Here is a 57,671-nt window from a genome sequence, read left to right as displayed (position 1 = left end):
CTAGGACGTAAAGACAGTTTACAAGCGCAATTAGAGCAGCAGAAAAATAAACAATAAGTGTTGATTAGGCAATTCATAAATTAAAAAATGATGAATTTTAAGTTATTTTAAAGTAAAAAATTACTCAGCCATTTTGAGATATTTTTCATGCAAAGGTGTTAAATGTGCGTATAAATAGTCAAGATGCCCATCATTCAGCACAATATCATCGGCAAGTTTTTGCTTTTCAGTGCGTGGCATTTGAGCAGCAATAATATTTTTAATCTGTTCTATATTTTGCCCATCACGTTGTGATGCTCGGAAAATTTGTAATTCTTCAGTAGCATCAATCAATAGCGTATGTTGCGTGAGTTTATGTTGGTTGGTTTCAAATAAGAGGGGGGAAACTAAAATCGCATAAGGGCTTGTAGCGGCTTGGAGTTGCTGAATAATCGATATACGAATGGCAGGGTGGGTAATTGCTTCTAATGTATGGCGAGCCGTCGAGTCTTTAAAAATATGCTCACGTAATGCACGACGATCAAGTTCGCCATTGTCTAAAAGCACCCATTCACCAAAACTTTCTACAATTTGTAGCAATGCGGGTTGACCTTTCGCTACGATTTCTCGAGCCACAATATCCGCATCAATAACTTGGATACCTTGCGTTTCAAACCATTGTGTTGCTGCGGTTTTACCACTACCAATTCCACCTGTTAAACCCAACACAAACTTCATTTTTTTACCTTTTTATTGACCTAAATAGACTTTCATAATTTGCTCGCCCCATAAAAAAGCAATCCACCCCGCAATTGCGATGTAAGGACCAAATGCAAAAGGCTGATTTTCTTTACGGACTTTGAGTAAAATAATTCCAATAATTGCACCAACCAAAGAGGATAGAAGCACGATAAGAGGTAACAGAAGAGGACCCATCCACGCCCCTAGTGCAGCGAGTAATTTAAAATCGCCATAGCCCATGCCTTCTTTGCCCGTAATGAGCTTAAATACATAATAGACCACCCATAAGCATAAAAAGCCTAGGATATATCCCCAAATTGCTGCATTTGCAGAGGTATAAATCGCAAAGCTATTCACGCCTAAACCAAGTGCAGCAAGAGGTAAGGTCAAGCGATCAGGTAATAACTGTGTATCAAAATCAATAAAAGTTAAAGCAATCAGTGTCCAAGTTAGGATTAAACCAAACAACATCGCAAGTGTAGGGCCGTAAACAGCCACAACCAAAAGTGAACAGCATGCAGTTAATAGCTCGACAAATGGATAGCGAATGCTAATCGGGTTTTGGCAACTACCACATTTTCCTTTAAGGAATAACCAACTTAGTACAGGAATATTTTGATACCAATGAATTGGTGATTTGCATTTTGGGCAAGTAGAAGCAGGTGTGCTTAAAGTAAGTTTACTGTGCTCAATAATCGCTTGTTCAGGGTGGAGTAAGAGTTGGCATTCTTGATGCCATTCTTGTTCCATCATTTTCGGTGTGCGATAGATCACCACATTTAAAAAACTACCAATGCATAAACCCAGTACGGCAATGACAAGATAAAGTGCACTGGGTGTTGTAATGAAATAATTAAGAATATCAGTCATTAGACTACTGAACCTAGTTGGAAAATTGGAAGGTACATTGCGATCACGAGACCGCCCACAAGTACACCCAATACCGCCATAATTAAGGGCTCCATCATAGAGGTTAAACCATCTACAGCATTGTCCACTTCATTTTCAAAATGCGTTGCGACCTTATCTAACATCGTATCTAGAGAACCAGATTCTTCGCCAATCGCAACCATTTGGATCGCCATCGATGGGAATTTATTGGTAAGTCGCATAGCAAATTGTAATTGCTGACCAGTCGCCACGTCATCACGAATTTTCATGACGGCTTCTTCATACACCACATTATTGGTTGCACCTGCTGTAGATTCTAGGGCATCAATCAAGGGGACACCGGCTGCAAAAGTAGTAGCAAGTGTACGGCTATAACGTGCAATAATTGCTTTATAGACCAAGTCACCAAAAATAGGGGCTTTTAATGCTGCTTTATCTAGGAAATCGCGAAATTTTTTACTCCGTTTTTTGGTTTCTAAAAATGCTGTAATGGCTACGCCAATTCCTAGAATAAGGATAAACCAATATGTTTGCATCCATTTGGACATATTAACAACCATTTGGGTGAAAGCAGGGAGGTCAGCACCAAAAGAGGAGAACAAATCTTGGAAGACAGGAACAACTTTAACCATCAAAATAATTGTCACGATAATTGCCACAACAATCACAGCAATTGGATACTTCATGGCTTTTTTAATTTTTTGTTTTAACAGTTCGCTTTTTTCTTTATAGATTGCTACACGATCTAACATGGTTTCAAGCGCACCAGATTGCTCACCTGACTCAACCAGTGAACAAAATAAACGGTCAAAATGCTGAGGATATTTTTTTAAAGCCCCTGCAAAAGTATTACCCCCTTCAACCTCCCCTTTAATGCCTAAAACAACTTCACGCATAGACGGATTATCTAAACCTTCGGCTACTATCTCAAAGCTTTGAACTAGCGGAACACCTGCTTTCATCATGGTAGCAAGCTGACGGGTAAAAATAGTAATGTCTAAGGTTGAAACTTTCTTTTTCATTAAACCTTCAAAAATATTTTTCTTCTTCTCTCGAATAGTTTTAATGTTAATGCCTTGTTTTCTTAATGTCACTTTTGCTAAAGCCATGTTGCGTGCAGGCAACTCCCCTTTGATTTTAACCCCTTTACGATCAACCCCATCATAAATAAATGTTGGCATCATTTGCGCTTTTTTGACTGCCATAGCTCTATTTCCTTTTTGTATTTTGTTTATTCGCTCGTAACGCGATTAATTTCTTGTAGAGATGTTAGACCATTCATGACTTTGATAAGACCTGAACGTCGCAAATTATTAAACCCCAGTTTTTCAGATGCTGCTGCAATTTCAAGCGCATTACCATCCTCCATAATAATTTTTGAAATTTCAGGTGTTACTTTCATGACTTCATAAACCCCAACTCGTCCTTTATAGCCTTCACGGCATTCTGGACATCCGACAGGTTGAAAAATTTGAAAATCTGGATGGGCAATGTCTTCCTCAGTAAAGCCCATTTCCAATAAGCTATTTTTAGGAATTTCAATGGGTGCTTTACAATGTGGACATAGACGACGTGCTAAACGCTGTGCGATCACAAGATTGACTGATGTTGCGATATTAAAGGAGGGAACTCCCATATTTCTTAAACGTGTTAATGTTTCTGGCGCACTATTGGTGTGTAGTGTAGACATCACCATGTGCCCAGTTTGTGCGGCTTTAATCGCAATTTCTGCAGTTTCTAAGTCTCGAATCTCCCCGACCATGATAATGTCTGGATCCTGACGTAAAAAAGATTTTAAAGCTACCGAGAAGGTAAGACCAACTTTAGGATTGACGTTGACTTGGTTAATCCCTTCTAAGTTAATTTCCACAGGGTCTTCGGCTGTCGAAATATTTGAACTTTCTGTATTCAGAATGTTTAAACCCGTATATAAGGAAACCGTTTTACCTGAACCTGTAGGACCTGTAATGAGTAACATGCCTTGAGGTTTTTCTAAGGCTTCCATAAACAAAGCTTTTTGCTCTTCCTCATAACCCAGCGCATCAATCCCTAGCATCGCACTGGATGGATCTAAAATACGCAGTACAAGCTTTTCGCCAAATAAAGTAGGAAGTGAGTTAACACGAAAGTCAATGGCTTTGGTTTTAGAGAGCTTGAGCTTAATACGACCATCTTGAGGAATACGCTTCTCTGATATGTCCATTTGTGACATGACTTTTAAACGTGATGCCAAACGTGTCGCCAATTGTAGTGGAGGATTGGTAATGCTTCTGAGTACACCATCTACACGGTAACGAACTCGATAAGATTTTTCATAAGGTTCAAAATGTAAATCAGAGGCACCCATACGAATTGCATCAATAAGTAACTTATTGATATATTTGACAATAGGCGCTTCATCTTCAGAGGGTTGATCATCTTGATCGCTAGGCGTGTTGGATTCATCTGTTGAAATAATATCAACATCAATATCATCTCCACCAAAATCAAAATTGGTTTCTTCTGTAAAATATTTTTCTAAACATTTTAGAAGTTTATGATGCTCTACAATCACCACTTCGATATTTAAGCGGCTATTAAAACGTGCTGCATCAAGCGCTTCAATATTGGTTGGGTCGCTGATTGCGATATATAAAACATTGCCATGTTGAACCAAGGGTAACATTAAGTGTTTATGTAAGAGATTACTTTCAATGACCTCTTTGGGAAATTGCACACTATCAAAGCTATCTAAGTCAAATAACGGTTCTGCAAACTCTAAAGCAATGGTCTCAGCCAACTGTAAAGGTTTTAAATTTGCATATTCGATTAAATAAGCCACAATATTAAGCTTGTTTTTTTTGGCATTGTCTAAGGCAGACTGCATTTGCTGCGCAGAAAGAACACCGTCATCGACTAAGCGACGAATAAATCCCGAAAACTTCGGCGAACCTTGTTGTAACACCATCCCCAATACACCTTTTATTTTATAATTTAAATACTTAGATTTTACAAAAAAGATCAATACCTGAAGACTTCTTATTTAAGGATCTTTTATAGATATCTCTACCAATTTGATGTACTCACCTTAATACATTCAACCCAAAGTATCCCCATACTTTGCGTTTCATTTGTAAAATGGGTTTAATTTAAAAAAGTAGCAACTAAGTATTTTGAATAATAATTATATTAACCAAAGATTGTATTAAGCTAAAGCATTTAACCTACTTTTTTGCCTTGAAAGTACAAATTAAGTGTCTATTTACAGAGTTATTGGTCATTTTGTTACAAAATTATTTATTCGGTAGAGGTGTATTCTTGAAATTTGCCACAATTTGCCACAAGCGAATAAAGAAAAAAGCATATATATTTAAAAATCCGTGTAGAATGTGCACATTTTTCGATAATAGGGTTAAGTGTATGTCGGGTTCGACGATTATTCCTTGGGTTGTCGGCAATTGGAAAATGAACCCAATGCAAGCGAATTCGCAGCAACTCATCCAAGACTTAAAGCAACAATTACAGCAACAACCTATTTCTGAACAACAATGTCATATTGGTGTTGCACCGATTGCAATCGCCTTACTTTCTGTACAGCAACAATTTGCAGATGCGCCGAATAAAATCATGAGCGTGGCACAAGATCTTTCACGTATGGCTGGCACAGGTGCTTATACGGGAGAAATAAGTGCAGAGTTATTAAAAGATAGTGGCATTGAATTTGTTTTAATTGGACATTCTGAGCGCCGTGAAATTTTTGGTGATACTGTTTCAGTGGTGCAAGAAAAAGTTAAAAATGCGTTAAATGCAAATTTAAAAATTATCTATTGTGTAGGTGAAAGTTTAGCGCAACGCGAAGCAGGTCAGGCAGAAGAGGTCGTATTACAACAAATTTGTGATATTGCGGCTCTTGTAAAAGCTGAACAATGGAACAATATTATTGTGGCGTATGAGCCGATTTGGGCAATTGGGACAGGTAAAACAGCTTCTCCTGATGATGCACAAGCCATGCATGCTAAAATTCGTGAAGGTTTATCACAAATTACGCCATTAGGTGCAAAAATTGCCATTTTATATGGCGGTAGTGTAAAACCTGAAAATGCAGCTGAGTTGGCTGCATGTGCAGATATTAACGGCGCACTTGTCGGTGGTGCCTCTTTGAATGCTGAGTCTTTTTATCAAATTGCTCAAGCTTTCGCAAAATCAAAAGAATAGGAGTTCAGCATGCATAGTTTTGTGCTGGTAGTGCATATCATTTTAGCTGTATTGATGATCGTATTGATTCTTGTGCAACACGGTAAAGGTGCAGATGCAGGTGCTTCTTTTGGTGGCGGTGGCGCTGCAACAGTGTTTGGTGCATCGGGATCGGCCAACTTTTTAACACGTTTGACTGCGATTTTAACGGCACTATTTTTTGTGACCAGTATCAGTCTTGCTGTATTTGCAAAAAAACAAACTTCTGACGCATATGGTTTAAAAACTGTACAAACCACATCCCTGCCTGCACCAGCTACACAGCAGAATACGGGTGAAACTTCACCAACTGCACCAAAATAAATGCAAATTTTGCAATTAAACCTTTCAATTTGAGACGCAAGCTACTAGAATGCGTCACAGCTGCGGTGGTGGTGGAATTGGTAGACACGCTACCTTGAGGTGGTAGTGCTTTCGGGCGTGGGGGTTCAAGTCCCCCCTTCCGCACCAACTTATAATCCAGAAGTTTAAGTTGGTGTATGCGGCAAAATCTGTTGATGCGGGATGGAGCAGTCTGGTAGCTCGTCGGGCTCATAACCCGAAGGTCGTTGGTTCAAATCCAGCTCCCGCTACCAATCAATTTTATTTTAGATGTAAACTAAAATAGACAATTTATATTTAAATTGAGATACTATTTACAATATTGATGCGGGATGGAGCAGTCTGGTAGCTCGTCGGGCTCATAACCCGAAGGTCGTTGGTTCAAATCCAGCTCCCGCTACCAATCTTAATCAAGCTGCAACTTGGTTAAGGCAAAGAATAAATCTACGCTTGAAGTTGTTTTGTTTTTTGTATATAATTTTGCAGAATTGATGCGGGATGGAGCAGTCTGGTAGCTCGTCGGGCTCATAACCCGAAGGTCGTTGGTTCAAATCCAGCTCCCGCTACCAAGTTTCTAAAAGGGCTCACAGATAGGTGGGTCTTTTTGCATAGTGGGCTAAGCCTTGCTGTGCGATAATAGGGGCGAATTTCGCCCTTTTTTGTTGGCTATCGTGTAGTGTCGATATGAGCCGTATAGGCAAAGTTAAAGTGTCATGTTTCACTACTACTATAGTGTGTATGGGTCTGTGGTGGTCATTTCGACCATAAATCGCACAAAATGACGAGAGTAAATGAAGCTATCAAATAAAACTCAAGCACTTCAAGATTTAATCGCTCCTGCAGTGCAAGCGTGTGATGTAGAGTTGTGGGGAATTGAATTTTTACCGCAAGGTAAACGTTCATTGCTACGTATCTATATTGACAAAGAAATTGATAAAAATGCTGAACCTGTCATCAATGAAGAGGGTGAGGTTGAGTTGGGTCAAGGTATTGGCGTACAAGACTGTGTACGTGTGACTCAGCAAGTAGGTGCGATTCTTGATGTACATGATCCAATTTCGGGTGAGTATGCACTAGAAGTATCATCTCCTGGTTGGGATCGTCCTTTTTTTGAATTGAAACAAATGTCTCAATATGTCGGTCAGCAAGTCGCATTACGTCTAATTGCAGCTGTAGAAAACCGTCGTAAACTCCAAGCGAAGCTTGTATCTGTTGATCTTGAAAATGAAATGATTCAAGTTGAAGTTGAAAAGCAGCAAGTTTTGGACATTGACAGTAATAATATCGACAAAGCCAATTTAATCTATCAAGACTAAATTAATTTTAACGAATAAGAATTTGAATAGTAGGTGACTTATGGGCCGTGAAATTCTTACCGTTGCAGAGACGGTTAGTAATGAAAAAGGTGTTAGTCGTGAAGCGATCTTTGAAGCACTTGAGCAAGCACTTGTAGCTGCAACAAAGAAAAAATTCTACGAAGGCACAAATTCTGAAGAAGCACGTTTGCGTGTAGAAATTGACCGTAAAACAGGTGAATACAGCACTTTCCGTCAATGGGAAGTGGTGGCTGATGAAGATCATGAAATGCCTGCGTGTCAAGATGCGATTTCTGATGTAGATCCTGCAAAATGGTCAATTGGTGATATTCGTGAGCTCGAAGTACCTTCTATCGAGTTTGGTCGTATTGCTGCACAAATTGCAAAACAAGTGATTGTGCAAAAAATCCGTGAAGCAGAACGTGCCTTAGTTGCAGACGCATACGAGTCAAAAGTCGGCGAGTTGATCTACGGTGAAGTGAAAAAACAAACCAAAGATGGTTTTATCATTGACTTAGGTGATAATGCAGAAGCGTATTTGGCACGTGAAGAAATGATTCACAAAGAAATTCTTCGTCCGAAACAACGTGTAAATGCCATTTTATATAGCGTCAACAAAGAAGGTCGTGGTGCACAATTATTATTGTCACGTGCAAAACCTGAAATGTTAATGGCATTGATGAAAAAAGAAATTCCAGAAATTTCTGAAGAAATCATTGAGATTAAAGCAGCTGCACGCCAACCAGGTGTTCGTGCTAAAATTGCAGTGAAAACTAACGATCATCGTATTGATCCAGTCGGTGCGTGTATTGGTATGCGTGGTACACGTATTCAAGCAGTACAATCGGAGCTTAATGGTGAACGTATTGATGTGGTGGTTTGGTCTGACGATCCAGCACAGTATATTGCAAGCGCATTAGAGCCTGCAGATGTGTCAGGTATTGTGATTGATGAAGAAGAACGTACAGCAGATATTATTTTTGCAACCAGTGATCAATTAGCGCGTGCTATTGGTTCTCAAGGTCAAAATGTCCGTTTAGCTTCAGAGCTTACAGGCTATAAACTCAATATGATGCTTGAAGATGAGTATCGTGCTCGTCAACAAAGTGAAGCACAACAATATTTAGATATGTTTGTAACACGTCTTGATATTGAAGAAGATCTTGCAATCGCGTTGGTGGAAATGGGCTTTACTTCACTTGAAGAAATTGCTTATGTCCCTGCAGAAACATTTGATGAGATTGAGCTTGATGCTGAACTTGTGGAAATGTTGCAAGGTCGTGCGAAAGAAGCAGCTTTAGCAGATGCGCTGAAGCAGCAAGAAAACATTCAAGAGCCAAGTCAAGAACTTCTAGAAATGGAAGGAATGACTTCTGAAATTGCATATGCTTTAGCGGCTCGTGGTGTTATTACAGTTGATGATTTGGCTGATCAGGCAACTGACGATATCGCAGATATTGAAGGTTTCGATGCTGAGAAAGCAGGTCAATTTATTATGAAAGCGCGTGAATCATGGTTTAACTAGGAGGTAATACATGACGGATAAGTCAATTAAAGAGTTAGCGGTCAGTGTAGGACTTCCTGTTGAAAAGCTCCTTGATCAGGTGCGTGAAGCTGGATTGCCACAAAAGAAAGCTGAAGACAAGATTACAACAGAACAGCAAGCTACCCTTGTTAACCATTTGAAAAAATCTCATGGTCAAAATGTGGGTAACGCAGGAAAAATCACGTTGAAACGTAAAACGACTAGTACTGCTAAAGTAGCCAGTACATCGGGTAAGGCTAAAACGATTAATGTAGAAGTACGTAAAAAACATACTTTTACTAAGCCAAATCCAGAACAAATTAAGGCAGAAGCGTTAGCAAAAGCCCAAGCTGAAGCACAAGTACAGGCTGAACAAAAAGCCAAAGCAGATGTTGCAAGCAAAGAGCAAGAGAAATCTGAAAGCTCTGCGAAAGCAAATTTGGAAAAAATGCGTGCTGCTGCTAAACAGCAAACTGCGGCAAAAGAAACACCAAAAGCGGCGGTAGTGGTAAAACGTAAATCTACGAATAAACCAATTACCAAAGCAACGGTTAAAACCATTGAAACGCCTGAACAGAAAAAAGCACGTGAAGCTGAAGCTGCAAAATTAAAAGCAGTAGAAGAAAGCGCACGTCGTAAAGCTGCAGAAGAGGCGCAACAACGTACGCTTGAACAGATGCGTAAAATGGCATCTAAATATTCAAATGAAGATGCTACAGCAACGATCCGTGTTGTCGATGACTCTCCATTAGCAGCAGGTCTGGTAGGTCAAGCATACGAAGATTCTTTTGCAAAAGAAGACCGTGAGATTAAACGTGGTACCAATACCAATAATCCACGTGGTCAAAAGAAAGGTGGTCGCCGTGGTCAAGAAGAGCAATCTTTCAGCCATAACCCGCATAAACGTGGTTTAAAAACCAGCCAAGCAAATAAGCATGGTTTTGAAAAACCAGTTAAAAAACAAGTTTATGATGTGGAAATTGGTGCAACGATCGTGGTTGCTGACTTGGCTGCAAAAATGGCGGTTAAGGTGCGTGAGGTGATTAAATCACTCATGAAAATGGGTGAGTTGGTTACTCAGAACCAAGCGATTGACCAAGAAATTGCTGCACTTGTGGTGGAAGAAATGGGTCACAATCCAGTGCTCGTTTCAGATACACAAGCAGAAGATAACTTGCTTGAAGCCGCTGAAGAAGCACGTGGTGTACAAACTACTCGTCCACCAGTGGTGACCATTATGGGTCACGTTGACCATGGTAAAACATCGCTTCTTGACCGTATTCGTCGTGCCAAAGTGGCGCAAGGCGAAGCAGGTGGCATTACCCAACATATTGGTGCTTATCATGTGAAAACTGAGAAAGGTATTATTACTTTCTTAGATACACCGGGACACGCAGCATTTACTGCAATGCGTTCTCGTGGTGCGAAAGCAACTGATATCGTGGTGCTTGTTGTCGCAGCAGATGATGGTGTTATGCCACAAACTGCAGAGGCAATTGACCATGCACGTGCAGCAGGGACACCGATCATTGTTGCAATCAATAAAATGGACAAAGAATCTGCTGATCCAGATCGTGTATTGAATGAATTAACCACCAAAGAAATCGTACCTGAACAATGGGGTGGTGATGTACCTGTTGCAATGGTTTCAGCACACTCTGGTATGGGGATCGATGAGTTACTAGACTTGATTTCAATTCAAGCTGAATTGTTAGAGTTGAAAGCATCTGAAGAAGGTGCAGCACAAGGTGTGGTTATTGAAGCGCGTGTGGATAAAGGTCGTGGTGCAGTAACGTCTATTCTTGTACAAAATGGTACATTGAATGTTGGTGACTTAGTCCTTGCTGGTTCATCTTATGGTCGTGTTCGTGCGATGACAGATGAAAACGGTCAACGTATTAAATCAGCAGGTCCATCTATTCCAGTGGAAATTTTAGGTTTGCCTGATGCACCAATGGCAGGTGATGAAGTTCTTGTTGTAAATGATGAGAAAAAAGCACGTGAAGTTGCTGAAGCGCGTAATGACCGTGAACGCCAAAAACGTCTTGAACGTCAAAGTGCGATGCGTCTTGAAAACCTTATGGCATCAATGGGCAAGAAAGATGTGCCAATTGTTAATGTTGTATTGAAAACAGATGTACGTGGTACTTTAGAAGCATTACACGTTGCGCTTGCTGATCTTTCGACTGATGAAGTTAAAGTACGTGTGATCGGTTCAGGTGTTGGTGCGATTACTGAGTCTGATGTGACATTAGCAGAATCTTCAGAAGCAGTATTGCTTGGCTTTAACGTTCGTGCCGATAATACAGCACGTCAAAAAGCAGATGCTGACGGCATTGACATTCGTTACTATAGCGTGATCTATCAATTGATTGATGACGTAAAAGCGGCAATGAGTGGTAAGCTTGCGCCTGAGCATCGTGAAACGATCCTTGGTGTTGCACAAGTACGTGAAGTCTTCCATTCAAGTAAATTTGGTGCAGCTGCAGGTTGTATGGTACTAGAAGGGGTGTTACATCGTAACAAACCAATTCGTGTACTTCGTGATGATGTGGTTATCTTCCAAGGTGAGCTTGAATCACTTCGTCGCTTCAAAGAAGTGGTTGAAGAAGTGCGTGCAGGCATGGAATGCGGTCTTGCAGTGAAAGGCTATAATGACATCAAACCACTTGATAAGATCGAAGTGTATGATGTTCAATTGATTAAACGGAGTCTTTAATGGCGGGTAGTCAGCGTCTTAAGCGTATGGCAGATACAGTTCAGCGAGAATTGTCTGAACTGATTCGTCAAGAGCTGAAAGATCCACGCTTAGGTGGTCTAGTGACCATCTCTGCGGTAAAAGTCAGCCCAGACCTAGGATATGCTGAAGTTTATGTCACAGTCATGGGGCGTGAATTAGGTGATGAACAAAGTGAATCTGCAAATAAAGAAACTTTGGATGTGTTAAATAAAGCATCTGGTTTCTTGCGTCATGAACTTGGTCGTCGCATCAAAACACGTATAACGCCACGTTTGCGTTTCCATTATGACAAAACCAATGCATACGGAAACTATATGTTTGGTCTGATTGCAGAAGCAGTTAAGGATTTACCGCCTGCTGAAGAAAAGAAAGATGATGAGTAAATCATCGTAATGAAAGCCACCTTTGGGTGGCTTTTTTATGTCAATAAATACCCCTGAAATACAGCGATAGAGAATATAAATAAGACGTATTGCATCGTGTTGATAGCATAAATTAAACAATTCTATTTCTAAAATGTGTATAGAATAAACTTATATCAACAAATACAAATAAATACTTGAGGTTTTAGATGATGAATGCGATGAAAAAAACTGCTTTGGCATTGACTCTTGCAAGCACATTGGTATTTTCAGGTTGTGGTTATAATACACTACAAGCCAAAGATGAATCTGTGACTGCGGCTTGGTCAGAAGTGGAAAACCAATATCAACGCCGTGCAGATTTAGTTCCCAACCTTGTGAACGTTGTGAAAGGCTATGCCAAACACGAAGAGCAAGTGCTGACAGAAGTCACGCAAGCACGTGCCAATGTTGCAGGGTTGAAAGTGGATAAAGAGGTTTTGGAAAATCCAGAGCTATTTAAAAAATATCAAGAAGCACAATCTCAAATGACCAGTGCATTATCACGTTTATTGGCAGTCACTGAAAACTATCCAGATCTTAAAGCGAATGAACAGTTCCGTGATTTACAAGTACAACTTGAAGGTACAGAAAACCGCATCAGTACCGCACGTACACGCTATGTAGAAACAGTACAAGATTACAATACTTATGTGCGTCAGTTCCCGCAAGCGATGACAGCTAAAGTAATTGGGATGAAAACCAAGCCAAACTTTAGTGCAGAAGCAGGTGCAGCCAAAGCTCCGACTGTAAATTTTAATTAAACAATTGAAAATACAGTGAGAAAAATATGATTGAAATGTGCAAAGTTATTCATCCTAAAATGAAAACAGGGTTGATGCTGTGGGTCAGTATCTTACTATTTGCCTTTCAATCATTGGCTTGGGCGGAAGTGGCAACTGCAACGGACAGCGTTGAAAATGCTGTGGTAATGGGGAAAGTGATTCAAAATCAAAATTCCACATCACCCAATACGCCACCACTAAATCAACAACCCACAACCCATACACAACATCAAAATACTGCACCGACTGTTGCCAATGATATGGCAGCAGGACAAACTGAGCGGCAGCTTCCTACTTTAAATCAGCCTGTTATTGATCAAGCCAATATTTTATCTGCAACTGAGAAACAAAACTTAGAAACCCAAATTCGCACTATTCACAATCAGGGCAAAGCGCAAATAGGTATCATCATTGTACCTACGACAGGTAATGAAGGTATTTTTGATTTTGCGATGCGTGTGGCGGAGCAATGGAAACTAGGTTCTGCAAAACAGGACAATGGTTTATTGATTGCAGTTGCAGTGAATGACCGTAAAATTCATATTGCCACGGGTTATGGTTTAGAAGGTGTATTGCCTGACATTATGGTCAGCCGAATTATCCGAAACCAAATCACACCTTATTTTAAAGAAGGTCGATATGGGCAAGGTATTCAGGTAGGCGTGACTGAAATTGAACGTGTTTTAAATTTAGACCCAGAAATAGCCAAACAAGCTGCGGATGAACTCAAAGCCCGTCAAGATCAAGCCATTCAAGAACAAGAAGCCAAAGATCGCACCATGACCACAGCCATGATCATTTTGATTATTGGAGTTTTTGCCTCATTTATCATTGGCAATCGGTTGAGTGCTTCAGTTGCGGGTGTGACAGCATTTGCTGCGAGTTTGATTTACGGTTCAGGTATTTTGATGAGCCTAGTCATGGGGTTTGGAATTTTCTTTTTATTGATCACTTCCTTAGCACAACTGATTTTTCAAATGTTTCTTTCAGGTGGTGGTGGACGTGGTGGAAGTAGTGGTGGCGGCTTCGGAGGCGGCGGTGGATATAGTGGCGGCGGTGGCGGCTTTGGCGGGGGAGGTGCATCAGGCTCATGGTAAGTAAAACAGATACAACAGAGATCGTCACAGAACCAAAAATACAACAACATGTAACGCCAAGTTTTGCACGTTGGCTTAAGCATTTTTTTTATATGCCTGCATCGAAGCGATATTTTTCCAAACAAGATCAGACGGTGATTGCAGAAGCGGTTAAACAAGCAGAACAAGGGCATGTTGGCGAGATTCAGGTGGTGATTGAGGGACATATTCCAAGTAATCAAGCTTATCATCAAGATACGCGTTTACGTGCACAGCAACTTTTTGCTGAACTTGGTGTCTGGGATACTGAAAAAAATAGCGGAATTTTGCTTTATCTCAACTTATGTGAACAAAAAGTTGAAATTGTGATAGATCGAGGCATTAGAAATGCAACCGAACAAAGTGTCTGGCAAGCGATCTGTGACCAAATAGTTGCTGAATTAAAAGCAAAACGCCATAGAAATGCAGTGTTAGAAGGTGTTATAAGTATAGGAAAAGTATTGAATTTATATTATAAAAAAGTTGATTTGGAAGAGCAAAACGAACTTCCTAATACGCCTATCATTTTAAACTAGTTTAAAATCATAGAAAGAGTGACACAAAGTGTCACTTTTTTACATAAAAAAATATATGAACATAAAATTATATTTAACTGTTGTTAAAAGCACCAAATTCGATAACAATAAACAAGTGTTAAACGGTTCGCGTTTTATCACTTTGGGGTTAGGACGCAAGCTATAATTGATTTTATAAAAAATTAAAATATTGGAGAGATGTTATGAACGCTCAAAAAGGTTTTACCTTGATCGAGTTAATGATCGTTGTTGCGATTATCGGTATTTTGGCTGCAATTGCGATTCCACAATACCAAAACTATGTCACTAAGTCTCAAGTTACTCGCGCAATTGGCGAGTTGGGCAATTATAAAACTATGGTTGAGCTTTGTCTAAGTGATAATAAAGAATGTGATTTTAAAATTGCTGATTCTACTTTATTTGGTGAAGCTGCAGAAGGTACGGTAGCATCTACAAATGGTGGAATTGTTGCTACTCTAGCTCGTGATACAGGGGCCTCAACAATTGTTGGTACTTTTGGTAATGGTGCTAGTGGTGCATTATCAGGAAAAACAATTACATGGACTCGTGCTGGATATAATGCAGATAATGCGGGTACTTGGACTTGTGCAGCTGGTGAAGGTATTGAAGCAAAATTCTTACCAACAAGCTGTCCTGGTGCTGAATAATTAATATAAAATGCTGTATTTGAACCTCCCTTTATGGGAGGTTTTCTTTTGAGGGTTATATGCGTCATCAAGTAAAATTATCAGAAATATGTATCGTTATATTTTTAACGTTTATTACAATGGCAGGTATTTATTACTCAGTAAATACGATTGCGAGAAATGAGTTAATTTTAAAGACGTATCCACTGCAAGTTAATTTAGAAACAACAGCATTAAGCTGTTCTAATCAAAGCCCTGAATGGTTGAAAGATACTTTAAAAAGTGTCAGTCTATCGCATCGAGCACCTAATAATCAGGTAGCGTATATTTCTCCCCAAGGTCAGTTATTTCATTGCGAAAGTGGTTATTTGGGCTTTCCATTATTTTCAAAAAAAGTAAATAAAGATACGCGGTTTCGTTTTGCAAGTGTTTCGAAGCTTTGGACAAGTGATGCTATATTAGATTTGATTAAAAAAAACAAAATAAGTTTAGCAGAGCAAGCATTAAGTGTATTGCCAGAAATATCAGCGCCAGATGATTTACGTATTAAACAGATTACAGTGGGTGATTTATTATTGCATCGAGCTGGTTTTAATCGGACAGGTTTAATGGGTGATGAAATGTTTCGAAATAGAGAAAAACCTTTTTGTCCGAATAATCTTGATCAATTGTCTCAAGTTCAATTGTCCTTTGACCCGAATACGACTTTTAGTTACTCAAACTTGGGGTATTGTTTGTTAGGGGAAATTATTGCGAAACAAAAAAATATGAGCTACCAAGAAATCATTGAAAAAGAATATGCTTTAGTAAATGAAAATATACGTTTTTTAGAAAATAAACGCCTCGAAGATGAGGCAAAATATCGTTATATTGAAATAGGTTTAACAGGATATAGTGATATTTACACAGCATTTGATTATCCTGCACTTGCCTCATCAGCAGGTTTGTCAGGGAGTGCGATAGCACTTGCAAAACAAGTTAGGCAAATGATAAATAAGCCTCAACCTAATATCTTAAGTCAGCCAGAGATTACATGTGATGTACATAAGTTGCGTGATTGTTATGGTTATGCGATGTTTCCTTATCAGAAAACTGATCAAAATTTGAAAGTTTATTTTCGAGATGGGGTTTTGCCAGGTGCTAGTTCTCTAGTTGTTGTTGACGAATATGGGGGAGTATTAAGCCTATTGTCAAGTGGACAAGCAAAATTGGGGCAAGGTGAATACGATCAAACTAAAATGAAAATATATGAGGCATTAGCTCAGTGGTATAAATCAACGTAAAATGTCACTTTTTCTCTTTTTTGGCAAAGTGCTTTTTTTCACTAGGCTGATTCATGGGTATCATTACGTGCAACGGCAGTCGATATGATTGTCCTGATTAATAAAGAAAAAGGTAAAGTGGTTAAAATCGTTGATCTTCGACCTTGGAAATAACCCAGTATTTAAATTTTTAGACCTTTTTTGAACTGAGTGTATAATTCACTCAGTTTTTTTATGCACATGATCCCATGCATCTGATCCTTCCCATCCTATCAGCGCTATTATTAGCACTAGCATACCTATTACCCTTTCATAAACTACCATGGACAACATTTGGTAGTGAGATTTTGGCTTTTTTATCAGGCATTACACTATTGTGTATATTTCTGAAAAAAAATTTAAAAATCCCGAAACCACAGCTTTTAGCATTACCGATTTTGTTGATTCCATTTATCCAATATGGTTTTGGGCAAATTCTGTATTTTAGTAATGCTTTACTGTGTAGTGTGTATCTACTCATGTTTTGGTTGATGGTCATTGTAGGCTATAATCTATCACTTGATAAAGTGAAGCGAGAAAAAGCATTTACCAGTATCAGTATTGTGATTTTGATTGTGGCGCTGCTTTCAAGTGTGATGGCGATTCTCCAATGGTTAGGACTAAATTCATATTTTGCACCTTTCATGAATTTCCTCAAAGGCAATCGTCCCTATGCCAACTTTGCACAGCCGAATAATCTGGCAACGTTTTTGACGATGGGAGTTTTTGCGTGTTTATATTTTTATGAAAAGCGTTTGATTGCAAATGTTGTAATTGTTCCAGCCACTTTAATTCTTATTTTTAGTATTGCTTTAACTCAGTCTCGTACCTCTTGGGTGGTGTGTTTATTTGTTCTTATTTATTTAGCCATTAAACAATTTAATCAGTTTAAGCGCTTTAGTTTTGCCAAACTATTGTTATGGGTAGGTGTATTTGTTGCTGCGATTGGTTTATTGCCTTATTTTAATAGTTTTATTAATACCTTTTCTCAGCAAGATGTTGTGACTACAGCGAGTGTGATACAACGAGCGTCATCAGGTTATTTGAGATTAGACATGTGGTCACAAGCTTGGGTGGCGATTCAGCAACAACCTTGGTGGGGTTATGGTTGGAATCAAACAGGCATAGCACAGATTGCTGCATTTGATTTGTATCCATCACATGAATGGTACAAGACTGCACATAATGTCATTTTAGACTTGTTGGTTTGGAATGGAATCCCACTGGGTATATTGATTATTTTATATGTGGTCGGTTGGTTGTATTGGTTAAATAAAGGCATTAAAGAGCCTGTTTCATTGGTTGCTACTTTGATGGTATGTGCAATTTTGATTCATGCTCTTTTAGAGTATCCGATCCATTATGCTTATTTTTTACTGCCAATGGGTTTTTTACTGGGAATTATTCAAGCGCAATATCCTCATTTACCCAGTAAAAACTTAAAGCCTGCTGTTACGCTGAGCTTGGTTTTAATTGGTATCTCGCTGTGTGTGATAGTGTATCGAGATTATCAGCTATATCGCCAACAAAGCGTATATGTAAATACAAAAAAACCGTTAACAGATGCACAGCAACAGGTGATGAATCAACAGATTTGGTTGCTCTCACAATTTAAAGAGCGTGTTTGGTGGATCAGCTTAGACCCATTTACTAAAATGTCAGATGTACAATTGCAGCATTTAGGCCGTATGGTGGCAAATTTAGCTTCTAAATATGATCTATTTAAATATGCACAAATACTTGCATTTAATGGTAAAAAGGCTGAGGCAGAACATCAGCTTTGGATTTTATCTGAGCTGCATCGAGAAAAGCACAGTTATCAGGACGTGTTGCCAAAAACTGAAAAATAACCATAAAAAATCCCTTTGCTAACTCTTTCTAGTAACAAAGGGATTTTTTTATTGCAGAAGAAAAATTACATTTTGCTTTGAATATAGTTTTCGATACCAACATTGTCTGTAAGATCGATTTGAGTCGTCAACCAGTCCCAATAGTCTTCTTCTTTTTCTAGAATTTCTTGGATGAGATCACGTGTTACATAGTCGAGATGTTCTTCAGCAAGTGCAACTGCTTTCTGTAATGCTTCAATATTTTCCTTAACTTTGCGAATGTCACAATTGAGTACTTCTAGTGTATGTTGTCCAATATACAATTTACCTAAATGTTGTAAATTCGGTAAACCTTCAAGAAATAGAATACGTTCAATAATCTTATCGGCATGTTTCATTTGACGAATAGATTCTTTGTATTCTGCTGAGCCCAATTGCTCAATGCCCCAATCATTAAACATACGTGAATGTAGGAAATATTGATTAATTGCAGTTAAATGATGATACAGCACTTGGTTTAGTTGGTTAATAACGTCACGATTGCCTTTCATGGTGAATGCTCCATTTTAAATCTGTGCCTCAAAATATTTTTTAAGGCAATCCATTGTTTTATATTAATCAAATTTTATAAGTGTTTCGAGCCTTTTATAGAACGGCAAATGAAAATCGCAATCAAAATCATCAGAAAGCTAAATTCTTGAGAAATAGATCAGTCATTAAGTTAAATAGTATGGAATTAAACAGACCAAAAGGTCTTTATCTCTAAAAAGAAACCCGCTTTGAGTCGAAGCGGGGGAGGAGGATGACCATTGCTGATCATAGAAAAATTATTATGATTATTTCAAAACATATAAAAAGTTTTAAGCTGCCACAGAAATTCGAGCAGCAACCAAGGCTAATTCTTCATTAATAATGCTTTTTGCTTCAGGTGCACAACGTCCACAGCATGTCCCTAAGTCCAGCAGTTCACGGACTTCTCGATAACTTTCAGCGCCATTTGCCATAGCATCTTTGATATCTTGATCGGTAATACCACGACATAAACAAACGTACATGAGAATCAACCACAGGTTTAAATGCGATAACTGATATTATTGATAATTATTATCGTTTGTCAATGAAATTCATTTAAATATATAATTTTTGTATATTGACTTTTTGGATAAAAAAATACCACCTGAGTGGAAATTCGAGTTATTCTCGGATTTTTACGTAAGGGTGGTATTGAATCTTAGTTTTATTGTATTGATATTTATATATTTTTATTTATTAATAATTACAATACCATCCATTTCAACTAATGCATTCTTCGGTAAGCTTGCAACACCCAATGCAGCACGTGCAGGATAAGGTTGTGCAAAGTACTCTCCCATAATTTGGTTAACGAGTTGAAAGTGAGATAAATCTGTCAAGAAAATATTGAGCTTTGCAATATCTGCAAGTGAACCACCTGCGGCTTCACAAACGGCTTTTAAGTTATCAAAGACACGGCGGATTTGAGCTTCAATGCCTTCAACCAATTCCATACTATATGGGTCTAAACCAATTTGACCTGAAAGATAGAGCGTATTTTCAACTAAGATCGCTTGAGAATACGTTCCAATCGCGGCAGGGGCATTTTCAGTATGAATCACTTGGCGGGACATCAATTTCTCCTATTTTTCAATTAAATCCATCATATCGGATGAAGGGTATTGTTGAAAGTTATATCGGTTTATCTGATTAACACGCTTTAGAAATTTGAGGGGTTGCAATTGGCATCGCTAAACGCGTGACCCGAGGGAAACCAAACAACATTCTAATTTCACGGATAATCTGAGCAATTTGTTTACGGTCTTGTACTACGATATTCACAAAAGTTTTATCATCCCGACTTTGAACGGACTCGACCCCAGTTTTGAGCTTACGACATAAATAAATTAATTCGGACACTTGCTCATCACTTAATATCAGATCAATACTTAAATACGCACTGAAGTTAATATCATCTTCGGTTTCTGAGTTCCAATGTAAAGGCATGATATTTTCAGGATGTAAATGTTGCTCGTGCAGCAAGTTATGGCAACGAGAACGATGCACAATTAAGCCACGACGTGAAATATGCCCTTGAATCGGGTCGCCAAGCACAGGATTACAGCAGTGTGCATATTTTACATCAACCCCTTCAGTGCCTTGAATCAGACGTTCTGAAGCCGTGTTGTCTTCTTGATCTTGGGCAAATAGGTGATTCGCAACCAATTGAAGAAGTAAGTCACCCACTGCAATTTGTTCGAATAATGCTTCTTTACTGCTGACATGTCGCCATTGTAATAAATCAATCCAATCTGATTCGGACAAATCTTTGACAGCAAGATTAAATAACTTTAACGCGCGACTGAGGGCTTGTTGTCCAACAAGACGTTGTTCTTCGATATCCTGATCTTTGAGAATATGTTGAATCGCACGGCGTGCTTTTTGTGTATTAATAAAACTGAGCCAATCTGGGTTAGGTGTTGCTAATACATCAGTAATGACTTCAATCACTTGACCACTTTGTAATGGTGTTGAAAGTGGTTTGATTTCACCATTAATTTTAGCACCAACGGCATGATTACCTAAGAACAAACTGGCAGAATAGGCAAAATCGACCGCAGTTGCACCTTGTGGCAATTCATGCAGTTGACCATGTGGCGTATACACCCAAATTTTTTCTTGATGTAAATAATCTAAAAGATCGCTAAAAGTGGTTTTTGCACAATCGCCATCGACTAAAATATTTAAATTTTTCATCGAGGCTTGAATCGCAGAACGACAAGCTTGTGGGGCATTTTCACCTAACACTACACCAAAACGCGCAGCTTTACGCATTAATTCGGTTTGAATGGTAAGTGATAAGGTGGTTCTTTCGCCTTTTAAGCGCAACATTAATGATTGGTTACCACCCGGAAGAGGGTAGCGAATATGGTCTTCATAATGTAGAACTTGAAAGTTTTCACGTAATGCTTCAACTAAACGGTCGCAATCAGCAATACTTTGTAAAATAATTTCAAAAGCATGACTATGCGTCAGTTCTTGTAAATCAATTTCATTTTTAACAAAGTGGCGCAGCAACTCAATATTATTATTTTTCTTTTTAATCCGACCTTGAATGCTATAGGTATGCAGTAAGTCAGCGAGATTCTGTTCCCAAACAGTTTGATATTTACAGCGTTCTGGTTTAGTGATCAATAAAGACGCTTGTACATCATTGTACATATCTAAATCAAGGTTTTGATAACAGAGATGTTCTAAGTTATCCGCCATTTCATTCATACCGACAAGTCGAGCCATGGGTACAAACACATCAAAGGTTTCTTGGGCAATTCGGGCACGTTTATCTGGACGTAATGACTCTAACGTGGTCATGTTGTGATAACGATCTGCTAATTTAATAATAATGACACGTGGGTCTTGTAAAGTCGCTTGGAGAATTTTTCGAAATGATGCGGCTTTATTATATTCTTTATCGCTAGAATGGCTGAGTTTGGTAACGCCATCTACAAGTTCTGCAACTACTCGACCAAATTTTTCAGTAATATCATCTTTACTAAAATCTGTATCTTCAATGACATCATGTAATAAGGCAGCCATAACGGTTTCGGCATCCATTCGCATATGTGCCAAAATACAACTGACTGCAATCGGATGAAGAATATAAGGCTCGCCACTTTTACGTGTTACGCCATCATGTGCGATGTCTGCATAATCACAGGCCGCAAGCACTTGCTCGACTTCGCTTGGTTTTAAGTAAGCGTCGATAATAATATTGAGCTGTTGCTTGGCTTGACTGACCTCTTGGCCTGGCATAGAACACCTATTTCCGTATTACAAAATCAAAGGATATTTCGATAATGCTTTAATGAAAAGCATATTGAATGAATTGTCAATTTTTAAACTAAAAAGACCTCTATTTTTTTTAACAAATATTTTGAATTTTGTCGATTACTTATCTTAAGAAATTGCAATAAAAAAGCCTAGTAAATACTAGGCTTTTTCAGAAAACTTAAATTATTGGAAAGAAAAGCCTTCTAAGTTCAAATTATTTACTGAAAGTGCAAGATCAAGACTTGAAGTTTGATAATCTTGATCACGTTGTTTCAAAATATCTTTGGTTACATGTCCAGCTGCAATTTCACGTAAAGCAACAACGGTCGGTTTGTCATTGTCCCATTCTAAAGTTGGTTCAATGCCTTGACGTGCCAATTGACGCGCACGTTTGCTTGCCACTAGTACAAGCTCAAAGCGGTTGTCCACATGGTCCAAACAATCTTCAACGGTTACGCGTGCCATAAGAGTTCTCGTATGAATATAAATTTTTAAACAGACTGCAAAGTATAAAATGCTTTAACTTTATACTCAAGTTTAATCACACTGATTTATTTTCAGGGGTAATTAATTTCTCAATCAAGGCTTGATGACGTGTAGCTTGTTGACTCAGTTTAAGTCGATTTGCATTAATCACGGATTCTAGATCATGAAGTGCCTTATTAAAGTCATCATTGATAATAATATAGTCAAAATTAACATATTGCTGCATATCTTCCACAGCACAACTTAAACGATGTTCAATGACGTCAACCGAATCTGTGCCACGATTTGACAAACGTTGACGTAAATCAAATTGGGTTGGTGGTAAAATAAAAATTTGTTTTGATTCAGGAAAAAGTTTACGAACTTGTTCAGCACCTTGCCAATCAATTTCGAGTAAAACATCATGTCCTTTGGCAAGTTGTTCTCTCACAGTTGCTTGAGAAGTCCCATAGTAATTACCAAAAACTTCAGCAAACTCAATAAATCCACCTTGATTGACTTGCTCAAGAAAAATTTCTTTACTGGTAAAATGATAATGAACGCCTTCAAGTTCACCTACACGTTGACCACGTGTGGTATGAGAAACAGAAACGTGTAAATTACTGACACGCTCAAGTAGGGCTTTCACGAGAGATGTTTTGCCTGTTCCTGATGCAGCAGAAACGACAAACAATAGACCCGACATGATATTTTTCCTGATATGATAAAATATCTTCTCTATTTTAGAGTAGAGTGCACACAAACAAAATAGCTTTTGCAGATTGTTTGTCATTTTCTAAAGAAATTTTATTGAAACTTTGAGTGAGCCTTGAGGGTGTTATGAAAATTGTATTGGCCAATCCACGTGGTTTCTGTGCAGGCGTAGACCGAGCAATTGCAATCGTCAATCGCGCACTTGAATGTTTTAATCCACCGATTTATGTGCGTCATGAAGTAGTCCATAACAAATTTGTTGTCGATGATCTACGTCAGCGTGGTGCTATTTTTGTCGATGAATTAGATGAGGTACCTGACGATAATATCGTGATCTTTAGCGCACATGGTGTGTCTAAAGCAGTACAACAAGAAGCTGAACGCCGTGGTTTAAAAGTGTTTGATGCGACTTGCCCACTAGTGACTAAAGTACATATCGAAGTGACTAAGTATGCCCGTGAAGGGGTGGAAGCGATTCTGATTGGTCATGAAGGACACCCAGAAGTTGAAGGGACAATGGGACAATATGACACTAAAAAGGGTGGACATATTTACCTTGTTGAAGATGAAAAAGATGTTGAATCTTTACATGTACAAAACGCTGAAAAAGTGGCTTTTGTGACTCAAACTACCTTATCGATTGATGATACAGCCAAAGTGATCGATGCTTTACGTGAAAAATTTCCAAATATCCAAGGACCACGCAAAGATGATATTTGTTATGCTACACAAAACCGCCAAGATGCGGTACGTGACTTAGCTCAGCAATGCGATGTGGTGTTAGTCGTCGGTTCTCCCAATTCATCCAACTCAAACCGCTTACGTGAGTTAGCGGAACGAATGGGCAAACATGCTTATTTGGTCGATAATGCAGATGAATTACAAAAAGAATGGTTTAAAGATATCCAAAAAATTGGTGTCACTGCGGGTGCTTCTGCACCAGAAATTTTAATTAAGCAAGTCATACAACGTTTACAGGACTGGGGAGCTGATGCACCTGAAGAGTTAGATGGACGTGAAGAAAATATTACCTTTAGTTTACCTAAAGAATTAAGAATACACGTTACGCAAGAATAAGTTCTTATTTTGCTTTTAAAACCGATAACTGGAAAACAGTTATGGGTTTTTTTATACCTTTTATCTGCTGTGTATTGGTTTTGTATAAATTATTAATAAACTGTAAAGCAATAGGGGGCACCTTAATAGTGTTTACGGTTATGATTGCTGTTTTGGGGGCATTAGCAGGATTTACTGCTCTATCTATGATCAAAACTATACGAAAAAGTCAAGTTTAGATTGTTAAAATTTAACTTTAAGAGGTAAATGTATTTACGTCGCATAGGATAAAACTACGCCAATGAATAGTGCAGCAAATACAGATTGTACCAATGGCAAATCTTATCAACTAAGTGCACAATATATCACCACTACAACTAAGGTGGATAATCCTGATAAATCTCGAAAAGATATTACAATAGTAGCATCAAATGGCAAACTATTTGATTGTGAAAATACAACAATTCAGTTCTCTGTTGATAATAATGATAACACTTCTCTACAAAAGAATACTAAAAGTCCGAATGCTGTTTATGCAGTTATTTTGCCTAAACCATTTGTCTTGTAAAACATTCCTTTCATCTTTCAAGCATTCTTCTTTAACAAAAAATTAGTATCATGTATACATAAAATTGTAATTTGGACAGGATCATGCGATTTGTCAGAGGATTTACACTTATCGAATTGATGGTGACTATTGCTGTATTGGCTGTGATTGCGATGATGGCTGCACCGAGCTTTGGTAATTTAGTCGCAAGAAAACAGCTGGATACATTAACACAAGAACTAGTGCTGCTGTTTGGGGAAGCACGCGGTCAGGCAATATCTCTGCGTAAAAATATAACCATTAAATTAGACTGCCCTAAAAATGATAAGCAAGAATTAGTATGTTCATCAAATACAGCAACAAGCTTTACTTGGATTTCAAAAAATCCTGATATTCAGCTTACTAGCGATCCTATTGATGTGGTTTTTTCTGGACTTGGTAGTGCGAAGCAGCGTACTAAAACGATACCAAACCCAAATTATGATAAGGATGCTCTAACTGATTTAACAAAAACTCCGCCCATAAATCCTAAAACAATAGAAGAAGTTGTGCCTTTGGCTTTTACATTATGCAATGTAGAGCTTGGTGAAAACCGGACAATTTTAATTGCACAGAATGGCACTGTTGAAGGGATTAGCAAGGGGGCATGCTCGTGAACCATAATGATCAAAAAGGTATCGGCTTAATAGAAGTCCTTGTTGCTTTAGTGATTCTTGCATTAGGTGTGTTAGGTTTTGCTGCATTACAACTTAGAGCATTGGATGCTGCTCAAGAAGCGACTGAACAAACGGTTGCAATGAGTACAGCACGAGATCTTGCAGAACGTATGCGAATCAATCGTGGGGCTTTGGAAAACTATAAAACAGCAATAAATACTAAATCTACAGTGGATACTTGTGTTGGGGTAAACAATCTGACTAAACCAAAAAAAATAGCGCTACCAAAATGTAATGAAGGAAATTTTGCTCAACAAGATGTAGGTGAGGTTTTGGCTAAAGCCACAAATAATGGGCAAACGATCATTGTTGAAGATTGTGTGGCAAGTGAATTGAATTGTATTTATGTGGCTTGGGGGAAGACGGTTATTTCTGTCGATGATCTAAGTGCGTGCATAGATATGACGACAGGCACTTATGTCGTGAACTCAAAATGCTTAGTTATGGAGGCTTTTTGAGATGAGATCTCTTACAGAGCAACGCGGTTTTACTTTACTGGAACTCATGATTTCTTTGGTACTTGGGCTTTTAGTGAGCGCAATAGCTTTACAGCTATTTTTAACCAGTCAAAAAAGTGCAACTGTTCAGCAAGGCATGATTAATTTGCAAAATTCAGCATTATTTGGTTTAGGTGGAATGATTGATTCAGTTCGATTAGCAAATCTAAATTCATCACAACCTTATATTGATGATAAGGTTTTATATGGTGGAGTGGTACTTTCTGAAAATAATATTTCAAATAATATTGCTCAATTTAGTATTGAAGACACATTCCTTACACGAGGGGCAATAGGATCATCGAATCTAGATGGTCAGAATAGCGATCAACTCGTTATTCAGTATCGTGTAAGTACTCCCAATCAATTTGACTGTGAAGGTCGAGAGTTGACAGCAAATGATTATGTCGTAGAACGTTATTTTATTAAGAAAGATACTGATCGCAATGATCCAAATGATCCTCTTGCATTGGCTTGTAAGGCCGCTCGTTATACAGAAAAAACTGCAAAAACCAATACATCACTTCCTGCGCTGATAGAAAGCGATGATAGTAAAGCAAAAATTATTATTCCTAGAGTAGATCACTTTAGTGTGCGTTTAGGTGTTGCTTTTGATGGTGCAAACGCAAATTGTTCAGCCATTACAACAACTGCAAAAATAGACGGTAAAGATGTGACAACGAATATTGAACCTGACTCAAAATTAGATTGTTTTAGTTATATGAATATCGAAGATTATCGAAATTTAACTGGAGAAAAACCTCAAATTGTATCAGTACAGATTGGTTTACTTGTTCGATCAACAGACTCGACTGGTGCAAATAAATTTTTCGATAAAAAACATCCTTACGATGTGTTAAATGTTAGTGCAGAATTAATAGAAAATGATCTTAATGCATTGTATTTGCGTAGTGTCGTCACACAAACGATTGCACTTAGAAATGGTTTTGGCGTTGAGTGAGGACAGAATATGAAAAAAATTAATTTCAAAGGTTCTCAGCAAGGCTCTGTCCTAATCATTGTACTTATCATGTTGGTTTTATTGACTTTGGTTGGTACATGGGCGATTCAAGGCAGTATTACGTCTTTAAAAATCTCTACCAATGCTCAAGCACAAGCTTTACTTAAACAGACCAGTGATTCTGTATTTTTTACCTTAGAAAATAAGACGGATGATGAGTTGGTTTTTACCAATATGCGAATAGGTGATGGCATGTTGAACTATACCTTACGTCCTGAAAATAAAGGAAAAGAATTGGTTTTTTGTGTTCGAGGGACAACTGAAGATAATTTCGCAGGAAGTCGTTTAGCGAGTGTTGTTTATTGGAATGGTTCTACGATTAAAAACTCTGATATGGGGAAAAATGGATTTTGCCAATTAGATCGTCTAACTGACTTTCTAAGTGGGCGTAATGCCGTGTTAACACAAGTTACGGTGAGAGCCGCAGAAAATAATCGAGACTGGGAACATATGATGGAAGGAGATGATAAAGAAAGCTCGAAAAGCACTGGTATCCAAAAAGTAGCTATTACTGCGACTTCGATCTTGCCAAATCTAAGTGAAAGTCCAAAATCAGAAATAAATGATTGTTTGAAAAATTATACTAGTTTCGTAGATGATGTAATTAAGAATGAAACGGTAACAGATTGTTTATCTTCTAAAAACGTTCCATATAGTACCCAAGAAATGGAATATACTATGAAAGCTGTACGTGCATCATCATAGGGGAATGAATCATGAAAAAGTATCAAATGAATAAATCAGACTCAGATGCACTTAAGCAACAAGTGCAGTTAAAAAATGGTGTGAAACAATTTAAAGTCGGTGCAGTGGCTGCCGCAATTACGTCTTTAATTTGTGCAAGTATTCCTAGTTTTGCGGCTGATTTGGAAATCTATGTTCCTGGAAATAGCTCACAGGGAGCAACTACAATTATGTTTTTGCTTGATATTTCGGGTTCTATGGATACACGTTCTATAGAGCAGGACTATGGACGTATATGTAATAGAGATTGGAGGGGGGGGACTACCTTTGAAGGGGATGCTACAAATGGTCAATATTGTGTTGCTTCTGGTAATGAAATAACGGATCAGATAAAGAAAGATTGTGATAAATTTGGAAGTGCATATAAATGTTTTGATCGTATTTCAAGATTAAGACAGGGAATGTTAGCCGTTTTAGAAGGGGACACTGCTAAAGGGGTAAAACGATTAGATGATGATTTAGTTATTGGATTATCTACTTTAGGTGCTTACACAACGACTTATCATGAAACTGGAGCGGTTAAAGTTCCAGCTCGAGCATTGAGCGAAAACGTATCAGGTACTTCAAAAACACAACGTGAAATTCTAATAGAGGAAGTTAAAAAACTTCGTGGTCAAACCAATACACCAACAACACGCTCCTATGCAGAAGTGGTTGCTTATTTGATGGGGAAAACAACACAAATAAGTGGAGGTGAATGGTACTTTGGCGGAACCTATAATTGGAAAGATATTTTTGCAGAGTGCGTCAGTATGGCTGAAACAGGCTCATGCTTGACATGGGGAGGGGTGTATTATGGGAAAGTACCTAGTGGCTTTACTAAAGGAACCGCCAAGACTGTAAATGGTTATTCTGGTAATGTTTATACTACAAATAATGCATTTAGTGGTTTTGGCTACTCTAGTGACCTTACAAAAAATAGTGGTAAAACAGCTTATCTAGCACCAACTACAATTTCAAGACAAATTAGCTATACTGATGATGAGAAAAAATGTAGTGGGCAAGGGGTGTATGTACTGACAGACGGTGTACCAAACTATGGTAATGGTACTTCGGGCCTAATACGTAAAGCATTAGGAAGTAAAGGTGCAGGTTTTGAATGTACTGATAGTGGGGCTGGGTGGAATTGTACTTTAAATCTAGCTTCAGCTCTTCTTGACTCTACTAAGAACCCCGCAAATATAAGTTTTAAAACAGCTGTAGTTGGCTTTGGAAGTGACTTTAATACAATTGCTTCATCAATTCAAACTGAGGCGGGTGTTGATGCGTTGACTGGTATAAGTGATGATATTAAGCAAGCAGCGAAATGGGGTATTCGTGGTCGAGGAGGGTGGTATTCTGGTTCGAATGCCAAAGATGTAGCGGAGAGTATTGCAGATTTTGTTGATAAATCTGGTGGGGAAATTCCAAGCATTAGTACTGGATCATCTACAGTGCCTATGGATGCATTAAATCCTGAAGTTATTCAAAAATATGCTTATTTCCCACAGTTTGAACCAAAAGTTAAGCCAAGTGATAGTACTCAATTATGGTTTGGAAACTTAAAAAAATATTATGTAGTGAATGGTGGTGTTTATGCAGACGAAAATGGAACTGCAAGCCAAACAGTGGTTTTAAAAAGTAAATTACAGAATTTAACAGATCTTTGGGCAAAATCAGGTGTGACTTACCCTGAAAATGCACCTGTGTTTTCGAAAGGAGGCGTACTTAGCCAACTCCTTTTAGGTTTAGTAACAACTACAAATGACAAAAATGAATCGACTACATCCGCTGGACGAAAACTTTTAACTAATTATGTTTATGATGGTTCTAAGGCAGAAGATGAAAAAGTTAGTCAAGATTTTGATCTAAAAAGAATAGATTATACATATACAACAGATACTAAAACAAAAACTGATAATGCAGCTCGTGTTAGAGGGCTAATGACTTTATTGGGCTATAATATCAGCGCAGAAAAAGCAACTGAGGATTTGGATCTTACTAGTGAAACTACAAGTGTTAGGCAAATGGGAAGTGTTTATCACTCATTACCTGTACTTTTAACTCAAGAAGGTAAAGCGGTTGCTACTCAAAATAAAACCACAAAAAAAGTAGAAATTAGTTCAATTGGACGTAAAGACTACGTTATGTTTGGAACAACTCAAGGTTTATTGAGTGTAGTTGATGCGACAACAGGTATTGAAAAGTTCAGCTTTGTTCCTAAAGAAATGATTGAAAACCAAGCTGAAACTTTCCGTGAAAATGCTGGTAATCTCACAGGCGGTAAAGATGCGCTATATTACGGTATAGATGGTGAGTGGGTTGCTCATACAGTGTATGTGACAAAGTCTGATGGAACATTAACTGTTAATGGTACTGTGCGTGATGTTGTCGGTGGTTCAAAAGAAGATGTTGAAAACCTGAAAGGTAAACAATGGGTTTATGGTGGATTACGCATGGGTGGGCGTAGCTATTACTCGATGGATTTAACCCAAATTGATAGGCCTAAATTGAAGTTTCATATTGATCCGACTACAGGCAGAGTTTATTCAAAAGAGAATGAAAGTGGTAAGGCATTTAAAGCCATTGAAAATATGGCACAAAGTTGGTCTAAGCCTAAATTAGATTATGTGAACTGGAAAGGACAACGTAAACTGGTGATGTTTGTTGGTGGCGGTTACGATGCCGGTGGCGATCATGGCGATGGGCTATTTGCCAATAATATTCGTACGGGCTATGCAGGCTATGAACATTACAATTATGTACAAGAGAATAAAAAGGGCTCAGGTGTATACATGTTTGATGCTGATAATGGTGATTTATTGTGGTATGCTGATTCAGCAGATACATCGAGTGATACAGGTGTAGAACATGCATCAAATGCAAATTTAAAATACAGTGTTGCTAGTGATATTAAAACAGTAGATCGTAATAATGATGGTATAGTAGACCATCTCTATTTTGGTGACTTAGCGGGTCAAGCATTTCGAGTTGATTTTAAAAATGACGGGAAAAAAGATGGTTTTGATTCTCAGATAGCCCAAGTTTTAAATTTACAAAATGTTAGTGGTACAGAAACGAAATATGATGGTGTAGCTCCACGTTTTTACATGTCACCTGTTTTTACAGCGCATCATAGTGCAGGTAAAAAAGAAGGTGCAAATATTATTGTGGTGAGTTTTGTGTCTGGAAATAAGAGTTCACCTTTATTGGCTACGGATGTTTCTCCATTAAATACAGGAAAGCGAAATTCAGATGGATTAGTTAGTGATGCTGTTTATGCCATTTATGATTATGACATTCATCCAGATGGAACATTTTATCCGCAAGAACATATTGGGGTTCGTACATTAGCTGAAGATGGAGAAGAAGCTTCTACCAATAAATTAAAATATATTAGTAACAATAATATTGTTCGAAGTGACAGCACAGAAACTCTTGTTTTGGGTGCTGAAGCAAATGCTACATCTGGATGGGGTGGGTGGTATTACCCATTTAAGAAAAAGTTTAATGAAACACTGACTGATAGAGAAGATGCGAGTGCGGGTATTATTAAAGGATTAACTCCGTTAATTGCAATGGAAGGAAACTTATATGTGACTCAGTATGATGCCTCAGAGGATGGAACTTCCTCTGCATGTGGTGCAGGCGTAAAAGGAAATAGCTTTACACAACGTCTTTGTTTGCCAACAGGCGTATGTCCGCAAAATGCTAACTATGTTTACAATTTAGGTGCCGGGATTGTTCACTTAAATGTGGGACCGTATGGGGAAGATGGGGAAAAAACAATTGTAGTCCCAGATCCTGCTGATATTGGTGTTGGCTGTGTTGGTTCTGACTGTCAGTCAGGTTCGAAGTTTATTACTGCTGGCGGAGTAATTCGATTTATTCCAAATCGTTGGTATGAACGTTATGCCAAGGCAGAATAATATGAAAAATGATTCTGTTGTAAAAACTTATCAAATTAGATTCAATCAAGGTTTTACCTTGATTGAACTCATGGTTGTAGTTGTCATTATTTCCATTTTGGCAGCTATTGCGATCCCAAGTTATCAACATTTTGTAAGGCGAGCACATGTTGCCCAAGCACAACAAGAAATGCAGAAAATTGCAGAGCAATTAGAGCGTTATAAGGCTCGGAATTTTAGTTTTAAAGGGTTTAATGCAAGTTATCTATATCCGAGTAACTCTGTATTTGATGTTTTATCACAAACTTTAAATTTAAACTCAAAATATACGATTACTTTAGTGGATAGTATGGATGGAAATTTACTGTTGACGGATAAGTCTTCAAGTGGGCAAGGCTGGTCGATTAAAGCGATTAGCGAAGATACTACTAATTATTCCTTATTATTAACAAGCAGAGGTATGCATTGTAAAAATATAACGCAAGAAAATATTGATTATGACTCTTGCGGGACAGAAGGTTCTGAGGAGTGGTAAAAGTGAAAAAAACAGGATTTACGCTTATAGAGTTGCTGATCGTGGTTGCGATAATAGCAATCTTAGCTGCAATAGCATATCCGTCTTATACAAACTATAAAGTTCGTGTGAATAGAACGGATGCACAAGCTGAAATGATGACTATAGCGCATATGCTAAGTCAATATAAAGTGACAAATGGAAATTATACAAATGCAACTTTAGCACAAATTTATGGTGGATCAGTAACTCCCAGTCATGGGCAGGCTTTGTATGATTTAACTTTGGTTGCTGCTGCATCAACATGGACATTAACAGCTACCCCGAAAACTAGTACAGTGCAATCAGGTAATGGTTCAATTAGTTTAGACAGTCAAGGTCAAAAATGTTGGACCAAAGGCACTTCATGCACTCCAACCGCTACCTCAAACTGGGATGGCAGATAAGTTAAAATTCAAAACTGTGGATAAATATTTTTTTAAATCTTTCATTCGTTGCAAAGATAACGTAAAATACTGCCCTCTATGAAAGGGGTTTGAAATGTTTCGATGGTCGAAGCACAGATAATCCGTAAAAACTATAAGGTTCTATCATGGTTGTTATTCGTCTTACTCGCGGTGGTGCAAAAAAACGTCCGTTCTATCAAATCATTGTAACTGATAGCCGTAATGCACGTGACGGTCGTTTCATCGAACGTATCGGTTTCTTTAACCCTACAGCACAAGGTAAAGCAGAAAAACTTCGTTTAGATGCTGACCGTTTTGCTCACTGGGTTGCACAAGGTGCTCAACCTTCTGAACGTGTTGCTTCTTTAGCTGCGCAAGCGAAGAAAGCTGCAGCTACTGCATAATTTTTAGAAATTAAGTAGTAGATTGCCCATGACACCAACACAGAATGTACCCGAAGATCGTATTCAGATTGGACAGTTGCGTTCAGCATATGGATTAAATGGGTGGCTCTGGGTCTATTCCAATACAGAACCGATGAGCAATATATTTGACTACCTGCCTTGGTATATTGAAACCAAAGCAGGTTGGCAAGTCGCAGATGTAAAACGTTGGAAACCACATGGCAAAGGCTTGGTTGTTGCGCTTAAAGGTGTGATTGATCGCACTGCAGCAGACAATTTAGTTGGTGCTAATATTTGGATTTCAAAATCGCAACTCCCTCAACCTGGTGTGGATGAGTATTACTGGTCTGATCTAAAAGGTTTAACTGTGTTAGGTCTGGATGATGAAGAACAAGAAGTCAATCTCGGTAAAATCCACGAACTGTTTGAAACGGGGGCTAACGATGTGATGGTTGTTCGTGCAACAGCTGAAAGCATTGATGGTGAAGAGCGAATGATTCCATGGCATAAAGATGTGGTACAACGTGTTGATCTAGACGCTGGTCGTATTTACGTGAATTGGGGCGTAGATTATTAATTCTTAAATTTATTTTAAAGAATTAACGCAGCAGGAAAATAGAGGAGTCTGCGATGTTTTTTGCAGTCGTTACGCTTTTTCCTGAAATGTTCGAAGCGATTACAGCCTACGGTATTAGCGGACGTGCAGTAAAGCGTGACATTATACAAGTCCATTGTATTAATCCACGAGAGTTTGCTGAGGGCAACTACAAACGCGTGGACGAACGTCCATTTGGTGGTGGTCCAGGTATGGTGATGATGGCTGAGCCTTTGGCAAAAGCCATTCAACGTGCCAAAACACTTGCAACGCAAGCAGGAGCAGTTCGTGTTCCTGTGGTGTATATGTCACCACAAGGTAAGACTTTAAATGAAAATGCAATACAGCAATTTGTTGATTATGATGGATTGATTGTATTGTGTGGTCGTTATGAAGGGGTGGATGAACGTTTGATCCAGAAATATGTTGATCAGGAATGGTCAATAGGAGATTACGTATTGTCAGGTGGTGAATTGCCTGCGATGGTTTTATTAGACAGTATTATTCGACGTTTGCCGAATACCATGTCTGATGAACAATCTGCGATACAAGATTCTTTTGTGGATGGGCTTTTAGATTGTCCACAATATACCAAACCAGATCATTTTGAAGGTTTGGATGTGCCTGATGTATTAAAGTCGGGACATCATGCAAATATAGAAAAATGGCGGTTTTTGCAGCGTTATCAACGTACACTTGAGCGTCGACCTGAATTGGTTGAGAAAGTTGAGTTGACGAAGCAGCAAAAAAAATGGCTAATCAGCAAGGATAAATAAATTTAAAACCTTGTTTTAAATTTTGATCCAAGCACCAAGTTAGTAACTTCGGTTCTAGCAAGTACTTAAATTTTTTTTAAGTATTCTTTAAATAGGCTCTTTATGCGTTGAAGTGGTCAAACATAAAGGGAAAGATAATCGGGTGTATGCGCTTTAGCCTCTATACCCAGCGGTACTCAGACCTCTTCTGACCCGCACATATTGGAGATACCCCATGAGCGGTAAGCATCCTTTAGTTCAAGCTGTAGAAAATGCACAATTAAAAACTGATATCCCTGCTTTTGCACCAGGTGATACAGTTGTTGTTCAAGTAAAAGTAAAAGAAGGTGAGCGTGAGCGTCTTCAGGCTTTTGAAGGTGTAGTCATTGCGATTAAAAACCGTGGCTTGAACTCTGCATTCACAGTACGTAAAATTTCTAGCGGTGTTGGTGTTGAACGTGTTTTCCAAACACATTCACCAGTTGTTGCTGGTATCGAAGTGAAACGCCGTGGTGCGGTTCGTCGTGCTAAACTTTACTATCTTCGTGAATTATCTGGTAAAGCTGCACGTATTCGTGAAAAATTACCAGCACGTAAAGCGAAATAATTCGTTTTATCGCTGTGAAAAATGCGCCTTTTGGCGCATTTTTTATTTTTAATTATAGATGAAATTATAAACCTTCTAATTTCAAACGGTTGGCATGTTGACGGAACACAGCAACAGGATCTTGAGCATTCCATGCTTTTAAACCAAGTATTTGGTTTACTTCATCAAAGTGGTTCCAGTTGTAGTCGTTACGAATCACCTGACCGTAAATAGAGTTACATACAGGTACTAGACTGTCATTTGGTTGACTTCCTAACATGCCACCAGCTATCACACCAAAAGCAGAGTCGACCACATCGAATACATTGGTGACTTTTTGGTCGCCTGTCCATGAGTAATGATAAATCCCATCGCTTGTAATTTTTTGCCCACTTGAGCAATCTTTTGGAATAGCAGCTGAAGGATGTAAAGCATTAAATTTAGTACGTTCAGCGACTGAAATTGAGCGGAATCCAGCTTTGAAATCATAAGGTAATGAAGGATTGCCTTCGAGTGTACTAATGGTTGGTGATAAAAAGTCAACAACAAAATTCACTAATGTACCAAAGAAATTTCCTGAAACTACGGTATCTGCAAGTGGTGAACCTTTCATTACACCTGCAATTGCTGTTGCAGAAGCAACTTTCTGAGGCGCAACGATTTCAACATATTGAACAGTAGGACCCCCATGGCTGTGACCAATTAAGTTCACTTTAGGTTTTCCAGTTAGTGCGATAACTTCGTCTACTTGTTGTAAAAGCTGCTCACCACGAACTTCAGTAGAGTTAAATGGAGAAACTTGGGTAGCAAATACTGTTGCACCATTACGAGCAAGATCGGGCGTAATTTGATACCAGTAATCCAATCCAAACGAAGCCGATCCTAAGCGTGTAAATCCCATCATCCCATGACCGAGAACAATCGGATATTTGGTTTTTGCATAATCTGACATAACATAAGTCGGCTTAGTTTGTACAAGACCAGAGGCGTGAGTCATAGTACCGAGGGATAGGGTGCTCCCCACTAAGCAACTTAATAATATTTTTGTTTTCATCATTTTATCCTTAAAATATGACAATTTATATTGTCAGAACACATACTAAATTAAAGTAAGATAAAGCAAATAAGAAAACGATAAGAATTTAAACAAAATGTAATAAAATGTAAAAAATCTTAGCTCTATCTCATGTTTGTTGATGTAATGAAAAATAAGTATAAACCTTGTATTTTCAATCCCTTGGAATACCTTGAAAAGTTTGCACTAGTTTTTTGGAAAAACCATCACGCCATTCAAGAACTTGTTTAACTTTATAAAAATGATTTTAAGCATAATTATAATGAATCACTTTCCAAGCTTTACACTACACGGTGAAACGCAACCATCATTTGCATCATGAATGAGCGAACTTATGGCTGCCTCTATCAATATAAAGAGATGTATTTTCAACTCCTCCATAAATAAATCCAGATCAATTTTATTTTCTTAAGTTGATCTATTGATACAATCACTGGCTAAGCTTTAGCTTTGATTTTGAGTCCAAATGAGATTATCTAGTCTGAAAAAGGTAATTTCCCTCCTTGGTCATGTACAGATTCAAAAGTTTGTAAACGTGTTTGTTCTTGTGGGTTATTAAATTGTTGACTACGTAACTGATTTACAGCACTTTGTTTGGCTGAATCACTCATTGAGCTTTTCATAATACTTTCACGTTCTGTAAGGTACTGGTTAACACGGTGTTTCCATTCCGCTCTTTGTGTATCCAGTGTTTCAAGACGTTGTGTTGCTGCCGCACCAACAAGGTTGGTTCGCATTTGATGGATTTCTTCTGCTGTTCCATTTCGTGATTTAATTTCGGCTGTCAGTTTGCGTAAATCTTCGAGTTGATTAAGTTGTTTTAAATTTTCTTGCCAATCCTCTGGAAGCTGACTGAATAAGTTTTTCAATTTCTCAGCTTTTTCTGTTGGAGAGAGATTTTTATTGTCTAAAATTTCCATACGATCAACTGTATATTGATCATAAGTATTTTGTGTGCCAAATAAGCCTTGTATTTCATAATCAGAAAAGAATTTTTTTCTTAAATTTTGGATGTTTTTTAAGATTTCACGATAATATTTTGCATCTTCTTTTGATGTGGTTGGCGGTGGTAGCTGACCTAATTGCTCACGATATTGCATATAACGTGACCATAGGTCTGATAGTTGTGAGAGTACAGGTTCTTTATAACTGATTTTGATATACGCAAGAAAATCTGTTTTGATCTGCTCAAACGTTTTTTCACCGTATTGGGTAATAAAATACTCAAAGCAATCTTTAGTTTGTTCATTTACGATGAGACGATTGGCACCATCAACGCGGATTTGACAGTTAATCTGAGTATCTTGTTGGCTGGCACTAGAGAAAGATTGACTATGTTTCTCAGAAATTTGGGATTTAGCATATTGTGATTGATCAGGTAGATCTAGCTTAGATTGTTGATGATTTTGTGGTTGATTCAGTAGGGTGTTTTGTGGTTTCAACCAAATCATGATACCGATCACAAGAATAAGAATTAAAGTAAAAATAATTCCTAACTTAACTTTAGACATGTATTTATCATCCTGATATTTTTTATGCTATTTTTTATCCAAAAAATAATCTGACATAAAAATATATTTTGCACAGGTGAATTTTGTAAAAACAGATAAATGGATTTGTTAGAATAACCCTAAATTACTGTGATTGTATGCAATATGTCTGCAAAATCTTCAAAAATTCAGCGTCGTCATATTAGTGGCGTTTTTTTATTAAATAAGCCTTTAGGCATCAGTTCAAATGCTGCTTTGCAACGTGTGCGCTGGCTATTTCGTGCTGAAAAAGGAGGGCATACGGGTGCATTAGACCCACTTGCTTCAGGACTATTGCCGATTTGTTTAGGTGAGGCGACTAAGTTTTCCCATTTTTTGCTTGATTCAACTAAGCGTTATTACACTACGATCCAGTTGGGGAATAGCACCACAACCGGTGATGTGGAAGGCGAAGTATTACTTGAGCAAGCTGTACCTGAGTTGACTGAAGACAAAATTCAAGCTGTTTTGAAGCAGTTTTTAGGTAACATTCAACAAATCCCTCCGATGTATTCAGCGTTGAAAAAAGAAGGTCGAGCTTTATATGAGTTGGCACGTAAGGGAATCGAGATTGAACGTGAAGCGCGTCCTATTCATATTGAAAATATTCAACTTTTGGCTTTTACTGCAAACTCGATCACTTTAGATGTGACGTGCTCAAAAGGGACTTATATTCGTGTTTTAGGTGAAGATATTGCCAAAGCCTTAGGTACTTTCGGGCATTTAATCTATTTACATCGTATTCAAACAGGACAATTTACCTTAAATCCAGAATTTACCATTGAATATCTCGAAAGCTTAACCGAGCAACAGCGTGAAGCATTGTTGTTACCTGTTTACGCACCGATTGCGCATTTTCCAAAAGTACAAGTGCCTGAAGGACGAGCAGCGTATTTTAGTCGAGGTATGGAAAGTAATATTGAACATGTTGCCGCAGTGCAAGTGGTCGTTTTTGATGGTGAAAAATGTCTAGGTTTAGCGGAAATTACTGAAAAGAAACGTCTGGTACCCAAACGAGTTTTAAATTTGTAGCACACAACAGGTAAAGGAAAGTTCATGGAACTTGATCTTATACTCAGTTTGGTATTTTTTGCATTTTGTGCAGGTGCAATCGATGCGGCTGTAGGCAGTGGTGGTTTAATTCAGATTCCTGCATTGATGGGGGCTTTACCGCATTCAGCAACGGCAACAATCTTTGGTACAAATAAGCTGGCTTCCATTTGTGGTACAGCTTCTGCTGCATTTTCTTATTTGCGTCAAGTAAAAATCCAATGGAAGCTTTTGGCGGTGATTGCGATCACGGCATTTATCAGCTCTTTTGCTGGGGCAGCGTGTGTATCTTTGATTCCACAAGCAATTTTACGTCCTTTTGTGCTGTTTATGCTGATCGTGATTGCGATCTATACTTTTGTGAAAAAGCAATTTGGACAGCAGCATCGTCATCAAGAAATTAATCGAAAAGTCTTAATCTTGGCAGGTGTCGGTGGCTTGCTGATCGGCTTTTATGATGGAATTTTTGGTCCTGGTACGGGCAGTTTTTTTATTTTCTATTTTATTCGTTATTTAAAGGTTGATTTTTTGCATGCTTCAGCTTTATCGAAAATTGGTAATTTTATGACCAATTTTGCGGCACTGAGTTTTTTTATTCCAACAGGACATGTATTGTTTCAGTTGGGTTTGATGATGGCAGTTGCCAATGTCTGTGGCTCATTGGTTGGTGTAAAAATGGCTTTAAAATATGGCAGTGGGTTTATTCGTATTTTGTTTTTGATTTTAGTTAGTATTTTGATTTGTCGTTTGGCTTATCAAACTTTCTGGATGTAACTCATTCTCAATACCAAAGCTTTTTATACAAATGATTGCAAGCGCTGACAATATCTGTGCTTTTTATTTTCTATGATGAATAACGTTCGATCTGAAACTGATCAAGAAAATTATTGAAAACTTCATAAAAAGTAGAGGTCACACATGCAAAATATATTTGAAGCATTAAGGGAAAGTCATGACATTCAACGAGAATTATCTGAAAAATTATTGCAAACCTCAGGAGATACGCCTGAACGTCGAGAGTTATTTGAATTATTAAAAAATGAGTTGTTCGCTCATGCGGTGGGCGAAGATCGTTATTTTTATATTCCTTTAATGATGACCGATTCAGGTTTAAATATTACCCGTCATGCTTTGTCTGAGCATCATAAGATGGATGAGCTTTTGGAACAACTTACTGAAACTGAGTTTAGTAATCCAGGCTGGTTGGCAATTGCGAAAAAACTATCTGAAACGGTGCATCATCATTTACAAGAAGAAGAGCATGGTTTCTTTCAACAAGCAGGAAAGATTTTAGATGAAAAGCAAAAACAAAGTTTAGCCAAACAATATCTTGCTGAATATAAAAAATATAAAGCCAAAGAAAAAGACAGTTTGACTTAAAAGATCAATTGGGCTGAGGATTTCAGCCCATTTTTAATTTTATTAGATTAATGTTCAAGCGTTTGCGTTTTAGGTTTAAATGTTACGCCAATTGAAGCCACCATGATGCACACTAAAGCGATACTTTGCCAAATCGTAATATGTTCTTTCAGCAAAACCATGCCTGCAATCGCAGCTAAAGCAGGAGAAAGGCTAGACAGTGTGCCATAACTGAGTTTGCTTAAAGTTTTAAGCGCCATCAAGTCCAATGCATAAGGAATAGCGGTAGCTAAAAGCGCAATGATCAATGCCTGTCCCCAGTATTGGGTTTGCATTAAAGCACTCGGATTATGGACTGCGCTGATTGGTAACATCACCAATGCAGACAAGGCAATCGCAATGGTCAGTGCATGCATCCCAATATTTTGCCGTACGACTTTTTGTCCAAAATAAATATAAAAAGCCCAAAATACACCCGCACTCAATGCAAATGCTGCACCGAGATAAGAAAAGTTATGTTGCTGTGCATCTTGCCACGGTACCATTAAAGCAATGCCAATAATTGCAAGACAAACCCAAATATAATCTATCTTACGGCGAATCGAGAGCAATGCTAAAGTGAGCGGTCCTAAAAACTCTAAACCGACCGCAATACCTTGTGGTAGTTTGCCGAGTGAGGCATAAAACAACACATTCATCAAACAGACTGAGGCACTATAAAATAGCAAATCTTTCCATTTTAAATGAGGTAAACGTTTGATGATTTTCCAAGAGCGAAACATTACAAAAACTAAAATAGCAGCGAAACATAACCGTAAGGTAACGACAGTTAAAGGGTCTAAGACTTGAAATAATTGTTTCGCAAAAGATGCACTGATCTGATATGCCACCATTGACATAATCATATAAAAAACAGCGAGCAGTTGAGAGTTTTGCATAGCTCTGAAAAAAGTAAATATCACAACATTCTAGCATTTTATTATTTCAAAAAGGTGAGATTCTCATTAAGATATATCTGATCTGAGGTTGAATGATTGTTTAAAATATTCAACGAATTAGAGTTCTTTTATCAATGCTCATATTTTTTATTTTAAATTTTTAAATTAAAAAGAGTGAAATAGCGAAAAGAATAAAACAATCAAATCGCTAAATTGTGATGCGATACAATGGGTAATTAAATGTCAGACATTAAAATAGACAACCAATCATCTTTACAATCGAAAAATACGGTTGTTGATGGGGATGATCATGCTGCAAACTATCAGCATGTTTTAGAATTAGAAAAAATTGGTTTTGCACAAAGCAACCAAGATGCACAGCACCGTGTTGATCTTTTGGTGAATGCATCAAATAACAGCTTTGCAGCAGCCAGTACACGATTGGGACAATGGCATCTAATCGGGCATTATTTACCACAAGATATTGGATCCTCAATTTTATTTTTTCAACATGCCGCACAATTAGGCGATGCGTTGGCGATGGTGGAATTGGCACATATTGGACTGCAATCTTTAAGTCCAAATGTCAGTGCCGAGCAAGGCTTGGAATATTTAAAACAAGCAGTGGATTTAAATCATCCTGAAGCAATCTATGCCTCTGCTTTACATATTTTAGAAAATAATGCGGATGCTGCTTTAAATTTATTGATTCATAATTATCAACACAATCAACATGAGCTGAGTTTAAAAGCCTGTATTGAAAATTCTGTTTTTGATCAAAATATAGTAATTGAAAAATTAGAAGATTTGGCACAAAACGACAGCTTTGCCAGTGCGCTATTAGCCTTTCAATATTTCAAACAAGGCAATGATAAAAAAGCCTTTAAGTATGCACAAAAGGCACAAGAGCAAAATGATGCTTATGGGTGCTATGTACGTGCATTAATCGAGGAAAAAGATCCAAAAGGCGATCCAAATGTTGCGTATGAGTTTTTAATGAAAGCTGCACAATTAGGGCATATTGAAGCATCGTATTGGGTTGGGATTCAAAATTTAGCTAAAGCTGATGGGGTACGAGATGAAGCAGAGAAAATACAGCTAAATAAACAAGCGTGCCAGTTCTTACAGTTCGCCGCATTGCATGGACATAGTGCTGCAAAATTTTCTTATGGGCAATGTTTGCGTATGGGGATCGGTGCAGAAAAAAATCCTGAATATGGCATACAGTGGTTGGGGCAGGCTGCACAGCAAGGCAATGCAGATGCACAATTTGAACTGGCGATGCTATTAAATCTTGATGATCCTCGTCATCTCCCTTTGCTTACTGCTGCTGCAAAAAATGCACATGTCCAAGCAATGTTATGTATGGCAATCCATGAACAGCGTCAGCAGCAATTTGTGCAAGCGATTCAATGGTTAGATTTGGCACAGCAAGCAAACTCAGCACGGGCTTCTTATTTGTTGGCACAAATGTATCGTGAAGGGCAAGGAGTAGAGTCTGACCTTAAATATACCGTAGAATTATTGGTTAAAGCTGCGGATGGTGGCGATGTGGATGCATATTTTGAACTTTATCAAGCCTATTCACAAGGTTTAGGCATTCGGAAAAACAAGAAAAATGCCGAAAAATATTTGACTTTGGCACAGCAAAATCAACATATTCAAGCCTGTGCAATAGCATGATAACAGAGGAAAAGCATGCAGTTTAATAACCCGATTGAATATTATCATCACACGCAGGGACGATTGTTTGTGGTGGGTGATCTGCATGGTTGTTATAGCGAATTAATGCAAGCACTCGACAAACTTCAATTTGATTTTCAACAGGATCTATTGGTTTGTGTGGGAGATTTGGTAGATCGAGGTACTGACAGTCTAAAATGCCTAAATTTGGTTCATGAACCATGGTTTAAAAGCGTTATCGGCAATCATGAAGAAATGTGTTTGTATTCTGCGATTGATCCGATCATGGCACGTTTACATGCACAACATGGTGGGGAGTGGTTTTATGCCTTACCAGAAGTCGATAAAAATCGAGTGGTTGAGCTCTGCCAAAAAATGCCAATTATTTTAGAAGTTGAATATCTCGGGCAAAAGTACGGCTTTGTACATGGTGATATTGAACAAAATGATTGGGCTGTTTTAAAAGCCAATATTCATCAGGAAAAATACCGTGAAATCGCACTTTGGGGGCGTTCTCGTGTGCGAAATGCTACCAAGAAAAATTTTCAAAGTATTCAAGGGATTGATCTTGTTTTTCTTGGGCATACGGTGGTCGATCTGGTGACCAAACGCCACAATTGTTATTTTATTGACACAGGTGCTGTATTTGATATGCGTTTAACCGTATTGCAAATCCATCCTGATTTACCGATCGAAAAACAAGTGATTGTGGTTTAGATCTGCATTTTCATCACATTTCACATTACTTTTTCAATTTTTCTTCAACGGCTCTTTTGGCTTGTTGCGTGGTATAAGTACAGCCGATAGATGCTGCAATAATCACGACCAATGCTAACCATTGTGTCCATAATAATTGCTCATGTAAGAATACAAAGCCTGAAAGTGCGGCAATCGCAGGTTCTAAACTGGTCAATGTGCCAAAAGCAAAAGGGGATAATGTACGCAAGGCAACCATTTCCAAGCTAAAAGGTAAAGCACTGGCAAGAATCGCCAAAGCCATCAGTAACATTAAGTTATCAGCATGGAAAGTAGATAATGGCATACCTGCAAAAATCGCAATTGGCATTAGACAGAGCATGCCAATAAACATGCCTAAACAGACAGTATGATTGCCTGAAATACCTGATGGTTTTTGCCCGAAAATGATGTACATTGCCCAACATGCGCCTGCACCCAAAGCGAAAGCAATTCCAATCGGGTCTAAGCTTTGCTGACTTTGATCAAAAGGAAACAGTAAAACTAAACCTAAGATTGCCAGTCCAATCCAGATAAAATCAAACTTTTGACGGGCATAAAACAGTGCCACACTGAGTGGACCAATAAACTCAAAAGAAACAGCAATCCCTAAAGGCAAACGGTCAATGGATAAATAGAACAGCGCATTCATTCCTGCCAAAGCGATACCATAGCGAATGATGGCTGACCAATTGATCTGTTTAAAATCGATCTGCCAAATTTTAAAAATCAATGCCAAAATCGCAGAACCCAACAGTAGACGCATAGCGGAAACCGTCAGAATCGGGAACTGATCAAATAATATTTTGGCAAGTGAACCACTACTTTGCATACTGATCATGGCAATAAATAATAAAATCAGTGCGTGTAGATGAGGCGTATTTTTTAAGTTTGACATTGAACAGACTAAACGTATATCCGTGATTCAGCTTTTATCAATGATTTGATTGAAACCGTATAAAATGAAATGCATAAAAAAACCACAGCCCGAAAGCTGTGGTTTTAGAATACGCTAAAAATTAGAACAATACACGTACACGAATTGTGCCTTCAACTTCATGCAAAGTATCAAGTGCTTCTTTTGATGCAGTTGCATCCACATCCATAACCAAATAGCCAACATCACCTTTGGTCATTAAAGATTGACCAGAGATATTGATGCCGTGTTCAGCAAATAAGTTATTGATTTTAGAAAGAACGCCTGGTACGTTTTTATGAATGTGCAGTAAACGGTGTTTACCTTCAGTCAATGGTAACGCAATTTCAGGGAAGTTCACTGCAGATAAAGTCATGCCTTTGTCTGAGTATGCGATAAATTTATCAGCAACCTCTAAGCCAATGTTGGCTTGCGCTTCCATGGTTGAACCACCGACGTGTGGTGTTAAAATCACGTTCGGAATGTTGCGTAGTGCAGAAACGAATTCTTCACCGTTCGCTTTAGGTTCTTTCGGGAATACGTCAACTGCAGCACCTGCAAGATGACCTGATTTTAATGCATCAGCAAGGTCTTCGATCACCACACATGTACCACGTGCAGCATTGATGAAGATCGAACCTTCTTTCATTTGTGCAAACTGTTCTTTACCCATGAAGTTACGTGTAGAAGGAACATCAGGTACATGGATAGATACCACATCAGCGTTGGCAAGAAGCTCAGCCATAGAACCGACTTGACGTGCATTACCTAATGGTAATTTCGTTACTGCATCATAATAAATCACGTGCATCCCCATGCTTTCTGCAAGTACAGAAAGTTGAGAACCAATTGAGCCGTAACCCACGATACCTAAAGTTTTGCCACGTGTTTCAAATGAACCTACTGCTGATTTATTCCAACCGCCTGCATGTGTATCTGTAGATTTTTCAGGCACACGACGCAAAAGAAGAATAGCTTCAGCAAGTACAAGCTCAGCAACTGAACGTGTATTTGAATATGGCGCATTAAATACTGGAATACCACGAACCATCGCAGCATTTAAGTTCACTTGGTTTGTACCAATACAGAAACAACCGACAGCAATCAGTTTATTCGCCGCTTCAAAAACTTCTTCAGTCAGTTGAGTACGCGAACGAATCCCAATAAAGTGTGCATCTTTGATCGCTTCTTTCAACGCTTCACCCTCAAGCGCAGTTTTACGATAGTCGATGTTGGTGTATCCGGCAGCATTTAGTGTGTCGATTGCGTTTTGATGAACGCCTTCTAACAACAAGAAACGAATTTTATCTTTAGGCAGTGAAAGATGTTGGCTCATTACGGCTCCGCTACAAAGGCCAAATTTAGTGGCGATATAATAGCATAGGACGAGAGGCGATATACATTTCCTTTATGACCATGATGATAGGTATTTTGGCGAAATATGAGTCATAACTTGTCGTTAATGGTCTATTTAACTGTGTAATTTGCAAAGAAAGCTGATCAAAACGCTATTTTCTACAGGTTTTTAGAAAAAATGGCTTATAATAATGACGCGTGAAAATAGCCTGTCCTTACGGTGCTGCTTTTATATTCACCCTTGTCTAAGATTTATTCTATTTGTTCACTATAGATAGAATTATTTCTAAGCACTTTCTACTTGTTTACTTCTGCTAGGTCTGCAAACGATGAACGCTCCAGTCGCTTTAACACCTGAGTTATTGACCCAATTAACTGCAATTGTTGGTGAAAACCGCATTAAAACAGATGCAGACAGCCTCGAAAATTGGGGACGTGATCACACCAAACATTTTGATCCAAATCCATCGGTCATCGTTTTTCCATCCAGCACAGAACAAGTTCAAGCGATCGTAAAACTTGCTAACCAATTTAATGTAGCAATCACGCCATCAGGTGGTCGTACAGGCTTGTCAGCAGGTGCAGTTGCAGCCCATGGCGAAATTGTCATTAGCTTCGACAAGATGAACCAAATTTTGGAATTCTTCCCTGCCGATCGTATGGTGCGTGTACAAGCAGGTGTAGTGACTGAACAATTACAAAATTATGCTGAAGAACAAGGCATGTATTATCCAGTCGATTTTGCATCGTCTGGTTCTTCACAAATTGGCGGAAATATTGGTACCAATGCAGGTGGTATCAAAGTCATCAAATACGGCATGACACGTAACTGGGTGTTGGGCTTGACCGTAGTGACAGGTAAAGGTGACATCATTCGCTTAAACAAAGGCATGATCAAAAATGCGACTGGTTATGCGATGCAACATTTATTTATCGGTGCAGAAGGGACTTTAGGCTTAGTCACTGAAGCAGAAATTAAACTGGAACGTCAACCGCATGATTTGCAAGTATTGGTATTGGGTGTGCCTGACTTTGATGCGATCATGCCAGTACTTCACGCCTTCCAAAAGAAAATTGATCTGACTGCATTTGAGTTCTTTGGTGAATTGGCAATGCAAAAAGTGTTGGATCGTGGTCATGTACAGCGTCCATTTGAAACAGAGTGTCCATTCTATGTTTTGCTTGAGTTTGAAGCACCGTATGAGCCGATCATGGATGCTGCGATGGAAATCTTTGAACATTGCATGGAGCAAGGTTGGGTACTTGATGGTGTCATGAGCCAAAGTCTTGAGCAAGTTCAAAGTTTATGGCGTTTACGTGAAGATATTTCTGAAACGATTGCACCATTTACACCATATAAAAATGACATTTCTGTGCTGATCACACATGTTCCTGCATTTATTAAAGAAATTGATGCAATTGTGGCATCAAATTATCCTGACTTTGAAATCTGTTGGTTCGGTCATATCGGTGATGGTAATTTGCACTTAAATATTCTAAAACCTGCAGATTTATCGAAAGATGAGTTCTTCGCTAAATGTCAGGTGGTGAATAAGTATGTGTTTGAAACTGTGAAAAAATATGATGGTTCAATCTCTGCGGAACATGGCGTAGGCATGACCAAAAAACCATATTTGGACTACACACGTACTGCGGAAGAAATCGAATATATGAAAGCGCTTAAAAAAGTATTCGATCCAAATGGTATCATGAACCCAGGTAAATTATTTGATCTTTAATATTTTAAAGTGAAATTTTAAACGCTCTTTCGGGAGCGTTTTTATATTTAAGTATTTAATATAAAATAAAGTTTTTATAAAAAATTAATAAAAACCAGATCAAGTCACAGTTTTAAAACAGTGTTAATGTGTTGAACATAGCATCATAAACACATGTTTTATTTTTTGGGGTCATTACAATGATTCGTTTATTGTCCATTTCTGCGCTGTGTTTGGCAGCATTTACGGGTTGTGCGACAACTGAAAAATTAGCCAGTAAAGTGAGTTTTGGGGGTTCTGAGACACCGATGCAACAGGTGATTAAAGCACAGCCATCAATTCTTAAAAATCAAAATAGTATGTCCGTGCGTCAAGTGTTTAATCGCGTGGAGAATCCAACCGCTGCACAAATTGCGGTGATTGACTCAAATTTACTGGATGATTCAGTGAGTGCGATTCGTACGGATTATATTTTTAAGCGTGTAGATAAAGCTTGGAAGTTACAAGAAACGAAAAAGAGTTATCAGTGCCAACGTGGCAATAATAAAAATTTCCAAACACAGCGATGTTCTTAATGTCGCAGTAGTGAAATACCTACGAGACATAGAGTTCTCGTAGGTAAATGTTATTTTCTATTTAAAATTTAGTACATACGTTGGAATAAACGTATTTCATCTGCTTTGGGTAATACATCGCCATAACCGAGTTCTTTGTATAATGCTGTAGCTTTTTTACGCCAAATCTGAGCTTGTTTAGCATCAGCTTTAAAGCCTTTTGCGCCATTTTCATATAAATTGACCAATAAAATGCCTGCAGTTGGATTACCTTGTTCGAGTGATTTTTTATAAAGCTCTGTGGCTTTTGCAGGATCAGCTTCAACTAAATATCCATGTTCATAATAGCGTGCCAAATCTAACAATGCCCGATCATGTCCAAGTGCAATGGCTTGGTTCAAATATTCTATGGATTTTTTCGGGTTATAAATGTCCCAGTCTTTTTGTGCATACAGTTCGGACAGTGTGTAAAAGGCATCTTTTTCTTTTTTGGCTGCTTTATGTTCTGCCATAAATAGCTCAGCTTCGTAGGTCAATTCATCAAATTTTTTCTTACTTTTTAACAGTCTTAAAACAGCGTGTTGTGCCGCAATATTCTCTTCATTGGCAGACATTTTATAATAGTCCATCGCATCTTCGATCGGTTGATTTAGAAATTTTTGATTTTCACTCATTTGCCCCATCATATAGGCAATAAAGCCTGTGGGATCAATTTGCATAGAATACAAATGATGGGCTTTTTTCCAATATTTTAAAGCTGTTTCTTGGTTTTTAGCTCGTCCTACACCATAGGTATAACTATATGCAAGATATGCCCAAAATGCAGCAGGATGATCTGCATTGCTAGGCTCGTCTGCAAAAAAACTAAAATAATCAATGGCATTTTTTTGTAGTCCAACATGACCGATTTGGTGGATGAATCGAATACCAAGTAATTCGAGTGCTTGAGAGCTTCCGAGTGCTGCTGCTTCATAGATCAAATCGTTGGCTTTGGCTTGGTCTTTTTTTACACTATCACCCAAATCATACTTTTGCGCTTCGAGGAGTTTTTTGTAGATCTTAATGTCATTTTCATCAGGTTCACGAATGTTTGCCATGTTACGAAATTTTTGTTTTTCTTCTTCGCTCATATTTGAGCTTGCTTCGATTTGCACTAAGTTGGCTTTGATTTGCTCGGCAAATAAGCGGTTTAAGGATTGATCATTTTCAGGGTCAATCAGGTAATTTTCCCATAGGGTTTGGTTAAATGAATCGATGCCATTGAGTTGGTGAAATTCAGCAAAGATCGGGGTATGTTGTATTTGCTTTTGTGTTGGATTTTTGACCGTGGGTATTGGATTTGCAAATATGTTTTGGATGGGTGCTAAAGACATTAAAATGGTGGTGCACAGGCTAAGGGTGAGAAGTAATTTTTTCATTTTTGGTTAAAATATATGATTGAATTTAGTTGAGTATTTATAGCAAAAATGGCTTATCTGTTGTGTTAAGTTGAGTAAGTTGTAGATGTTTCTAAAGTTTAAGTTTTCTTTTTGAAATGTGGAAAAGTGTCCTCATTAACATCTATCTGACGTGATACTTTTATTTGGGAAATAACAATAAATGAATATTTTGATTGTAGGTAACGGTTTTGATCTTTCGCACTATTTGCCGACAAAGTATGATCATTTTATGGTGGCAATGGATGCCATTGAAAATTGGGATGACTCTAAAGGTGATATGGGGTTTGATGATTTGTTTGGTTCGTTGTATGAGAAAGAGGATTATTTCTTTGGTTATACAAAAGCAATGTATCACACTGATGAAATAAAAATTTCGAGTGACCGAGTTAAAGAATTAAAAGAGCAATTGAAAGATAATGTTTGGTATCAGTATTTCTCAGATCATGTGCGAGAAGTGAAAACATGGATTGATTTTGAAATGAAAATTAAAGAAGCGCTACAAATTGTATTTAATTTCTTTGAGCAATTAGAACAACTTCAAAAAACTACTGATTTTTTCTAAAAAATTATCAAGCATAAGGAATATAGTACTGATAGTTCTCATGTTATTCTTAGGAAAAAAGAAAGTTACATATTAAGTTTATTAAATATTTTAATTGGTAATTTTTACATTCAAAAAGAAGGGTTTAATAGTGCAGGGCTAAATGTTTTACATCCTATCCAGATAGAACGCAATCAAAACTGGAATAATTCAAAATATGAGTTAAATAATAAATATATTTCTGAATTTAAGTCATATTGTGAATTTAATTTTCCAAAGGTTGTTTTTGATTTACAATGTAAATTAGATGACTTTATAGTTTTATTTGAAGGATATTTAATTATCTTAAAAAGATTGGATAATAAAAATAAATTAAATGATATTCATATTATGAATAATTTAAATTTATTAAAAATTTACTCATTTAATTATACAAAAACATCAGAAAAATTATATGGTTGTAGTAATATTGATTTTTTGCATGGGGATGTGGAGAAATCTAATATGGTATTGGGTGTATCCGATTTAGATAGAAGAATTTTAGAAAAATATAATTTTTATGGCTTTGTAAAATACCATCAAAAACTAATAAAAGAGACAAATTATAATTTTATTCTAGAAGATAATGAAGTGATGAATACAATAAAAAATGCACGGGGTGATTTTTATAAAGATGGTTATGATTTGAATATAATTATTTGGGGACATTCTTTAGATCAATCAGATGGGAATTATATTAAAGAAATTTTTTCTCTAAATGAAAAAGAAGAGCAAGTAAAAATTATAATTTATTTTTTTAATAAGGCAGCTTATTTTGATTTATTATCAAATCTTTTTTTAATTTTAGGAAATGATAAAGTTGAATTATGGATGAAAAAAGGTTGGCTTAAGTTTGAAAAAAATCCTGATATTGCCAAAATTAATGATATAAAACCTGTAGAACTACCTCAAACGTGAAAACAATGAACATCCAACAAGAAATCCAAAACCTATTCCAACACCGAGATGAACACCCACTGTTTTATATCGAAAGTGGCAGCCGTTTATGGGGCATGGCAAGCCCTGACAGCGATTACGATGTGCGTGGTTTTCATCTGCCATCCAAAACGCAATATTACGACTATCGCAAACACCGTGACCTGATCGAAATTATGGATGGCGATTTTGACTTTGTATCGTTTGATCTCAACAAAATGTTTGGGCTACTCGCCAAAAGCAATCCAACCGTTTTGGAATGGGTACGTGCGCATATTATCTATTTTAACCAATTCCCTGAATGGGAAAAATTTCGTGATGGTTTACTTCAGCGAATAGATTATAAAGCTTTGTATTACCATTACTTATCGCTTGCCAAAGGCGGGATGAATGTGATGCAAACAGCTGATAATTTTACCTATAAAAAAGTGTTTTATTCGATTCGTGGGCTGATGTCAGCCGAGCTTGCAACGCAAGAAATCATGCCTGAATTACTGATTACCACGTTATTTGAGCAGATTGATGCAAATGATCCACTGCGCCATTGGGCAGAAGATTATTTGGAAATTAAAAAACAGCAAAAAGAAAAGGCGCAAGTCCCTGAAACAGAACAGACGCAAATTTTAAAATTGTTGAATGATAAAATTGAAGCTTTGAATTTACGAACGATTGAATCGACCAACGATGTGGAAAAATTACAGCAATATTTAACTGAATATAGTTTGAGTTTAAAACAGCATTTTTATGGTTGATGCTTTAAAAACATCAATTAAAAAAGGAATCTAACACGAGGAAAAACCTTGCTTTTATCCATCGCAATGACACGATATTTTCAGTGGGAGATTTTCATCCTGTCAAAACCATATTTTCCCATCATGAATTGGGCAATACCGTTTCGCCATTTTTATTGCTTGATCATTTAGGACCGGGCATTTTAAAACCGACCAATTTGAGTAAAGGGGTGAGTGAGCATCCACATCGTGGTTTTGAAACCGTGACGATGATGTTTAAGGGTGAGCTTGAGCATCGGGATTCATCGGGTGGTGGTGGCATTATTGCTGAGGGCGATGTGCAATGGATGACCGCAGCATCAGGTGTGATTCATAAAGAAGTTTTTAGTGAAGCATTTTCCAAACAAGGCGGTGCATTTGAAATTGTACAGCTTTGGATCAATTTACCTGCCAAAGATAAATTAAATCCTGCACGTTATCAAAGTCTTAAAAAAGAAAATATTCCTGTGATTCATCTTGAAAATGATGCAGGCACAGTACGGGTGATCGCAGGGCAATATGCAGATCAGCAGGGCATTGCCAAAACCCATACGCCCATCACAGTTTTAGATATAAATTTATGCGCAGGGCAAACTGCAATTTTTCCTGCTAATGAGGGCGATAGTACTTTAATCTATCTACGCACAGGCAGACTGCAATTTAATGCTACGGATGAAGAGTTAAGTAACGAAATTTTAGAAGATCAAGCACTTGCAGTCATGTCGAGTCATGGTGAAAATGTGCAAGTGACAGCAATAAAAGACAGTCAATTTTTATTACTTTCTGCAGCACCTTTAAATGAACCGATCAATGCCAAAGGTTTTTTTGTAATGAATACTTACACAGAAATTTTACAAGCGTATGATGACTTAAAAGCAGGAAAATTTATTCAAAAGGTACAGACTGAATAAATCATTTTCTAAAAATGTGTATGTAAAATTGTGAATTTTTACTCGTCACTATCATGAAATTTTGTTAAGCTATATCTAACCAATAAAGATAATCGCTTTGTTGCGTGTATTTTCTATATTAAAAAATCTTTTAGACACCTTGTGAATACGGTGTTTCTCATCGTGATTTCTCACGAAATTTCCAACTCAATATTTATCTCTCGATGCCAATCATCGGACTGGACTGTGCTTGTCTTGTCGGAGGGAGTTGGCATTTAACTGTATAAAATGATTTACAGGCGCAATCATGCAAAATACTCAAACAACAACATTGAGCCGTGCCACTTTTATGTTTCCTTTGGCATTGGTTCTGTTTGAATTTTCAGTCTATATCGGAAATGATTTAGTGCAACCTGCGATGCTTGCGATTACCAAAGAGTTTGCTGTGAGCAGTGCGTGGGCACCATCTTCCATGTCTTTTTATTTGTTGGGTGGCGCGTGTGTGGCATGGCTATTGGGTCCTTTGTCAGACCGTTTAGGACGAAAAAAAGTCCTGTTGGCAGGTGTGATTTTCTTTGTAGTGACCTGCTTACTAATTTTATTGACTCACAATATCGAAAGCTTTTTGGCACTGCGGTTTTTACAAGGTTTTGGTTTGTCTGTGATCAGTGCAGTGGGCTATGCGGCGATTCAGGAAAGTTTTGCAGAGCGAGATGCGATTAAAGTCATGGCGCTCATGGCAAATATTTCCTTACTTGCACCGTTGATCGGTCCTGTGGTTGGTGCATTTTTGATTGATCATGTCTCTTGGCATTGGGGCTTTATTGGGATTGCATTTTTGGCATTTCTGAGTTGGTTTGGTCTGAAAGCCAAAATGCCTGAGCCAAAGGCTAGCATTCCAAAGCAACCTTTAAGTTATATTTGGGATGATTATAAAAAAGTCCTGAAAAATAAAACCTTTATGGGGATGACTTTAGGTTTGCCCATGGTCGCAATGCCACTGATGTTATGGATCGCACTTTCTCCTGTGATGTTGGTGGAAGAATTGGGCTTGAGCAGCCTGCAATATGGCTTGGCACAATTTCCTGTTTTGGGCGGTTTGATCCTTGGCAATATTGTCCTGATCAAGATCGTAGATCGGTTAGCGTTGGGTAAGACTGTCTTGATCGGTTTACCTTTGATGTTGCTTGGCACAGCCATTCTAATCGTGGGTGTAATTTGGCGAGAGTATTTTCTCTACTGTGTCATTCTTGGTATGACTTTGGTCAGTTTTGGCGAGGGTATTAGCTTCTCGGTATTATACCGTTTTGCTTTGATGTCATCGGATATTTCTAAAGGTACGGTGGCAGCTGCGGTTTCAGTGTTGATGATGTTTATCTTTTTCTTTGTCATCGAATTGATTCGGATGTTATACGCGCAATTTCATCTGTGGGCGTATGCGTTATCGTGCTTTGCCTTGATTGCGTTGTGGTTCACTATACCTCGTGGCTTGTTAAAAGGAATTATGCAACAACGTCAAGCAAGGGGAGAGTTTTAACTGCCCTAACCCCTCCTGTAAGGAGGGGGAGCTTTGAAATGAAGATCTCAAATGTATGTTACTGCGCTAATTTTTTGAGTTTATGATCAAAAACGAAAGGACCAAAAGGTAAAATAGAAGCAATCAGTCCTAAAATAAATATTTTAATAGACCACTTTTGTTTTTCACAGACCACAAATAAAACTACTAAAAATAAAATAAAAAGTACACCATGACCCATACCGACATATTTAACTAAAATAGGATTATCAAACATGTATTTCATTGGCATCGCAATGAATAATAACAATAAAAATGAAATGCCTTCTAAGAAACCGATTATGCGTAGCGTTTTGATGTTCATGGTCACTGGATGAAATGAGAATGAATATTGAGTGTAACTGAATCAACATAGAAAGCAAATTGAAAGTTGAAACACGAAATATTTAACTATTTGAAAATATTTAAAATAATCAATGATTAGGGCTAAAAAATCTATAAAGATATTGTTTTAGAGAGAAAGTTTAATTGTATCCGAGTAAAAGTCTAAGTCACAAAATTAAAGAATTTTTTAATCAGAAATCATATTTTGGGGATAACTTTTTGAGAACTGTGAATAAATATAGACTTATCCACAGTTCGAGTATTTTTTGTATTTTAAAGTATTAGATCACACCACAAGCAATTCGGTCACCACCACCACCTAATGGTTTTGGATGATCAGAATAGTTATCACCACCTGCATGTACCATTATTGCTAAGCCTTGGATATCATTCAGTTTTAAACGTGGTGCATAGACTGTAGTTTTAGCGTTACCTTCAGTGTCAACATTTAACACAGGCAAATCGCCTAAATGCCCATCATTGGGTGTGCCATGACCTGGGGCTTGATTTGGATTAAAGTGTCCACCTGCAGCCAATGCAGCGCCCATTTTTCCATCTTTTTCAGCAGGTTCACATGAGCCCTTTTCATGAATGTGGAAGCCATGAAAGCCAGAAGGTAGCTGCGTGAGATTGGTTGAAATTTTTAAGCCTTGTGCGCTGTCTGCTAGCTGAATTGTACCAATTTTTTCACCAATCCCTGTTGCACTGACTGCATGTACATCTACAGTTTCATGTGCTGTATTTTTTGCAGTATGGGACGTAGTTGTACAAGCAACTGTTGTAAAACCAAGCAATACAGAGAGTGCTGTGAATTTTAAAATTTGATGAGATAACATGTTTAACCTATACATTGTTGTTTATTTTATTATTCAAACAAACAACAATGTATTGCACAGTGGGAAATAAGTGTTTGAATGTAAATATTTATAAATGAAAATAGTTACTTTGGTGCTTTGAAATCATTGTTTTCGATGTCATAGGCCATGGTTGCATCAGGTACTTGTTGTGCTTCACTGGTTTCATGCAACCATTCACGCCAAATTGCCAATAAAATCGCTAAAATCACAGGGCCGATAAATAAGCCGACTAAACCAAAACTGGCTAAACCGCCCAAAACGCCAAACATGATCAGCAAAAATGGAATCTGAGTTGCCCCTGAGATAACCAGTGGACGAATCACATTATCGGCTGTACTGACAATACATACCCCCCATGCCATCACCCCAATCGCTTCTATGGTCATCCCTTTAGAGAATAACCACAGCGATACTGCACCGTAGGCAAGTGGCGGACCAAATGGAATGAGTGCCATTAAAAAAGTTACAATGGTGAGTACCATTGGATTTGGCGCACCTGCGACAAAATAGCTCACACCAGCAAGCAGAGATTGTGCAACAGCCGTTAAGCCCACACCATATACCACAGCTCGTGTGGTTTCTGAAATCGTATCCAGATAATGATGCACACGAGGACCGATCACCATTTCTAAAGCTTTGCTGACTTGATGTAAAATGGTTTGCCCATCACGATAAAAAAAGAACAAAGACATAATCGCAAAACATAGTTTGATAAGGTTCTTGGAAATTTCGCTTAGAACAAATTTACCGTAATTTAAATGTCCTTGAATCCAGATGCCGATATTTTGAGAAATACTGCTTGGATTTTGATTGATCTCATGAACGATACGAGAAATTTCTTTGCCAATAATCGGCAGTTGGCGCAAGAAGTCAGGTACATCTAAATGTCCTGAAGCCAACTGGCGTTGCAAATCAAAATATAAATTACGACCTTCATGTTGCAACATGAAAATGCCAAAAATCAAAGGAATACCAATCACCAAAACCACCATGGTGATCATGATAGAGGCACTTAATGTCGGACGATGCTCCCCACACATTCTTAAAATGCGTTTATACAATGGCCATGTCATATAGGCGATAATACACGCCCAAAGTACAGGGACAATGAAATATTTGATAATATCAAATCCTAAAAAAATCAGGATAAATAATAAGCCAAATAATAAAATACGCTGTAATGTAGAAGTGAAGTCAGACACTAATTTCTCAAATTAAACGAATTATCGAGGCATTCATATTAACTGAAAAATAGCGTCAAGCAATGTAAAAACATGCGCTACTTATCATTTTTTAACAGTGAGCTTAGAACCAATCGCTTGGGTCATCAATCAAAGCATCTAGCAAAGGTTGCCACTGCATTTGGATTTGGACGAAGTTTTTTTGATGCTTATCAAAGATAGATAAACCTTGCATCGCCAGTTGCCCATACGCACTGCGTTCTGAAATCCAAGCAATAGGTTGTTGTTCTATTTTTTCAAAAAATTGTTGAATGTCTTTAGCGCTTGAACTGTTGGCTTTCACTCGGTTTGCCAGCAATAAAATGTCCACTTTACCTTTACGGATACGTTTAATTTCTTGAATATGTTTTAAGAAACGTTTGGTGCTGTCGATATCAAAAAAAGAAGGCTGTAAAGGCGTGACGATCGCATGACATTCACTGATCAATTGTTCTGCATGTGCGCCAGTCAGTGCGCCAGGTGCATCAATAATTAAATATTCTAAATTTTTAGGTGCATCACCGATCGATTTTTCATGTCGCCAATCTAAACTTTGAATGTCATTGGCATCATTTGGTCGTTGTTTTAACCACTGCAAAGCGGATTTTTGATTGTCTGCATCGGCAAGTGCCACACTATAGCCTTTTTGTGCAAGCGCAGATGCAAGCGTAATTGCAGTAATGGTTTTTCCGCAGCCACCTTTTTGATTTGCAATGAGAATTGTTTTCATAGTTTTTAATTGATTCACCAAGCCCGTCCTATCACTAGCTTAGCATTATTTTTTAAGCCATAGGTTACAGATGACAAAAGTCTTAGACTTGTTTACATTGAAAATTAGTTTAGAAAACTTAGGCTTAATTTTAAACCTAGGGCAACAAAAAAATAGGAATCAATTATGTCGCTGTGGATGGCAATGCTGATCGGGGCATGTATAGGCATTGTTTTAACGACATGGGTGTTATCAAGCACACGTAATGGCAAAATCAAAGCAGAATATGAACGTTATATTGCCGAGT

59 protein-coding genes, 4 tRNA genes and 1 pseudogene (2 of these 64 running past the window's edge) are annotated in these 57,671 nt (G+C 37.9%); 44 read left to right on the top strand and 20 right to left on the bottom strand.

What is annotated here, in order from left to right; translation table 11 throughout:
* A protein-coding gene (locus tag DJ533_RS17405; protein ID WP_065993787.1) for a DMT family transporter crosses the window boundary here: on the top strand, positions 1-57 show its end. The gene continues 864 nt to the left of window position 1, outside the view; only the last 57 of its 921 coding nucleotides appear in the window; its start codon lies beyond the left edge, outside the window; its stop codon occupies positions 55-57.
* A gap of 63 nt (positions 58-120) precedes the next feature.
* Here DJ533_RS17405 and coaE read toward each other — a convergent pair whose 3' ends face one another.
* From coaE to pilB, 4 genes are read right to left on the bottom strand one after another with little or no spacing between them, the layout of a single operon-like run.
* Entirely contained in the window at positions 121-717 is a 597-nt protein-coding gene (coaE, locus tag DJ533_RS17400) for a dephospho-CoA kinase (protein ID WP_065993786.1), read from the bottom strand.
* Positions 718-729: 12 nt separating this feature from the next.
* A complete protein-coding gene (locus DJ533_RS17395; protein WP_065993785.1) occupies positions 730-1,590 on the bottom strand; it encodes a prepilin peptidase in 861 nt (286 codons plus the stop codon).
* Positions 1,590-2,816 (bottom strand): type II secretion system F family protein, encoded by a 1,227-nt coding sequence (locus tag DJ533_RS17390; protein ID WP_065993784.1) that lies wholly within the window; start codon positions 2,814-2,816, stop codon positions 1,590-1,592. Before DJ533_RS17390 ends, DJ533_RS17395 begins: the two co-directional genes overlap by 1 nt.
* Before the next feature lie 26 nt (positions 2,817-2,842).
* Positions 2,843-4,558, bottom strand: a complete 1,716-nt coding sequence (gene pilB / locus DJ533_RS17385) for a type IV-A pilus assembly ATPase PilB (RefSeq protein WP_065993783.1) — start codon at positions 4,556-4,558, stop codon at positions 2,843-2,845.
* A gap of 452 nt (positions 4,559-5,010) precedes the next feature.
* On the opposite strand from pilB, the gene tpiA reads away from it, so the two are divergent.
* From tpiA to DJ533_RS17300, 17 genes and pseudogenes are all read left to right on the top strand, one after another.
* Positions 5,011-5,805, top strand: coding sequence for a triose-phosphate isomerase (tpiA, locus tag DJ533_RS17380; protein WP_065993782.1), 795 nt, complete (start codon positions 5,011-5,013; stop codon positions 5,803-5,805).
* A 9-nt stretch (positions 5,806-5,814) separates the two neighbouring features.
* Positions 5,815-6,147 carry a preprotein translocase subunit SecG gene (gene secG, locus DJ533_RS17375; protein ID WP_065993781.1) on the top strand — a complete coding sequence of 111 codons (333 nt, stop codon included), beginning with the start codon at positions 5,815-5,817 and terminating at the stop codon, positions 6,145-6,147.
* Between the two features lie 62 nt (positions 6,148-6,209).
* Positions 6,210-6,294 (top strand) — tRNA-Leu (locus DJ533_RS17370).
* 48 nt (positions 6,295-6,342) lie between these two features.
* A tRNA-Met gene (locus DJ533_RS17365) sits at positions 6,343-6,419 on the top strand.
* Between the two features lie 72 nt (positions 6,420-6,491).
* Positions 6,492-6,568 (top strand) — tRNA-Met (locus tag DJ533_RS17360).
* A gap of 89 nt (positions 6,569-6,657) precedes the next feature.
* Positions 6,658-6,734, top strand: a tRNA-Met gene (locus tag DJ533_RS17355).
* 222 nt (positions 6,735-6,956) lie between these two features.
* A complete protein-coding gene (gene rimP / locus DJ533_RS17350; protein WP_065993780.1) occupies positions 6,957-7,481 on the top strand; it encodes a ribosome maturation factor RimP in 525 nt (174 codons plus the stop codon).
* Positions 7,482-7,521: 40 nt separating this feature from the next.
* Positions 7,522-9,006 carry a transcription termination factor NusA gene (gene nusA, locus DJ533_RS17345; RefSeq protein WP_065993779.1) on the top strand — a complete coding sequence of 495 codons (1,485 nt, stop codon included), beginning with the start codon at positions 7,522-7,524 and terminating at the stop codon, positions 9,004-9,006.
* 10 nt (positions 9,007-9,016) lie between these two features.
* Positions 9,017-11,725 carry a translation initiation factor IF-2 gene (gene infB, locus DJ533_RS17340; protein ID WP_065993778.1) on the top strand — a complete coding sequence of 903 codons (2,709 nt, stop codon included), beginning with the start codon at positions 9,017-9,019 and terminating at the stop codon, positions 11,723-11,725.
* Entirely contained in the window at positions 11,725-12,129 is a 405-nt protein-coding gene (locus DJ533_RS17335) for a ribosome-binding factor A (RefSeq protein ID WP_065993777.1), read from the top strand. The genes infB and DJ533_RS17335 overlap by 1 nt, the downstream gene beginning before the upstream one ends.
* 191 nt (positions 12,130-12,320) lie before the next feature.
* Complete coding sequence (locus tag DJ533_RS17330; protein WP_065993864.1) at positions 12,321-12,911, top strand: LemA family protein; 591 nt, start codon at positions 12,321-12,323, stop codon at positions 12,909-12,911.
* Between the two features lie 35 nt (positions 12,912-12,946).
* Entirely contained in the window at positions 12,947-14,029 is a 1,083-nt protein-coding gene (locus DJ533_RS17325; protein WP_407647750.1) for a TPM domain-containing protein, read from the top strand.
* Entirely contained in the window at positions 14,023-14,583 is a 561-nt protein-coding gene (locus DJ533_RS17320) for a TPM domain-containing protein (RefSeq protein WP_065993775.1), read from the top strand. The genes DJ533_RS17325 and DJ533_RS17320 overlap by 7 nt, the downstream gene beginning before the upstream one ends.
* Before the next feature lie 203 nt (positions 14,584-14,786).
* Positions 14,787-15,251, top strand: coding sequence for a pilin (locus tag DJ533_RS17315; RefSeq protein WP_065993774.1), 465 nt, complete (start codon positions 14,787-14,789; stop codon positions 15,249-15,251).
* 59 nt (positions 15,252-15,310) lie between these two features.
* Positions 15,311-16,513: a serine hydrolase domain-containing protein gene (locus DJ533_RS17310; RefSeq protein WP_065993773.1), complete on the top strand. Its 1,203-nt coding sequence runs from the start codon at positions 15,311-15,313 to the stop codon at positions 16,511-16,513.
* 45 nt (positions 16,514-16,558) lie between these two features.
* Positions 16,559-16,666, top strand: a pseudogene (locus DJ533_RS19030) (TfpX/TfpZ family type IV pilin accessory protein); the annotation flags it as partial.
* 74 nt (positions 16,667-16,740) lie between these two features.
* On the top strand, positions 16,741-18,381 hold the full coding sequence (locus DJ533_RS17300) for a PglL family O-oligosaccharyltransferase (RefSeq protein ID WP_065993772.1): 1,641 nt from the start codon (positions 16,741-16,743) through the stop codon (positions 18,379-18,381).
* Positions 18,382-18,446: 65 nt separating this feature from the next.
* On the opposite strand, the gene bfr is transcribed toward DJ533_RS17300, so the two are convergent.
* The 6 genes from bfr to gmk form a co-directional block, all read right to left on the bottom strand.
* Positions 18,447-18,911, bottom strand: a complete 465-nt coding sequence (bfr, locus tag DJ533_RS17295) for a heteropolymeric bacterioferritin subunit Bfr (protein ID WP_065993771.1) — start codon at positions 18,909-18,911, stop codon at positions 18,447-18,449.
* A gap of 309 nt (positions 18,912-19,220) precedes the next feature.
* On the bottom strand, positions 19,221-19,415 hold the full coding sequence (locus DJ533_RS17290) for a bacterioferritin-associated ferredoxin (RefSeq protein ID WP_065993770.1): 195 nt from the start codon (positions 19,413-19,415) through the stop codon (positions 19,221-19,223).
* A 207-nt stretch (positions 19,416-19,622) separates the two neighbouring features.
* Positions 19,623-20,006, bottom strand: coding sequence for a RidA family protein (locus DJ533_RS17285; RefSeq protein WP_065993769.1), 384 nt, complete (start codon positions 20,004-20,006; stop codon positions 19,623-19,625).
* A 76-nt stretch (positions 20,007-20,082) separates the two neighbouring features.
* Positions 20,083-22,185: a RelA/SpoT family protein gene (locus tag DJ533_RS17280; RefSeq protein WP_065993768.1), complete on the bottom strand. Its 2,103-nt coding sequence runs from the start codon at positions 22,183-22,185 to the stop codon at positions 20,083-20,085.
* A gap of 201 nt (positions 22,186-22,386) precedes the next feature.
* Entirely contained in the window at positions 22,387-22,668 is a 282-nt protein-coding gene (gene rpoZ, locus DJ533_RS17275; protein WP_065993767.1) for a DNA-directed RNA polymerase subunit omega, read from the bottom strand.
* Positions 22,669-22,744: 76 nt separating this feature from the next.
* Positions 22,745-23,374 carry a guanylate kinase gene (gene gmk / locus DJ533_RS17270; protein ID WP_065993766.1) on the bottom strand — a complete coding sequence of 210 codons (630 nt, stop codon included), beginning with the start codon at positions 23,372-23,374 and terminating at the stop codon, positions 22,745-22,747.
* A 134-nt stretch (positions 23,375-23,508) separates the two neighbouring features.
* Between gmk and ispH the strand changes: the two genes are divergently transcribed.
* From ispH to rplS, 13 genes are all read left to right on the top strand, one after another.
* Positions 23,509-24,459 (top strand): 4-hydroxy-3-methylbut-2-enyl diphosphate reductase, encoded by a 951-nt coding sequence (ispH, locus tag DJ533_RS17265; RefSeq protein WP_065993765.1) that lies wholly within the window; start codon positions 23,509-23,511, stop codon positions 24,457-24,459.
* A gap of 280 nt (positions 24,460-24,739) precedes the next feature.
* Entirely contained in the window at positions 24,740-25,006 is a 267-nt protein-coding gene (locus tag DJ533_RS17260; RefSeq protein WP_065993764.1) for a hypothetical protein, read from the top strand.
* 83 nt (positions 25,007-25,089) lie between these two features.
* On the top strand, positions 25,090-25,641 hold the full coding sequence (locus DJ533_RS17255) for a pilus assembly FimT family protein (protein WP_065993763.1): 552 nt from the start codon (positions 25,090-25,092) through the stop codon (positions 25,639-25,641).
* Positions 25,632-26,159: a type IV pilus modification protein PilV gene (gene pilV, locus DJ533_RS17250; protein WP_065993762.1), complete on the top strand. Its 528-nt coding sequence runs from the start codon at positions 25,632-25,634 to the stop codon at positions 26,157-26,159. Before DJ533_RS17255 ends, pilV begins: the two co-directional genes overlap by 10 nt.
* Position 26,160: 1 nt before the next feature.
* The gene (locus DJ533_RS17245; RefSeq protein WP_065993761.1) at positions 26,161-27,159 is read left to right on the top strand and encodes a PilW family protein; all 999 of its coding nucleotides are present in this window, start codon (positions 26,161-26,163) and stop codon (positions 27,157-27,159) included.
* A 9-nt stretch (positions 27,160-27,168) separates the two neighbouring features.
* A complete protein-coding gene (locus DJ533_RS17240; protein WP_065993760.1) occupies positions 27,169-27,924 on the top strand; it encodes a pilus assembly PilX family protein in 756 nt (251 codons plus the stop codon).
* An 11-nt stretch (positions 27,925-27,935) separates the two neighbouring features.
* Positions 27,936-31,871 (top strand): pilus assembly protein, encoded by a 3,936-nt coding sequence (locus DJ533_RS17235; protein ID WP_065993759.1) that lies wholly within the window; start codon positions 27,936-27,938, stop codon positions 31,869-31,871.
* Position 31,872: 1 nt separating this feature from the next.
* A complete protein-coding gene (locus tag DJ533_RS17230) occupies positions 31,873-32,385 on the top strand; it encodes a type IV pilin protein (RefSeq protein ID WP_065993758.1) in 513 nt (170 codons plus the stop codon).
* Between the two features lie 2 nt (positions 32,386-32,387).
* Positions 32,388-32,810, top strand: a complete 423-nt coding sequence (locus DJ533_RS17225) for a type IV pilin protein (RefSeq protein WP_323809364.1) — start codon at positions 32,388-32,390, stop codon at positions 32,808-32,810.
* A gap of 146 nt (positions 32,811-32,956) precedes the next feature.
* Positions 32,957-33,214, top strand: coding sequence for a 30S ribosomal protein S16 (gene rpsP / locus DJ533_RS17220; protein ID WP_065993756.1), 258 nt, complete (start codon positions 32,957-32,959; stop codon positions 33,212-33,214).
* Between the two features lie 28 nt (positions 33,215-33,242).
* On the top strand, positions 33,243-33,791 hold the full coding sequence (gene rimM / locus DJ533_RS17215) for a ribosome maturation factor RimM (RefSeq protein ID WP_065993755.1): 549 nt from the start codon (positions 33,243-33,245) through the stop codon (positions 33,789-33,791).
* 53 nt (positions 33,792-33,844) lie between these two features.
* Positions 33,845-34,585: a tRNA (guanosine(37)-N1)-methyltransferase TrmD gene (gene trmD, locus DJ533_RS17210; protein ID WP_065993754.1), complete on the top strand. Its 741-nt coding sequence runs from the start codon at positions 33,845-33,847 to the stop codon at positions 34,583-34,585.
* A 214-nt stretch (positions 34,586-34,799) separates the two neighbouring features.
* Positions 34,800-35,171 (top strand): 50S ribosomal protein L19, encoded by a 372-nt coding sequence (gene rplS / locus DJ533_RS17205; RefSeq protein WP_065993753.1) that lies wholly within the window; start codon positions 34,800-34,802, stop codon positions 35,169-35,171.
* A gap of 64 nt (positions 35,172-35,235) precedes the next feature.
* Here rplS and DJ533_RS17200 read toward each other — a convergent pair whose 3' ends face one another.
* Both DJ533_RS17200 and DJ533_RS17195 read right to left on the bottom strand, forming a co-directional pair.
* Positions 35,236-36,204 carry an esterase/lipase family protein gene (locus tag DJ533_RS17200; RefSeq protein ID WP_065993752.1) on the bottom strand — a complete coding sequence of 323 codons (969 nt, stop codon included), beginning with the start codon at positions 36,202-36,204 and terminating at the stop codon, positions 35,236-35,238.
* A 497-nt stretch (positions 36,205-36,701) separates the two neighbouring features.
* Positions 36,702-37,736, bottom strand: a complete 1,035-nt coding sequence (locus tag DJ533_RS17195; RefSeq protein ID WP_065993751.1) for a lipase secretion chaperone — start codon at positions 37,734-37,736, stop codon at positions 36,702-36,704.
* 144 nt (positions 37,737-37,880) lie between these two features.
* On the opposite strand from DJ533_RS17195, the gene truB reads away from it, so the two are divergent.
* From truB to DJ533_RS17180, 3 genes are all read left to right on the top strand, one after another.
* The gene (truB, locus tag DJ533_RS17190) at positions 37,881-38,786 is read left to right on the top strand and encodes a tRNA pseudouridine(55) synthase TruB (RefSeq protein ID WP_065993750.1); all 906 of its coding nucleotides are present in this window, start codon (positions 37,881-37,883) and stop codon (positions 38,784-38,786) included.
* Positions 38,787-38,810: 24 nt separating this feature from the next.
* Positions 38,811-39,578, top strand: a complete 768-nt coding sequence (locus tag DJ533_RS17185) for a sulfite exporter TauE/SafE family protein (RefSeq protein WP_065993749.1) — start codon at positions 38,811-38,813, stop codon at positions 39,576-39,578.
* A 144-nt stretch (positions 39,579-39,722) separates the two neighbouring features.
* Positions 39,723-40,184 carry a hemerythrin domain-containing protein gene (locus DJ533_RS17180; RefSeq protein ID WP_065993748.1) on the top strand — a complete coding sequence of 154 codons (462 nt, stop codon included), beginning with the start codon at positions 39,723-39,725 and terminating at the stop codon, positions 40,182-40,184.
* Between the two features lie 47 nt (positions 40,185-40,231).
* On the opposite strand, the gene DJ533_RS17175 is transcribed toward DJ533_RS17180, so the two are convergent.
* Entirely contained in the window at positions 40,232-41,101 is an 870-nt protein-coding gene (locus DJ533_RS17175) for an EamA family transporter (RefSeq protein WP_065993747.1), read from the bottom strand.
* Between the two features lie 240 nt (positions 41,102-41,341).
* Here DJ533_RS17175 and DJ533_RS17170 point away from each other — a divergent pair, with 240 nt between their 5' ends.
* Together DJ533_RS17170 and DJ533_RS17165 are read left to right on the top strand one after the other, a co-directional pair.
* Positions 41,342-42,784 (top strand): tetratricopeptide repeat protein, encoded by a 1,443-nt coding sequence (locus tag DJ533_RS17170; RefSeq protein ID WP_065993746.1) that lies wholly within the window; start codon positions 41,342-41,344, stop codon positions 42,782-42,784.
* Between the two features lie 15 nt (positions 42,785-42,799).
* A complete protein-coding gene (locus tag DJ533_RS17165; protein WP_065993745.1) occupies positions 42,800-43,501 on the top strand; it encodes a metallophosphoesterase in 702 nt (233 codons plus the stop codon).
* Between the two features lie 25 nt (positions 43,502-43,526).
* On the opposite strand, the gene DJ533_RS17160 is transcribed toward DJ533_RS17165, so the two are convergent.
* Both DJ533_RS17160 and serA read right to left on the bottom strand, forming a co-directional pair.
* The gene (locus DJ533_RS17160) at positions 43,527-44,417 is read right to left on the bottom strand and encodes an EamA family transporter (RefSeq protein ID WP_065993744.1); all 891 of its coding nucleotides are present in this window, start codon (positions 44,415-44,417) and stop codon (positions 43,527-43,529) included.
* A 121-nt stretch (positions 44,418-44,538) separates the two neighbouring features.
* The gene (gene serA / locus DJ533_RS17155; protein WP_065993743.1) at positions 44,539-45,771 is read right to left on the bottom strand and encodes a phosphoglycerate dehydrogenase; all 1,233 of its coding nucleotides are present in this window, start codon (positions 45,769-45,771) and stop codon (positions 44,539-44,541) included.
* A gap of 349 nt (positions 45,772-46,120) precedes the next feature.
* Between serA and DJ533_RS17150 the strand changes: the two genes are divergently transcribed.
* Entirely contained in the window at positions 46,121-47,530 is a 1,410-nt protein-coding gene (locus DJ533_RS17150; RefSeq protein ID WP_065993742.1) for an FAD-binding oxidoreductase, read from the top strand.
* Positions 47,531-47,709: 179 nt separating this feature from the next.
* Complete coding sequence (locus tag DJ533_RS17145; RefSeq protein WP_065993741.1) at positions 47,710-48,084, top strand: hypothetical protein; 375 nt, start codon at positions 47,710-47,712, stop codon at positions 48,082-48,084.
* 68 nt (positions 48,085-48,152) lie between these two features.
* Here the strand turns inward: DJ533_RS17145 and DJ533_RS17140 are convergent, their stop codons facing one another.
* Positions 48,153-49,481 carry a tetratricopeptide repeat protein gene (locus DJ533_RS17140; RefSeq protein ID WP_081406095.1) on the bottom strand — a complete coding sequence of 443 codons (1,329 nt, stop codon included), beginning with the start codon at positions 49,479-49,481 and terminating at the stop codon, positions 48,153-48,155.
* A 181-nt stretch (positions 49,482-49,662) separates the two neighbouring features.
* On the opposite strand from DJ533_RS17140, the gene DJ533_RS19025 reads away from it, so the two are divergent.
* The 5 genes from DJ533_RS19025 to craA all read left to right on the top strand — a co-directional run bounded on the left by DJ533_RS19025 (position 49,663) and on the right by craA (position 54,215).
* Complete coding sequence (locus tag DJ533_RS19025; protein ID WP_228716500.1) at positions 49,663-50,064, top strand: AbiH family protein; 402 nt, start codon at positions 49,663-49,665, stop codon at positions 50,062-50,064.
* A gap of 3 nt (positions 50,065-50,067) precedes the next feature.
* Positions 50,068-51,000 (top strand): AbiH family protein, encoded by a 933-nt coding sequence (locus tag DJ533_RS19020; protein ID WP_323809373.1) that lies wholly within the window; start codon positions 50,068-50,070, stop codon positions 50,998-51,000.
* Positions 51,001-51,005: 5 nt separating this feature from the next.
* Positions 51,006-51,770 carry a nucleotidyltransferase domain-containing protein gene (locus tag DJ533_RS17130; RefSeq protein ID WP_065993863.1) on the top strand — a complete coding sequence of 255 codons (765 nt, stop codon included), beginning with the start codon at positions 51,006-51,008 and terminating at the stop codon, positions 51,768-51,770.
* Positions 51,771-51,844: 74 nt separating this feature from the next.
* Positions 51,845-52,699, top strand: a complete 855-nt coding sequence (locus tag DJ533_RS17125) for a pirin family protein (protein ID WP_228716546.1) — start codon at positions 51,845-51,847, stop codon at positions 52,697-52,699.
* Positions 52,700-52,985: 286 nt separating this feature from the next.
* Complete coding sequence (gene craA / locus DJ533_RS17120) at positions 52,986-54,215, top strand: chloramphenicol efflux MFS transporter CraA (RefSeq protein WP_065993738.1); 1,230 nt, start codon at positions 52,986-52,988, stop codon at positions 54,213-54,215.
* 58 nt (positions 54,216-54,273) lie between these two features.
* Here the strand turns inward: craA and DJ533_RS17115 are convergent, their stop codons facing one another.
* The 4 genes from DJ533_RS17115 to DJ533_RS17100 form a co-directional block, all read right to left on the bottom strand.
* Positions 54,274-54,558 (bottom strand): DUF3817 domain-containing protein, encoded by a 285-nt coding sequence (locus tag DJ533_RS17115; protein WP_065993737.1) that lies wholly within the window; start codon positions 54,556-54,558, stop codon positions 54,274-54,276.
* A gap of 301 nt (positions 54,559-54,859) precedes the next feature.
* Positions 54,860-55,414, bottom strand: a complete 555-nt coding sequence (gene sodC, locus DJ533_RS17110; RefSeq protein WP_065993736.1) for a superoxide dismutase family protein — start codon at positions 55,412-55,414, stop codon at positions 54,860-54,862.
* A 104-nt stretch (positions 55,415-55,518) separates the two neighbouring features.
* Positions 55,519-56,637, bottom strand: a complete 1,119-nt coding sequence (locus DJ533_RS17105) for an AI-2E family transporter (RefSeq protein ID WP_065993735.1) — start codon at positions 56,635-56,637, stop codon at positions 55,519-55,521.
* Positions 56,638-56,740: 103 nt separating this feature from the next.
* Positions 56,741-57,385, bottom strand: a complete 645-nt coding sequence (locus DJ533_RS17100) for a ParA family protein (RefSeq protein ID WP_065993862.1) — start codon at positions 57,383-57,385, stop codon at positions 56,741-56,743.
* A 165-nt stretch (positions 57,386-57,550) separates the two neighbouring features.
* On the opposite strand from DJ533_RS17100, the gene DJ533_RS17095 reads away from it, so the two are divergent.
* Positions 57,551-57,671 carry the 5' end (the start) of a Holliday junction resolvase-like protein gene (locus DJ533_RS17095; RefSeq protein ID WP_065993734.1) on the top strand. It continues 350 nt past the right edge of the window, so only the first 121 of its 471 coding nucleotides appear in the window; the start codon lies at positions 57,551-57,553; its stop codon lies beyond the right edge, outside the window.

The sequence above is a fragment of the Acinetobacter defluvii genome (genome assembly GCF_001704615.3).
Classification (GTDB): Bacteria; Pseudomonadota; Gammaproteobacteria; order Pseudomonadales; family Moraxellaceae; genus Acinetobacter; species Acinetobacter defluvii.
Note: the sequence above shows the minus strand (reverse complement) of the source record. Positions and strands in the feature narration are given on the sequence as shown.

Excerpts from the sequence above, each read along its gene's own strand:
- DJ533_RS17285 (WP_065993769.1), bottom strand. The coding sequence starts at position 20,006 with ATGTCCCGCCAAGTGATTCATACTGAAAATGCCCCTGCCGCGATTGGA.
- coaE (WP_065993786.1), bottom strand. The coding sequence starts at position 717 with ATGAAGTTTGTGTTGGGTTTAACAGGTGGAATTGGTAGTGGTAAAACC.
- DJ533_RS17145 (WP_065993741.1), top strand. The coding sequence starts at position 47,710 with ATGATTCGTTTATTGTCCATTTCTGCGCTGTGTTTGGCAGCATTTACG.
- DJ533_RS17310 (WP_065993773.1), top strand. The coding sequence starts at position 15,311 with ATGCGTCATCAAGTAAAATTATCAGAAATATGTATCGTTATATTTTTA.
- ispH (WP_065993765.1), top strand. The coding sequence starts at position 23,509 with ATGAAAATTGTATTGGCCAATCCACGTGGTTTCTGTGCAGGCGTAGAC.
- DJ533_RS17180 (WP_065993748.1), top strand. The coding sequence starts at position 39,723 with ATGCAAAATATATTTGAAGCATTAAGGGAAAGTCATGACATTCAACGA.
- DJ533_RS17170 (WP_065993746.1), top strand. The coding sequence starts at position 41,342 with ATGTCAGACATTAAAATAGACAACCAATCATCTTTACAATCGAAAAAT.
- DJ533_RS17390 (WP_065993784.1), bottom strand. The coding sequence starts at position 2,816 with ATGGCAGTCAAAAAAGCGCAAATGATGCCAACATTTATTTATGATGGG.
- DJ533_RS17330 (WP_065993864.1), top strand. The coding sequence starts at position 12,321 with ATGAATGCGATGAAAAAAACTGCTTTGGCATTGACTCTTGCAAGCACA.
- DJ533_RS17300 (WP_065993772.1), top strand. The coding sequence starts at position 16,741 with ATGCATCTGATCCTTCCCATCCTATCAGCGCTATTATTAGCACTAGCA.
- DJ533_RS17245 (WP_065993761.1), top strand. The coding sequence starts at position 26,161 with ATGAGATCTCTTACAGAGCAACGCGGTTTTACTTTACTGGAACTCATG.
- DJ533_RS17150 (WP_065993742.1), top strand. The coding sequence starts at position 46,121 with ATGAACGCTCCAGTCGCTTTAACACCTGAGTTATTGACCCAATTAACT.
- DJ533_RS17230 (WP_065993758.1), top strand. The coding sequence starts at position 31,873 with ATGAAAAATGATTCTGTTGTAAAAACTTATCAAATTAGATTCAATCAA.
- nusA (WP_065993779.1), top strand. The coding sequence starts at position 7,522 with ATGGGCCGTGAAATTCTTACCGTTGCAGAGACGGTTAGTAATGAAAAA.
- truB (WP_065993750.1), top strand. The coding sequence starts at position 37,881 with ATGTCTGCAAAATCTTCAAAAATTCAGCGTCGTCATATTAGTGGCGTT.
- gmk (WP_065993766.1), bottom strand. The coding sequence starts at position 23,374 with ATGTCGGGTCTATTGTTTGTCGTTTCTGCTGCATCAGGAACAGGCAAA.
- DJ533_RS17315 (WP_065993774.1), top strand. The coding sequence starts at position 14,787 with ATGAACGCTCAAAAAGGTTTTACCTTGATCGAGTTAATGATCGTTGTT.
- DJ533_RS17160 (WP_065993744.1), bottom strand. The coding sequence starts at position 44,417 with ATGTCAAACTTAAAAAATACGCCTCATCTACACGCACTGATTTTATTA.
- rimM (WP_065993755.1), top strand. The coding sequence starts at position 33,243 with ATGACACCAACACAGAATGTACCCGAAGATCGTATTCAGATTGGACAG.
- DJ533_RS17255 (WP_065993763.1), top strand. The coding sequence starts at position 25,090 with ATGCGATTTGTCAGAGGATTTACACTTATCGAATTGATGGTGACTATT.
- rplS (WP_065993753.1), top strand. The coding sequence starts at position 34,800 with ATGAGCGGTAAGCATCCTTTAGTTCAAGCTGTAGAAAATGCACAATTA.
- DJ533_RS17395 (WP_065993785.1), bottom strand. The coding sequence starts at position 1,590 with ATGACTGATATTCTTAATTATTTCATTACAACACCCAGTGCACTTTAT.
- DJ533_RS17240 (WP_065993760.1), top strand. The coding sequence starts at position 27,169 with ATGAAAAAAATTAATTTCAAAGGTTCTCAGCAAGGCTCTGTCCTAATC.
- secG (WP_065993781.1), top strand. The coding sequence starts at position 5,815 with ATGCATAGTTTTGTGCTGGTAGTGCATATCATTTTAGCTGTATTGATG.
- trmD (WP_065993754.1), top strand. The coding sequence starts at position 33,845 with ATGTTTTTTGCAGTCGTTACGCTTTTTCCTGAAATGTTCGAAGCGATT.
- rpsP (WP_065993756.1), top strand. The coding sequence starts at position 32,957 with ATGGTTGTTATTCGTCTTACTCGCGGTGGTGCAAAAAAACGTCCGTTC.
- DJ533_RS17100 (WP_065993862.1), bottom strand. The coding sequence starts at position 57,385 with ATGAAAACAATTCTCATTGCAAATCAAAAAGGTGGCTGCGGAAAAACC.
- DJ533_RS17195 (WP_065993751.1), bottom strand. The coding sequence starts at position 37,736 with ATGTCTAAAGTTAAGTTAGGAATTATTTTTACTTTAATTCTTATTCTT.
- sodC (WP_065993736.1), bottom strand. The coding sequence starts at position 55,414 with ATGTTATCTCATCAAATTTTAAAATTCACAGCACTCTCTGTATTGCTT.
- infB (WP_065993778.1), top strand. The coding sequence starts at position 9,017 with ATGACGGATAAGTCAATTAAAGAGTTAGCGGTCAGTGTAGGACTTCCT.
- DJ533_RS17200 (WP_065993752.1), bottom strand. The coding sequence starts at position 36,204 with ATGAAAACAAAAATATTATTAAGTTGCTTAGTGGGGAGCACCCTATCC.
- DJ533_RS17130 (WP_065993863.1), top strand. The coding sequence starts at position 51,006 with ATGAACATCCAACAAGAAATCCAAAACCTATTCCAACACCGAGATGAA.
- DJ533_RS17320 (WP_065993775.1), top strand. The coding sequence starts at position 14,023 with ATGGTAAGTAAAACAGATACAACAGAGATCGTCACAGAACCAAAAATA.
- bfr (WP_065993771.1), bottom strand. The coding sequence starts at position 18,911 with ATGAAAGGCAATCGTGACGTTATTAACCAACTAAACCAAGTGCTGTAT.
- DJ533_RS17335 (WP_065993777.1), top strand. The coding sequence starts at position 11,725 with ATGGCGGGTAGTCAGCGTCTTAAGCGTATGGCAGATACAGTTCAGCGA.
- DJ533_RS17185 (WP_065993749.1), top strand. The coding sequence starts at position 38,811 with ATGGAACTTGATCTTATACTCAGTTTGGTATTTTTTGCATTTTGTGCA.
- DJ533_RS17235 (WP_065993759.1), top strand. The coding sequence starts at position 27,936 with ATGAAAAAGTATCAAATGAATAAATCAGACTCAGATGCACTTAAGCAA.
- serA (WP_065993743.1), bottom strand. The coding sequence starts at position 45,771 with ATGAGCCAACATCTTTCACTGCCTAAAGATAAAATTCGTTTCTTGTTG.
- DJ533_RS17325 (WP_407647750.1), top strand. The coding sequence starts at position 12,947 with ATGTGCAAAGTTATTCATCCTAAAATGAAAACAGGGTTGATGCTGTGG.
- DJ533_RS17260 (WP_065993764.1), top strand. The coding sequence starts at position 24,740 with ATGAATAGTGCAGCAAATACAGATTGTACCAATGGCAAATCTTATCAA.
- DJ533_RS17280 (WP_065993768.1), bottom strand. The coding sequence starts at position 22,185 with ATGCCAGGCCAAGAGGTCAGTCAAGCCAAGCAACAGCTCAATATTATT.
- rpoZ (WP_065993767.1), bottom strand. The coding sequence starts at position 22,668 with ATGGCACGCGTAACCGTTGAAGATTGTTTGGACCATGTGGACAACCGC.
- pilV (WP_065993762.1), top strand. The coding sequence starts at position 25,632 with ATGCTCGTGAACCATAATGATCAAAAAGGTATCGGCTTAATAGAAGTC.
- DJ533_RS17140 (WP_081406095.1), bottom strand. The coding sequence starts at position 49,481 with ATGAAAAAATTACTTCTCACCCTTAGCCTGTGCACCACCATTTTAATG.
- DJ533_RS19025 (WP_228716500.1), top strand. The coding sequence starts at position 49,663 with ATGAATATTTTGATTGTAGGTAACGGTTTTGATCTTTCGCACTATTTG.
- DJ533_RS17175 (WP_065993747.1), bottom strand. The coding sequence starts at position 41,101 with ATGCAAAACTCTCAACTGCTCGCTGTTTTTTATATGATTATGTCAATG.
- DJ533_RS17290 (WP_065993770.1), bottom strand. The coding sequence starts at position 19,415 with ATGTACGTTTGTTTATGTCGTGGTATTACCGATCAAGATATCAAAGAT.
- DJ533_RS17115 (WP_065993737.1), bottom strand. The coding sequence starts at position 54,558 with ATGAACATCAAAACGCTACGCATAATCGGTTTCTTAGAAGGCATTTCA.
- tpiA (WP_065993782.1), top strand. The coding sequence starts at position 5,011 with ATGTCGGGTTCGACGATTATTCCTTGGGTTGTCGGCAATTGGAAAATG.
- DJ533_RS17165 (WP_065993745.1), top strand. The coding sequence starts at position 42,800 with ATGCAGTTTAATAACCCGATTGAATATTATCATCACACGCAGGGACGA.
- craA (WP_065993738.1), top strand. The coding sequence starts at position 52,986 with ATGCAAAATACTCAAACAACAACATTGAGCCGTGCCACTTTTATGTTT.
- rimP (WP_065993780.1), top strand. The coding sequence starts at position 6,957 with ATGAAGCTATCAAATAAAACTCAAGCACTTCAAGATTTAATCGCTCCT.
- pilB (WP_065993783.1), bottom strand. The coding sequence starts at position 4,558 with ATGGTGTTACAACAAGGTTCGCCGAAGTTTTCGGGATTTATTCGTCGC.